Consider the following 57,671-nt stretch of genomic DNA (forward strand, 5'->3'; position numbering starts at 1 on the left):
CGCTCGGGGCCGTCGCCGCCCGCTCCGTACGCAACTCCCGTGCCGCGTCCGCGGCCCTGACCGCCGCCGCCACCTGGGTCGTCGTCGGGGGGACCTCGCTCGCCCGGGAGGCCCGGGCCATCGGGCGTGCCCTGGAAGCGGGCGATGTCGAGGCCGCCCGTGCGCGGCTGCCGCATCTGTGCGGGCGGGATCCGCAGGCACTCGACGCCGACGGGATCGCGCGCGCCGTCGTCGAGTCCGTCGCCGAGAACACCTCCGACGCCGTGGTGGGTGCGCTGGTGTGGGGAGCCGTGGGCGGTGTGCCCGGGCTTGTCGGCTTCCGGGCCGTCAACACCCTGGACGCCATGGTCGGTCACAAGTCGCCCCGGTACCGGCGCTACGGGTGGGCCTCCGCGCGCCTCGACGACGTGGCCGGATGGCCGGGGGCCCGGCTCACCGCCGTACTCGCGGCAGCGGCGGGCCCGGATCCACGCGGTGCCGTGCGCGCCTGGCGTGCCGACGCCGCCAAGCATCCGAGCCCCAACGCCGGGCCCGTGGAGGCCTCGTTCGCGGGGGCGCTCGGGGTGCGGCTGGGCGGAACGCTGTCGTACGGGGGGCGCGTGGAGCACCGGCCCGTACTCAACGGCGCCGGGCGCGCAGTCCAGGTCCAGGACATCCAGCGCGCCGCACGACTCTCACGGCGCGTGAGCTGGCTCGCGCTCGGGGTGTGCACCGTCGCACGGATGCTGAAGAAGGGGCGTACGTCATGAGCGGTGGTCTCCTCGTCGCCGGCACCACCTCCGACGCCGGCAAGAGCGTCGTCACCGCCGGGATCTGCCGGTGGCTCGTACGGCAGGGGGTCAAGGTCGCGCCCTTCAAGGCGCAGAACATGTCCCTGAACTCCTTCGTCACCCGTGAGGGCGCCGAGATCGGGCGGGCGCAGGCCATGCAGGCCCAGGCGTGCCGCATCGAGCCGACCGCGCTGATGAACCCCGTCCTGCTCAAGCCCGGCGGCGAGCAGAGCAGTCAGGTCGTGCTCCTGGGCAAGCCGGTCGGCGAGCTGAGCGCACGTGGGTACCACGGCGGGCGGCAGCAACAGCTGCTCGGCACGGTCCTCGACTGCCTCGCCGAATTGCGGGGCACGTATGACGCGGTGATCTGTGAGGGAGCGGGCAGTCCCGCCGAGATCAATCTGCGGCGGACCGACATCGTGAACATGGGCATCGCGCGGAACGCGCGGCTGCCCGTGCTCGTCGTGGGCGACATCGACCGCGGCGGGGTCTTCGCCTCCTTCTTCGGGACCGTCGCCCTGCTGTCGCGCGAGGACCAGGAGTTCGTCGCCGGGTTCCTCGTCAACAAGTTCCGGGGCGATGTGTCGCTCCTCGAACCGGGGCTCGACATGTTGCACGGGCTCACCGGGCGGCGGACGTACGGGGTCCTGCCGTTCCGGCACGGGCTCGGGATCGACGAGGAGGACGGGATGGCGGTGTCCCTGAGGGGGACCGTGCGCGAGTCGGCCGTCGCCCCGCCCGTCGGCGAGGACGTCCTGCGCGTCGCCGTCTGTGCCATCCCCCTCATGTCCAACTTCACCGATGTGGACGCGCTCGCCGCCGAACCCGGTGTCGTCGTCCGGTTCGTGGACCGGCCCGAGGAGCTGGCGGACGCCGACCTCGTGGTCATCCCGGGCACCCGCGGAACGGTGAAGGCCCTGGAGTGGCTGCGCGAGCGGGGGCTCGCGGAGGCGATCACCCGGCGCGCCGCCGAAGGGCGGCCGGTCCTCGGCATCTGCGGCGGCTTCCAGATCCTCGGCGAGCACATCGAGGACGAGGTCGAGAGCCGTCGGGGACATGTGAACGGGCTCGGGGTCCTGCCCGTCCGGGTGCGATTCGCCCGCGCGAAGACCCTCACCCGGCCCGTCGGCGAGGCGCTCGGCGAGCGCGTCGAGGGGTACGAGATCCACCACGGGGTCGCCGAAGTCACCGGTGGGGAAGCCTTCCTGGACGGCTGCCGGGTGGGTGCCGCATGGGGCACCCACTGGCACGGCTCGCTGGAGTCGGACGGTTTCCGGCGGGCCTTCCTGCGCGAGGTGGCGGCCGCCGCGGGCCGCCGTTTCGTGCCGGCCGCCGGCACGTCGTTCGCCGCGCTGCGCGAGGAGCAGCTCGACCGGCTCGGCGATCTGATCGAACAGCACGCGGACACGGACGCGCTGTGGCGGCTCATCGAGTCGGGCGCGCCGCAAGGACTGCCTTTCATTCCACCGGGAGCGCCCGCATGAGCACAGTGTTGTTGTTGTCGACCGCCGACACCGATCTGCTGGCGGCCCGTGCCTCCGGCGCGCCCTACCGGATCGGCAACCCGACCCGCGTGGACGTCACGGAGGAGCTTGCGGGGCTGATCGAGGGCGCGGACATCGCCGTCGTACGGCTGCTGGGCGGCAAGCGGGCCTGGGAGGACGGGCTCGCACGGCTCAAGGCCTCCGGCATCCCGACCGTGCTGCTCGGCGGAGAGGCCGTCCCCGACGCCGAGTTGATGGCCGAGTCGTCCGTGCCCGCGGGTGTCGTGGCCGAGGCGCTGCGATACCTCGTCGAGGGCGGGCCCGCCAACCTCACGGAACTCGCCCGCTTCCTGTCCGACACCGTGCTGCTGACCGGAGAGGGGTTCGTCGAGCCGCAGAAGATGCCCGAGTACGGCATCCACGGCGAGCGTCCGTTCGTCGAGGGCCGCCCCACCGTGGGCGTGCTCTTCTACCGGGCCCACGAGCTGAGCGGCAACACCGCTTTCGTGGACACGCTGTGCGACGCGATCGAGGCACAGGGCGCCAACGCCCTTCCGGTGTACTGCGGTTCGCTGCGTGGCGCCGATACGGGTCTGTACGGACTGCTGTCGACAACGGATGCCCTGGTCGCCACCGTCCTCGCCGCGGGCGGCACGCACGCCTCGCAGGCGTCGGCGGGAGGGGACGAGGAGGCCTGGGACATCGGGGCGCTCGCCGACCTGAACGTCCCCGTGCTGCAGGGCCTCTGCCTCACCTCGTCGCGCGCGGCCTGGGACGAGTCCGACGCCGCCCTCTCCCCCATGGACGCGGCGATGCAAGTCGCGATCCCCGAGTTCGACGGACGGCTCATCACGGTCCCCTTCTCCTTCAAGGAGCAGGGCCCGGACGACGTTCCGGTGTACGTCGCCGACCCGGAGCGGGCCGGGCGCGTTGCCGGGATCGCCGTCCGGCACGCCCGGTTGAAGCACAAGCCGAACGCGGAGAAGAAGCTCGCGCTCGTCTTCACCGCCTACCCGACCAAGCACTCGCGGGTCGGCAACGCGGTCGGACTCGACACGCCCGCGTCGGCGGTACGCGTCCTGGACGCGCTGCGCGACGCCGGGTACGGACTGACCGAGTACCCGGCGGGCGGCGACGAGCTGATCCACCGCCTCATCGAGGCCGGCGGCCACGACGTCGAATGGCTGACCGAGGAGCAGCTGGCCGGGGCGCCCGCGCGCGTGCCGCTCGCCGACTACCGGGCGTGGTTCGACAAGCTCGACCCCGAGCTGCGGGAGGCGATGCTTGAGGCGTGGGGTGAGCCGCCGGGCAGCCTGTACGTCGACGGGGACGACATCGTCCTGGCGTCCCTCCGGTTCGGGAACGTCGTGGTCATGATCCAGCCGCCGCGCGGCTTCGGTGAGAACCCGATCGCGATCTACCACGACCCCGACATGCCGCCGTCGCACCACTACATGGCGGCGTACCACTGGCTGGAAAACAGCTTCGGAGCCGACGCGATCGTCCACATGGGCAAGCACGGCACCATGGAGTGGCTGCCGGGCAAGGGGCTGGGGCTCAGCAAGGGGTGCGCGCCGGACGCCGTCCTCGGCGACCTGCCCCTGATCTACCCGTTCATCGTCAACGACCCCGGCGAGGGCACCCAGGCCAAGCGGCGCGGGCACGCCACGGTCGTCGACCACCTCGTACCGCCGATGGCGCGCGCCGACACCTACGGCGACCTGGCCAAGCTGGAGCAGCTGCTCGACGAGTACGCGCTCGTCTCGGACCTGGACCCGGCCAAGGCACCGGCCGTGCGCGCCCAGATCTGGACCCTTGTCAAGGCCGCCGAGCTGCACCACGACCTGCATGTGGACGAGCAGCCGGGCGACGACGACTTCGACGAGTTCGTCATGCACATCGACGGCTATCTGTGCGAGATCAAGGACGTGCAGATCCGCGACGGTCTGCACATCCTCGGCGGCGGCCCGGTCGGCGAGCCGCGTGTGAACCTCGTGCTCGCCGTGCTGCGCGCCTCGCAGGTGTGGGGTGGGCAGGCAAACGCGCTGCCGGGGCTGAGGGCTTCGCTCGCCGAGCACTTCGGGCTGGTGGAGAAGGAGCTGCTCGCCGAGCCGGGAGCTCCGGTGAAGGTGCCGGTGGAGCTGACGGACCTGGTCGAAGGCCCCTCGCGCACGGCCGCGGACGCGATCGACCTGCTGGAGCAGCTGTGCCGGCGGATCGCGGAGGGCATGGAGGAGCGGGACTGGGCCGTTTCTGAGAGCGGTGCTCTCGTACGTGAGGTGCTCGGCACCGAACTCCCCCGCGCCGTCGCCGTCCTGGAGTTCGCCTGCACCGAGGTGGTCCCCCGGCTCGCCCGCACGACGGACGAGATCGGCCACATCCTCAAGGCGCTCGACGGCGGTTACGTCCCGGCGGGCCCGTCGGGCTCCCCGACCCGCGGTCTCGTCAACGTCCTGCCGACCGGCCGCAACTTCTACTCCGTCGACCCCAAGGCCATTCCGTCGAGGCTGAGCTGGGAAGTCGGACAGTCGCTCGCGGACTCGCTGGTCGCGCGCTATCTGCAGGACACCGGCGAGTACCCGAAGTCCGTCGGCCTGACGGTCTGGGGCACGTCCGCCATGCGCACCCAGGGCGACGACATCGCCGAGATCCTGGCGCTGCTCGGGTGCCGCCCGGTCTGGGACGACGCCTCGCGCCGGGTGACCGGCTTCGAGATCGTGCCGCTCGCCGAACTCGGCCGCCCCCGTATCGACGTCACGGTCCGTATCTCGGGCTTCTTCCGCGATGCGTTCCCGCACGTCGTCGGGCTCATCGACGACGCCGTACGGGCCGTCGCCGAACTGGAGGAGCCCGCCGGGCAGAACTTCGTCCGCGCCCACGCCGACGAGGACACCGCCGAGCACGGCGACCGGCGGCGCGCGACCGCCCGTATCTTCGGCTCGAAGCCGGGTGCGTACGGGGCGGGGCTGCTGCCGCTGATCGACGCCCGCAACTGGCGGTCCGATGCGGATTTGGCCGAGGTGTACGCCGTCTGGGGCGGCTATGCCTACGGGCGCGGGCTCGACGGGCGGGCGGCGCGCGGGGACATGGAGACCGCGTTCAGGCGGATCGCCGTGGCCGCCAAGAACGTCGACACCCGCGAGCACGACCTCGTGGACGCCGACGACTACTTCCAGTACCACGGCGGGATGGTCGCGATGGTCAGGCATCTGACCGGCGCGTCCCCGGAGGCGTACGTCGGCGACTCCGCCGTACCCGACCAGGTGAGGACGAGGACCCTCGGCGAGGAGACCCACCGCGTCTTCCGCGCCCGCGTCGTCAACCCGCGCTGGATGGCGGCCATGCGCCGCCACGGCTACAAGGGCGCCTTCGAGATGGCGGCGACCGTCGACTACCTCTTCGGCTACGACGCCACGGCCGGGGTCGTCGACGACTGGATGTACGAGAAGCTCAGCGCCGAGTACGTCTTCGACGCCGAGAACCGGGACTTCATGAAGAAGTCCAACCCGTGGGCGCTGCGCGGCATCACCGAGCGGCTCCTTGAAGCCGCCGACCGCGGTCTGTGGGCCGAGCCGGACGCGGACACGCTGGAGCGGCTGCGCGCCACCTATCTGGAGCTGGAAGGCGACTTGGAGGGCGACGAGAAGTGAGTACCCCGTTTCCGTTCACGGCCGTCGTCGGCCAGGACGACCTGCGGCTCGCCCTGCTGCTGAACGCCGTCTCGCCGGCGGTCGGCGGTGTGCTGGTGCGCGGTGAGAAGGGCACCGCCAAGTCCACGGCCGTCCGCGCGCTTTCGGCGCTGCTGCCGGCGGTGGACGTGGTCCCCGGGTGCCGTTTCTCGTGCGACCCGGCCGCGCCGGACCCGAACTGCCCGGACGGGCCGCACGAGGCGGGCGCCGGAACGCAGCGGCCCGCGCGCATGGTCGAGCTGCCCGTCGGCGCCTCCGAGGACCGGCTCGTGGGCGCCCTCGACATCGAACGGGCGCTGGCCGAGGGCGTGAAGGCCTTCGAGCCAGGCCTGCTCGCCGACGCGCACCGCGGCATCCTGTACGTCGACGAGGTCAACCTCCTCCACGACCACCTCGTGGACCTGCTCCTGGACGCGGCCGCGATGGGCGCCTCGTACGTCGAGCGCGAGGGTGTCTCCGTACGGCATGCCGCCCGCTTCCTGCTCGTCGGCACCATGAACCCCGAGGAGGGCGAGCTGCGGCCGCAGCTGCTCGACCGGTTCGGGCTGACCGTCGAGGTGTCCGCCTCCCGCGAGCCCGACCAGCGCGTGGAGGTCGTACGGCGACGGCTCGCCTACGACGACGACCCGGCCGGTTTCGCGGCGCGCTGGGCCGAGGAGGAGGCCGCCGTACGGGCGCGGATCGTCGCCGCGCGCGAGCTGCTGCCGTCCGTACGGCTCGGGGACGGGGCGCTGCGGCAGATCGCGGCGACCTGTGCCGCGTTCGAGGTGGACGGCATGCGGGCCGACATCGTGATGGCGCGTACCGCGACCGCGCTGGCCGCCTGGGCCGGGCGGACCGACGTGCTCGCCGAGGACGTACGGCAGGCGGCGCTGCTCGCGCTGCCGCACCGGCGGCGGCGCAACCCCTTCGACGCGCCGGGGCTCGACGAGGACAAGCTCGACGAGACCCTTGAGGAGTTCGGGGGTTCCGAGGAGGACGACGACCCGGGTCCCGACGGGCCCGGCGGCGGAGGCGGGCAGCCCTCGCCCGACGAGGGCCCCCAGGGTGGGGACACCGCCGCGCGGCCCGAGGCCGGGGAGAGCGGACAGCCGGGGGCCTCCGGTGCCGGGGAGCAGCAGCCCGTACGCGCCTCCGAACCCTTTCGTACGAAGGTACTGACCGTGCCGGGGCTCGGCGACGGTGCCGCGGGGCGGCGGTCCCGGGCGCGGACAGAGCATGGGCGGACCACCGGGGCGCGACGGCCCCAGGGGGCGCTCACCAAGCTGCACCTGGCGGCGACCGTGCAGGCCGCCGCCCCGCACCAGCGGGCGCGCGGGCGGTCCGGTCCCGGGCTCGTGGTGCGCCGGGACGATCTGCGGCAGGCGACGCGGGAAGGGCGCGAGGGCAACCTCGTGCTGTTCGTGGTGGACGCCTCCGGGTCGATGGCGGCCCGGCAGCGGATGAGCGCCGTGAAGGGTGCCGTACTGTCGCTGCTGCTCGACGCCTACCAGCGGCGGGACAAGGTCGGCCTCGTGACCTTCCGCGGTTCGGCGGCCGATGTCGCTCTGCCGCCGACCTCGTCGGTGGACGCGGCGGCGGCCCGGCTGGAGACGCTGCCGACCGGAGGCCGGACGCCATTGGCCGCCGGGCTGCTCAAGGCCCACGACGTCCTGCGGGTCGAGCGGCTGCGGGACCCGGCGCGGCGGGCGCTGGTCGTGGTGGTGACGGACGGGCGGGCGACGGGTGGTCCGGAGCCGGTCGCCCTCGCCGGGCGTGCGGCGCGGCTGTTCGCCGCCGAGGGCGTCGCGTCCGTGGTCGTGGACTGCGAGTCGGGGCCCGTACGGCTGGGGCTCGCCGGGCAACTCGCCGGCGAGCTGGGCGCTACGGCGGTGACGCTGGACGAGCTGCGCGCGGACAGCATCGCGGGGCTCGTACGGAGTGTGCAGGGGACGCAGGGGACCACGAGGAGGGCCGCGTAATGCCACAGGGACAGCCGAGTGTCGTACCGGACGACGGACTGACGACCCGTCAGCGGCGCAACCGACCGCTCGTCGTCGTGCACACGGGCGTCGGCAAGGGCAAGTCGACCGCCGCCTTCGGGCTCGCGCTGCGCGCCTGGAACCAGGGCTGGCCGATCGGGGTGTTCCAGTTCGTCAAGTCGGCGAAGTGGAAGGTCGGCGAGGAGAACGCGCTGCGTGTGCTGGGGGCGTCCGGCGAGGGCGGGACCGTCGACTGGCACAAGATGGGCGAGGGCTGGTCGTGGGTGCAGCGCGACGATCAGATGGACAATGAGGAGAAGGCCCGCGAGGGCTGGGAGCAGGTCAAGCGGGATTTGGCCGCCGAGACGTACAAGCTGTACGTGCTCGACGAGTTCGCGTACCCCATGCACTGGGGATGGGTCGACACCGACGAGGTCGTCGACGTGCTGCGCAACCGCCCGGGTACCCAGCATGTCGTGATCACCGGGCGGAACGCGCCCGAGAAGCTCGTCGACTTCGCCGACCTCGTCACCGACATGTCCAAGGTCAAGCACCCGATGGACGTCGGGCAGAAGGGGCAGAGAGGCATCGAGTGGTGATGTCCTCGTCCGTGCCCCGGCTGGTCATTGCCGCGCCTTCTTCGGGCAGCGGCAAGACAACCGTTGCCACCGGGTTGATGGCCGCGTTCGCCGGGCGGGGGCTTGCCGTGTCCCCGCACAAGGTCGGACCGGACTACATCGACCCCGGGTATCACGCGCTCGCCACCGGGCGCGTGGGGCGGAACCTCGACGCGTATCTGTGCGGTCCGGAGCTGGTCGCTCCGCTGTTCCTGCACGGTGCGCACGGGTGCGACCTCGCCGTCGTCGAGGGTGTGATGGGGCTGTACGACGGGGCCGCGGGAGAGGGTGAACTGGCCTCCACGGCACATGTGGCGAAGCTGCTGCGGGCGCCGGTGGTGCTCGTGGTCGACGCGTCGTCGCAGTCACGGTCGGTGGCGGCGCTGGTGCACGGGTTCGCGTCGTGGGATCCGGAGGTGCGGGTCGGGGGCGTGATCCTGAACAAGGTCGGGTCCGACCGGCATGAGGAGTTGTTGCGGGAGGCTTTGGACTCGGCGGGTGTTCCTGTCCTCGGCGCCTTGCGGCGGGCTCCGCAGGTGGACACGCCCTCGCGTCACCTGGGGCTGGTGCCGGTCGCCGAGCGGCGGGCGGAGGCGGTGGAGGCTGTTGCCGCCATGGCCGCGCAGGTGTCTCAAGGGTGCGATCTTGATGCGTTGGTCGCGCTGGCGCGGAGTGCCGGTGCGTTGTCGGGTGCGGCTTGGGATGCAGCTGAGGCCCTCAGTGTTGCGCCCCCGCCGCCCCTTCCCGTCCCGTCCCTGGGGGCTGCGCCCCCAGACCCCCATCGGCCTGAACGGCCTCGTCCTCAAACTCCCCCACTCTCGGCTTCGCTCGAGCGGGGGGACCCCCATGACGGGCTGAAAGTTGCGGTCGCCGGTGGTCCCGCCTTCACGTTCTCCTATGCCGAGCACACCGAACTGCTCACCGCCGCCGGAGCCGAAGTCGTCACCTTCGATCCCCTCCGCGACGAGCAACTGCCCGACGGGACTCGCGGGTTGGTCATCGGCGGCGGCTTCCCCGAGATGTACGCCTCCGATCTGTCCGCCAACGAACCCCTCCGCAAGGCCGTCGCCGAGCTCGCGCTGAGCGGTGCGCCCGTCGCCGCCGAGTGTGCCGGGCTGCTGTATCTGTGCCGGGAGCTGGACGGGCAGCCGATGTGCGGTGTGCTCGACGCGGGCGCCCGCATGAGTGAACGGCTCACTCTCGGCTACCGGGACGCCGTGGCCGTCAGCGACAGTGCCCTCGCCGTGGCCGGGACGCGGATGCGCGGGCACGAGTTCCACCGGACCGTGGTCGAGCCCGGCGCGGGGGCGGCTCCCGCCTGGGGGGTGCGCGCTCCTCAGCGGCGCCTCGAAGGTTTCGTACAACAAGGTGTGCACGCGAGTTATCTGCACACGCACTGGGCCGCCGCGCCCGGTGTGGCCCGTCGGTTCGTGGAGAGGTGCCGGACGTCATGAGCAGCAGGCTGATCGGAGTCGGGGTGGGCCCCGGCGACCCCGAGCTGGTGACCGTCAAGGGCGTCAACGCTCTGCGGGAGGCCGACGTCGTCGTCGTACCCGTGATGGCTGCATCTGATGGAAAGGATGGCGGGGAGCGCGGGCGCGCGGAGGCCACCGTGCTGCACTACGTGCCCGAGGAGAAGGTCGTACGCGTCGTGTTCGCGCTCAACGAGCGCAGCGACCGCGCACGGCGCGAGGCCGCCTGGGACGCCGCGGGGGAGCGCGTGGCCCGGCTTCTCGAACGGCACTCCGCCGTCGCGTTCGCCACCATCGGCGACCCCAACGTGTACTCGACCTTCACCTATCTCGCGCAGACCATCGCCGAGCTCGTGCCCGGCACCGTCATCGAGACCGTGCCCGGCATCACCGCCATGCAGGACCTCGCAGCGCGCTCGGGTGCCGTCCTCACGGAGGGCACCGAGCCGCTCACGCTCGTGCCCGTCACGGCCGGATCCGCCGTACTCAAGGACGCGCTCGGCGGGCCCGGGACCGTCGTCGCCTACAAGTTCGGGCGGCAGGCGCACGAGGTCGCCGAGGCGCTGCGCGAGACCGGGCGCATCGACGACGCCGTATGGGGGTCCGCGCTCGGGCTGCCGGAGGAGTCCATCCGGCCGGCCGCCGCCCTCGACGACGGCCCGCTCCCCTACCTCTCCACCCTCATCGCGCCCGCCCGGCGCGACGGCGCCCGCGGCGGCAAGCTGTGACCGGCGGCGGATCAGGCCGCGAGGCCCACCACGAGCCAGATGAACGCCGCGCCCGCGACCGTGCACAGCAGGGTCGAGCGGGCGGGGTGGACGTGGTGCGCCTCCGGGAGGATCTCGGCCGCGGCGAGGTAGAGGAGCACGCCGCCGAAGAGGCCGATGTAGCCGCCGAGCAGCTGCTGGGGGATGGTGAACGCCAGCGTGGACGCGGCGCCCACCACGGGCGCCACGGCGTCGGCGAAGAGCATCGTGAGCGCCTTGCGGCGGGCGTTCCCGTACAGGCTCGTGATCGTGTAGGTGTTGAAGCCGTCCGCGAAGTCGTGGGCGACGACCGCGAGCGTGACCGCCGCGCCCATGCCGCCGCCGACCTGGAACGCGGCACCGATCGCGATGCCGTCCATGGCGCTGTGCCCCACCATCGCCGCGGCCGCCGTCAGGCCCACCTCGGGCGCCCGGTGGTTGTGCTCGTCCGCCCCGTGTGCCGCCCGGCGCGCGGCCAGCAGGCGCTCCACCAGATGGGCCAGCAGGAAGCCGGCCACGAACAGCAGCAGCGCGGCCGGTACGCCGAAGACCACGCCACCCGCTGTGCGCAGCGCCTCCGGCAGCAGATCCAGGCCGACCACACCGAGCATCAGCCCGCCGGCCAGGCCGAGGACGAGATGACGGCGGTCGGTCACACGCTGTGCCGTCCAGCCGCCCGCCAGCGTCATCAGAAACGCGCCGAGCGCGACGAAGACCGCCATATGACCTTGCTATCCAATCGATCCCTGTGCGCCCAGGACCGGCGGCCATGTGCGCACCGGCGTTTCGCACTGCTCGAACCTTCGTAGGAGAGGAAAGATTCCCATGGCCGATGCCACCACCGGCAAGGTGACCTTCGTCGGTGCCGGCCCCGGCGCCGCCGACCTGCTGACATTCCGTGCCGCACGCGCCATCACCGAGGCCGACGTCGTGATCTGGGCCGCCAGCCTGGTGCAGGCGGAGGTCCTCGAGCACGCGCGCGAGGACGCGGAGATCCTCGACTCGGCGACCATGTCCCTGGAGGACGTCGTCGCCGTCTACCGGCGTGCTCATGAAGAGGGCCTGCGTGTCGCGCGTATCCACTCCGGCGACCCGGCCCTGTGGGGCGGCACGCAGGAGCAGCTCGACCGGTGTGCCGGGATCGGCATCGAGACGGAGGTCGTGCCGGGCGTCTCGTCCTTCTCCGCCGTCGCCGCCCTCGCCCAGCGGGAGCTGACGATCCCCGAGGTCGCGCAGTCCGTGGTCCTGACCCGGCTCGGCGGCGGCAAGACGCCCATGCCGCCCGGTGAGGAAGTGCGCGAGTTCGCCCGGCACGGCACCACCATGGCGATCTTCCTGTCGGCGGCCCGCAGCGGTCAGCTCGTGCGGGAGCTGCTGGAGGGCGGCTACCCGACGAACACCCCGGTCGTGGTGGCGTACCAGGCGACCTGGCCCGAAGAACTGATCGTGAAGTGCACGATCGGCACGCTGGAGGAGACCGTCAAGGAGCACAAGCTCTGGAAGCACACCCTCTTCCTGGTCGGTCCCGCCCTCGACGCGCACGGCACACGTTCGCACCTCTACCACCCCGGCCACTTCCACGGCTACCGCAAGGCCGACCCCGAGGCCCGCAAGGCCCTGCGCACACGGGGTGCCAGCACATGATCACGGTGGTCGGTACGGGGACGGGGGCGCCGCTTCCCGCCGACGCGGTGACCGGGGCGGACCTCGTGGTCGGCGGACGGCGCCACCTGGAGGCGGCCCGGCTGCCCCAGGGCGTGGAGCAGATCGTCCTCGGGCCGCTGCCGCCCGCGCTCGACGCGATCGAGCGGTACCTCGACAAGGGGCGGCGGGTCGTCGTACTCGCTTCCGGGGACCCCGGGTTCTTCGGGATCGCCCGGGCGCTGGCCGAACGGTTCGGGCCGGAGCGGCTCGACGTACGGCCGGGTGTCTCCTCGGTGGCCACCGCCTTCGCGCGGCTCGGGCTGCCCTGGGACGACGCGGTGGTGGTGAGCGCCCACGGGCGTGATCTGCGGACGGCGGTGAACGTGTGCCGAGCGCATCCCAAGGTCGCCGTGCTGACCGGGCCCGGGGCCGGTCCCGCCGAGCTGGGCGCGGCGCTCGCCGACCCCTCCGGTGAGCGGGTCCTCGTCGTGGCGAGCGCGCTCGGCGATCCGGAGCGCGAGCGTGTGGAGCGGGTGACTCCGGCGCAGGCGGCAGCGCGCGACTGGGGCGCGGCGGTGAGCCTGGTGCTGTGCCTGGACGCGGCGCGGACGCTGGGGCCCGTACGCACGGTCGCCGGACCACCGCCCGGCCCCTCCTCATGGGCCCTGGACGAGAGCGCGTTCACCCACCGCGACTCGATGATCACCAAGTTCGAGGTGCGCGCCCTGGCGCTGGCCCGGCTGGGTCCCCGGCCCGGCGATCTGATCTGGGACGTGGGTGCCGGCTCCGGGTCGGTGGCTGTCGAGTGCGCCCGACTGGGCGCCGCCGTCACCGCGGTCGAGAAGACGCCCGACGGGGTGGAGCGGATCCGCGCGAACGCGGCGGCCCACGGCGTGGACGTCGATGTCGTGCCCGGGACCGCGCCGGACGTGCTGGACGGTCTCGCCGTCCCCGACGCCGCGTTCATCGGCGGCGGCGGACGCGAGCTGCCCTCGATCGTGACCGCGTGCGCGGCACGGGCCCGGCGGGCGGTAGTGATCGCCATGGCCGCCCTGGACCGCGTACCGGCGGCGCGCGAGGCGCTCGTCGCTGCCGGGTTCTCCTGCAACGGGGTGCTGCTGCAGTCGTCGCGCCTTGCCCCGTTGCCGGGAGACGTGACCCGGCTCGCGGCGACCAACCCTGTTTTCCTGCTGTGGGGCACGCGGCCTCCGGCGCGTACCGAAGGAGTTGCTCTGTGATCGGCCTCATTTCCGCCACCGCGGCGGGGGCGGCTGCGCGGGACCGGCTGGCCGCGGCGTGGCCCGACCGCACACGGGTGTACGACGGGCCCGTCGGGGACGCCGTGCGGGCCGCCTTCGCGGAGTGCGAGCAGCTCGTGTGTTTTCTGGCGACGGGGGCGGTCGTACGGCTGGTCGCCCCGTTGCTGGGTGACAAGACGTCCGACCCGGGTGTGGTCTGCGTCGACGAGGGCGGGCGGTTCGCCGTGTCACTGGTGGGCGGGCACGCCGGCGGGGCCAGTGAGCTCGCTCGTGACGTGGCCGAGGTGCTGGGGGCGCAGCCCGTGGTGACGACCGCGACGGACTCCGTGGGTCTGCCCGGCCTCGACACGCTCGGGTTCCCGGTGGAGGGCGATGTCGCCGGGGTCTCGCGGGCGCTGCTGGACGGGGAGCCGGTCGCCCTGCGGGCGGAGGTGAGCTGGCCGCTGCCGCCGCTGCCGGTCACCCCCGAGGGCCCGTACACGATCCGTGTCACCGATGCCCTGGTCGAGCCCGCCGGGCAGGAGGTCGTCCTGCGGCCGCCGACCCTCGTCGTCGGCGTCGGCGCCTCCAAGGGTGTTCCCGCCGACGAGGTCCTCGGACTCGTGGAGGGTGCGCTGCGGGACGCCGGACTGTCCGTGAAGTCGGTCGCCGAACTGGCCACCGTTGAGGCCAAGGCCGACGAGCCCGGCATCGTCGAGGCGGCGCGGCGGCTGGGGGTGCCCGTGGTGACGCACTCCGCCGAGGAGCTGGCGCAGGTCGACGTACCCAACCCCTCCGACGCGCCGCTCGCCGCGGTCGGCACGCCGTCCGTCGCGGAGGCCGCCGCGCTCGTGGGCGGGGGCGAACTCCTGGTGCCCAAGCGCAAGTCGGCAGCGAGCCCCGCGATGGCGACCTGTGCCGTCGTACGGCGGCCGGGGCGCGGGCGGCTGGCCGTCGTCGGGCTCGGGCCGGGCGCCCGGGACCTGCTGACGCCGCGCGCCAAGGCGGAGTTGCGGCGTGCCTCCGTGCTGGTCGGGCTCGACCAGTACGTCGACCAGATCCGCGATCTGCTGCGGCCCGGCACCCGGGTCCTGGAGTCGGGGCTCGGCGCCGAGGAGGAGCGGGCACGCACCGCGGTCGCGGAGGCCCGCAAGGGGCATGCCGTCGCGCTGATCGGCAGCGGGGACGCGGGCGTGTACGCCATGGCGTCACCGGCCCTGGCCGAGGCGTCCGACGACATCGACGTGATCGGGGTGCCCGGCGTCACGGCGGCGCTCGCGGCCGGGGCGATTCTGGGCGCGCCGCTCGGTCATGACCATGTGTCGATCAGCCTCTCGGACCTGCACACCCCCTGGGAGGTCATCGAGCGGCGGGTGCGGGCCGCGGCCGAGGCGGACCTCGTCGTGACCTTCTACAACCCCCGCAGCCGGGGCCGTGACTGGCAGCTGCCGAAGGCACTCGCGATCCTCGCCGGGCACCGGGAGCCGACGACGCCGGTCGGGGTCGTACGGAACGCGTCGCGGCCGGACGAGTCCAGCCGGCTGACGACCCTGGCCTCGCTCGACCCGGCGACGGTCGACATGATGACGGTCGTGACCGTGGGCAACACGGCGACCCGGGATATTGCGGGGCGCATGGTGACGCCGCGCGGTTACCGCTGGCAGGAGGAACCGAAGTGAACCGTGTGGTGCACCCGATCGAGCAGGAGTCCTTCCGGCGGCTTCGCGCCCGGCTGGACACCTCGCACTTCCCGCCGCTGACCCGGGCCGTGGTGGAGCGGGTCATCCACTCTGCGGCCGACCTCGACTACGCGAGCGATCTCGTCATGGACGAGGGCGAGTTGGAGAGGGCGCACACCGCGCTGCACGAGGGTGCGCCGGTGGTCGTGGACGTCGAGATGGTGGCCGCCGGAATCACCCGGCGCGGGACGGTCTGCCGTCTGAAGGACGCCAGATCCGGTCCCGGGATGACGCGTTCGGCGCATGCGATCCGGCTGGCGTACGAGGACGTCGGGCCCGGAGCGCTCTGGGTGATCGGCTGTGCCCCGACCGCCCTGGAGGAGCTGCTGAAGCTGGACGCGTCGCCCGCGCTCGTCATCGGTCTGCCCGTCGGGTTCGTCGGCGCGGCCGAGTCCAAGGCCGCGCTGCGCGAGAGCGGGCTGCCCGCCGTGAGCAACGTGTCCGAGAAGGGCGGTTCGGCGGTCGCGGCCGCCGCGCTCAACGCCCTGCTGTACCACCCCACTTCGAAGGAGACCCCGTGACCACCCCGCCGCCCGCCCTGCTCATCGCCGGCCATGGCACCCGGGACGATGCCGGAGCCGAGGCGTTCCGCGACTTCGTACGGGAGCTGGGGCGCCGCCACCCCGAACTGCCCGTCGCGGGCGGCTTCATCGAGCTGTCGCCGCCGCCGCTGGGCGAGGCGGTGACCGAGCTGGTGGAGCAGGGGGTCCGCCGGTTCGCCGTCGTTCCGCTGATGCTGGTGTCCGCCGGGCATGCCAAGGGGGACATCCCGGCGGCGCTGGCCCGGGAGAAGGAGCGGCACCCCGGGATCTCCTACACCTACGGGCGTCCGCTGGGCCCGCATCCGGCGCTGCTGAGCGTGCTGGAGCGGCGTCTGGACGAGGCGCTGGGCGGGACGGGCAGGACTCCGGCCGACCGGGCCGATGTGACCGTGCTGCTGGTCGGGCGGGGCTCCACGGATCCCGACGCCAACGCAGAGGTGCACAAGGCGGCGCGGCTGCTGTGGGAGGGCCGCGGGTACGCCGGCGTGGAGACGGCGTTCGTGTCGCTGGCGGCGCCGGACGTGCCGAGCGGACTGGACCGGTGTGCCCGGCTGGGCGCTCGGCGGATCGTCGTCCTCCCGTACTTCCTCTTCACCGGGATCCTGCCGGACCGGGTCCGGCAGCAGACCGAGGGCTGGGCGGCGGCGCACCCGGAGATCGAGGTGCGGTCGGCGGATGTGATCGGCCCCGAGCCGGAGCTCCTCGACCTGGTGATGGAACGGTACGAGGAGGCGCTGAAGGGCGACCTTCGTATGAACTGCGACTCGTGCGTGTACCGGATCGCGCTGCCGGGCTTCGAGGAGAAGGTGGGCCTGCCGCAGCAGCCGCACTTCCACCCGGACGACGACGGCCACCATCACGGTCACGGGCATCACCACCACGGACACCACGGCGGGCACACCCACTCCCATGCGCACTGATCACGAAGGCGGGCAGCACGACCTGCGGCACCACGGGGACGCCGAGGTCCGTGACGAGGGTGCGGCGCTCACCGACCTCGCGGTGAACGTCCGCGCGGACACGCCGCCCGCGTGGTTGCGCGAGGTGATCGCCGGGTCGCTGGGAGGGCTCGCGGCCTACCCCGACGGGCGGGCCGCGCGGGCGGCGGTGGCGCAGCGGCACGGGCTGCCGGTCGAGCATGTGCTGCTCACGGCGGGCGCGGCGGAGGCCTTCGTCCTGCTCGCCCGCGCCCTGAAGGTGCGTAGGCCGGTTGTGATACACCCGCAGTTCACGGAGCCGGAGGCGGCGCTGCGGGATGCGGGGCACACGGTGGACCGGGTTCTGCTGCGGCAGTCGGACGGCTTCCGTCTGGACCCGGCGCTGGTGCCCGAGGATGCGGACCTGGTGGTGATCGGCAATCCGACGAACCCGACGTCGGTGCTGCATCCGGCGGCCGCGATCGCCGAACTCGCCCGGCCGTGGCGGACGTTGGTGGTCGACGAGGCGTTCATGGACGCGGTGCCGGGGGAACGGGAGGCCTTGGCGGGCCGCACGGACATCCCCGGTCTGGTGGTGCTGCGCAGTCTGACCAAGACCTGGGGACTGGCGGGTCTGCGCATCGGCTACGTTCTGGCCTCCCCCGAGACGATCTCCTCACTGGAGCGGGCGCAGCCCCTGTGGCCGGTGTCCACACCCGCGCTCGCGGCGGCTCAGGCGTGCGTGTCGCCCCGGGCGCTGGCGGAGGCGGCGCACGCGGCGCACCGGGGGGCGGCGGACCGGGCGCATCTGGTGGCGGGGCTGCGGGAGTTCGGGCCGGACGGGTTGTACGTGGCCGAACCGGCTCAGGGCCCGTTCGTCCTGATCCGCCTGCCACGGGCGACGGCGGTACGCCGCCACTTGCGCGACCTCGGTTTCGCGGTGCGGCGCGGGGACACGTTTCCGGGGCTGGGCGAGGAGTGGCTACGGCTGGCGGTACGGGACCGGGTGACGGTGAACGGCTTTCTGCAGGCGCTGGACCGGGCGGTGACGCTGGCGGGACGCTGAGCGCTGGGGGCTCCGCCCGGGGCCTCGCCCCAGACCCCGTTCGCGGGCCTGCCCCCGGCTCCCCGCTCCTCAAACGCCGAAGGGGCTGCATCTCCCCAACGCCGGCCAGGCAAGAATCAGCCCGTCCGGGTAGGGGCGGCGGGGGTGAAAAACCCCTCGGCCTCAGACACGGCGTCGGCGCGCCACCCCCACCGCTCCCCCGCCCACCACCAGCAACGCAACCGCCCCGCCCACCACATACGGCGTCACCGAACTCCCCCCGGTCTCCGCAAGATCCGTCTTCGCAGCCGCCCCCTGCGGCCTCACATCCTCCACAGAGCCCGTCGCAGCAGAAACAGACACCGCAGGTGCCTCACACGTGGCCCCCGCCAGCGTCACCGTCCCCTGGACATCCGCCACATTCAGCTTCAGCGGATTCACGGACACCGTCAGCCGCAGCGCGGCCGCCGCAGCCGTCCGGGACGTCGTCCGTGTCGGCGACACGTCCAGCCGCACCTCACCGACACCCGGCACCTTCACCTCCGTCGGCCCGCCCGCCGACACGGTCACCTTCCTCCCCAGCACGGTCACCGCGCCCAGAAGATTCGCCGCGGCGACCGGCTTTCCGCCCGCCTCGCACACCGCCCGGGACGTGACGCCGTCCACCTCGATCAGCGACAGCAGCGGCAGCCCCGGAACATGGACACGTACATGCGTCAGGCGCGTCGAGCCCTCCGCCTTCGTCGCGGACACCGTCGCACTCGCCGTGGCGACGTCCGCCTGCAGCACGCTGAACGGGCGGCCTCCGTCCACGCCGTCCAATGACGCGGTGAGCGCGGTCCGGTCAGCGCTGCGCGGGGCCTGTACATCGTTGAGGGAGACCGTGAGCGGGGCGTTCACAGTCTTGTTGAGCAGGGACACATCGAGCCCGGTGCGCAGCACGACGGCGCTCGCGCGACCGTGGCCCTCGGTCGCCCCGGCCGGCCCCGCACCGGCCAGCGCGACGGGACCGGCGGCCAGGGCGGTGGCGACGGCGACGTTGGTCAGACGGCGTGCGGGCATGCGGAAAGTGGTGCCGTTCATGGTGGTGGGACCCCCGGAGAAGACAAGCTTGGGACCCGGAAAGAATCGCGTGCCGGGAGTCAACCGTCAGCGATACGGTACGGCTTCACTCCAACGTGGGTTTCCCGCAAGTCCATTCGAAACCTGCGGCACGCTTGTTCCCGCCTGCCACCCCCGCATCCCCCACACCGGGGGGGGCGTGACCGGCGTGCGCGGTGGACGGCGCGCGCCTACCCGACGACCCGCCCGTTCAGCACCACCCGCCGCGGCGCCCCCAGCACCCGTACATCCGCGCGCGGATCCGACGCGTAGACCACCAGGTCCGCGGGTGCCCCCTCCTCCAGACCGGGCCGGCCCAGCCACCGCCGGGCGCCCCATGTGGTCGCCGACAGCGCCTGGACCGGCGGGATCCCTGCGGTCACCAGTTCAGCGACCTCGCCCGCCGCCAGGCCGTGGGCCAGCGAACCCCCGGCGTCCGTGCCGACGTACACCGGGATTCCGGCGTCGTAGGCCGCGCGCACCGTGTCGTAGCGGCGTTCGTGCAGCCTCCGCATATGCGCCGACCAGCGCGGGAACTTCGACTCGCCGCCGTCCGCGAGCTTCGGGAAGGTCGCGATGTTCACCAGGGTCGGGACGATCGCCACACCCCGCTCCGCGAACAGCGGGATCGTCTCCTCCGTCAGGCCCGTCGCGTGCTCGATGCAGTCGATGCCCGCCTCGACCAGGTCCCGCAGCGAGTCCTCGGCGAAACAGTGCGCCGTCACACGGGCGCCCAGGCGGTGTGCCTCCGCGATCGCCGCCTGAACGGCCTCGCGCGGCCAGCACGCGGACAGGTCTCCGGCGTCCCGGTCGATCCAGTCGCCGACGAGCTTGACCCAGCCGTCGCCGCGCCGGGCCTCCTGGGCGACATACGCGACCAGGTCCTCGGGCTCGATCTCCCAGGCGTAGTTGCGGATGTAGCGGCGGGTGCGCGCGATGTGCCGGCCGGCCCGGATGATCTTCGGGAGGTCGTCGCGGTCGTCGATCCAGCGCGTGTCCGAGGGGGAGCCCGCGTCGCGGATCAGCAGGGTGCCCGCGTCACGGTCGGTCAGCGCCTGCTTCTCGGCGACGTCCTCGGAGACCGGGCCATGGGCGTCGAGGCCGACGTGGCAGTGCGCGTCGACGAGGCCGGGCAGCGCCCAGCCCTCGACGGTACGGACGTCGGGGGCGTGGGCGGGCCGGTCGTACGAGATCCGGCCGTCGACCACCCACAGCTCGTCGCGGACCTCCTCCGGTCCGACGAGCACCCGTCCCTTCACGTGCAGCACCGCGCGATCGCTCATGTACTGCACCTTATGCGGGTGCTACCGGGCCCCGCCCACCTGGTCCGAGGTCTCCTCCTCGACCTGCGCCATCGCGGGGTCCAGGAGGCGGGAGAGGAAGTGGCGGGTGCGCTCGTGGGCGGGGTTGCCGATCACGCGGTCCGGCGTGCCCTCCTCGACGATGACGCCGCCGTCCATGAAGACGACCCGGTCGGCGACCTCGCGCGCGAAGGTCATCTCGTGGGTGACGACCATCATCGTCATGCCGTCGTCGGCGAGCATGCGCATCACCGCGAGGACGTCGCCCACCAGCTCGGGGTCGAGGGCGGAGGTCGGCTCGTCGAAGAGCATCACCTCGGGGCCCATCGCGAGCGCGCGGGCGATCGCGACGCGCTGCTGCTGGCCGCCGGAGAGGGAGGAGGGGTAGGCGTCGGCCTTCTCGGCGAGACCCACGCGCTGCAGGTTCTCCGCCGCGATCCTGGCGGCCTGCGCCTTGTCCCGCCTGAGCACCCGGCGCTGCGGCAGCGTGAGGTTCTCCGTCACCGTGAGGTGCGGGAAGAGGTTGAACTGCTGGAAGACCATGCCGATACGGCGGCGTACCGCGTCGATGTCCACGTCGGGGTCGGTGATCTCGGTGCCGCCCACGAAGACCTGGCCCTTGCCGGGCTCCTCCAGGAGGTTGACGCATCGCAGCAGGGTCGATTTACCCGAGCCTGACGGGCCGATGACGCAGACCACCTCGCCCTGGCCGATCTCCAGGTCGATGCCGCGCAGCACCTGGTTGTCGCCGAAGGACTTGTGAAGGTCCCGGATCCGGATCTGTGCGGAGCTGCTCACTTGACGGCCTCCTGGGCCTTCGCCTCCAGGCGGCGTACGACGAAGCCGAGCGGGATGGTGACCAGCAGGTAGCACAGGCCGGCGACCAGGATCGGCGTGGAGTTGGCGGTCGTGCTGGCGAGGTCGCGGCCGAACTTCGACAGCTCGCGCTCCTCCAGGGTGACGCCGAGGACCAGCACCAGCGAGGAGTCCTTGAAGAGCTGGACGAATTCGTTGGTGAGGGGCGGGAGGATGATCCGGAAGGCCTGCGGGATGATGATCGAGACCATGGCCCGGGCGGGCGAGAAGCCCAGCGAACGGGCCGCCTCCATCTGTCCCTTGGGCACCGCCTGGATGCCGGCACGGAATGTCTCGGCCATGTACGCGGCACCCACCAGGCCCAGCGCGATGGCCGCCTTGCCGTAGGTGCCGCCGACGATCTCCGTGCCCGGGAAGGCCAGCGGCACCGCCACACCGATGAAGATGAAGATCAGCAGGGCGGGCAGACCGCGGAAGATCTCGATGTAGACGCCGGCGACCCAGCGGTACGGGCCGACGGACGACAGCCGCATCAGGGCGAGGACGATGCCGAGCACCAGGCCGACGGCGAAGCCGGACACGGTGTAGAGCACGGTGTTCTTGAGCGCCAGCGTGATGACGTCCGGGAACATCTGCCTCGCGATGTCCGTCTGCGCGAACTGGTTCTGCAGCCGTCCCCAGTCGGCCGTGACCGCGAAGACGATCACGGCGGCGACGAAGACGGCGTACTGGACGCCGCGCGACAGTTTGCGCTTCTGGCTCCGGGTCAAGCCCTTCCTGCGGGGCCGGACTTCGGCGTCGGCTGTGCCGGTCGCGTCGCTCATGAGGCGGAGGGTGAGGCGACGGACGGGTTGTACGGGCCGATCCACTGCTCGTACAGCTTCTTGTACGTGCCGTCGGCCTTCGCGTCCTTGATCGCCTTGTTGATGGCGGCGAGGAGCTTGCTGTTGCCCTTCTTCACCGTGAAGCCGTACTGCTCGCCGGTGTTGAGGTTGTCGACGACCTTGAAGGCGTCGGCGTTCGCCTTGTCCTTGAGCCAGCCCTGGACGACCGGGTAGTCGATGACGACCGCCTGGACCTGGCCGGTGCGCAGGCCGTTGATGACGGCGTCGGAGGACTCGAAGGAGATGGGGTCGAAGCCCTCCTTCTTCACGTAGTCCTCGCCGGTGGTCTGCGCCTGGGCGCCGAGCTTCTTGCCCTTGGCCTTCACATCGGCGAGCGAGGTGATGCCGCTCTTCTTGTCGGCCAGGACGGCCTGGGTGGCGTCGAAGTACGGGTCGGAGAAGTCGACGTGCTTCTTGCGCTCGGCGGTGATGGTCATACCGGCCGCGGCGACGTCGCACTGGCCTGAGTTGAGGAACGCGCCGGTCTTGAAGTTCTCGAAGGGCGTGTCGAGGATCTGCTGCTTCGCCCCGAGGTCCTTGGCGACCAGATCGATCAGCGAGACGTCGAAGCCCTGCACCTTGCCGTCGATCTCCGACTGGAAGGGCGGGTAGGGCAGGTGCGTGCAGGTGGTGAGCTGACCGGCCTTGGCGAGTTCCACCCCGCCGGCGGCCGTCTTGCCGGCGCTGCCGCTCGAGGTGCAGCCGGCCACGAGCAGCATGCCGGCCGTCGCGGTGGTGGCGGCCAGGATGCGGGCCCGGCGCCCGAGGAGCGTGTTCACGGGGGACCTCTCTGTGGGGGAAGTGTCTCTGTGGGGGAACTGCGGGTTCTGATTATAAGGAGAAGTTTGAGTCTCTCAAACCAATCCGATGGTTACAAAGCGGTTCCACCTCAGAAGTCGCCGGTAAGGCGGGCGTGGCGCCCTGTGATGCGCGGCTGCCGCCGGAGGGTGCGGCGGTCGCACCGGGCGGCCTGGAGCCGTATCCGAACGGGCATCGCTGTCGGACCCCCGTGCCATGCTCCCCGCATGACCACCGACACGCATCGAACCCTTCCCGACGGCCGCCCCGTCCCCCTGATGACCGGCGGCGAACGGCCCATGCTCGAGAGCTGGCTCGACTTCCACCGGGCCACGCTGGAGCTGAAGTGCGCGGGGCTCGACGACGACCAGGTGCGGCTGGCGTCGGCCGAGCCGTCGGCGCTGACCCTCCTGGGACTGCTCCAGCATCTCGCCGAGGTCGAACGGAACTGGTTCCAGCGGGCGTTCGAGGATGCCGCACTGCCTCCCGTGTTCGAGGAGGAGACGGGGTACCGGCTCACCTCCGAGCGCGGGCTCGCCGAGGCGCTCGACGTGTGGCGGCGGGAGATCGCGCGGGGGCGGGAGGTGTGTGCCGGACGCTCGCTCGACGACGCGGGACGGATCCCCGACGGCCCGATGGGCGGGCTCGAGGTCAGCCTCCGCTGGGTGTACGTGCACATGATCGAGGAGTACGCCCGGCACAACGGCCATGCGGACATCCTGCGGGAGCGCATCGACGGAGTGACCGGTGCCTGAAATCCACATTGTTTCCCGAGCCCCTCACGGGTAATTTCGGGAATTCCCATCAGGGTAGCTCCCCGTATTCTTCTGCCCGCTTTCTCCTGGCCTAAACGCAAAGATTCTGCGAACACCAACCGGCTTAATTCGGGCAGATCTCGTGAGGGTTACTGGGGTGTGACCGACCCCACAGTGCACCCTTTTTGCCCGGTATTTTACGGACATACCACCGCAACCAGCCTCCACTTCGCGCGGTCACACGCGCCCGCGCGATAACACATCGAGCCCTCGCCCGTAACCCCGTCCGGCGATGCATTTCTGAATTTCCCTCTGTAAATTCAAGCCGTATGACCGCCGCACGAGCAGACCTGCAAGCGGAATTCCTGGAAATGCCCGAGGGGCCCCGGATCGACCGTCCGGAGGTGGCGGACGGGGCCACGCTCTGGCGCATCGCCAGGGACTCCGAAACCCTCGACCTGAACTCCTCCTACAGCTATCTGCTGTGGTGCCGTGACTTCGCCGGCACCTCGGCGGTGGCACGCGCCGAGCCCGACGGACGGCCCGTCGGGTTCGTCACCGCGTATCTGCGGCCCGACCGCCCCCGCACCCTCCTCGTGTGGCAGGTCGCCGTCGACGCCGCCCACCGTGGACATGGGCTCGCGGCACGGCTGCTCGACGGGCTCACGGCCCGGGTCGCGCACGAGCACGGGGTGACCGGGATCGAGACGACGATCACCCCGGGCAACACCGCCTCCGAGCGCCTGTTCACGTCGTACGCCCGACGCCACGGCGCGGCCCTGGAACGCGAAGTCCTCTTCGAGGCGCGCCAGTTCCCCGACGGATCCCACGACCCCGAGGTCCTCTACCGCATCGGTCCTCTCTCCGTCTGACCCCACGTACTCCGTCTCTCTCCCCTCCCCCCCACGCACCCCCCCACGCAACGAGGAGCGAATTCGCCGTGACCATCACCCAGCCCGACCTCAGCGTCTTCGAGACCCTGGAGTCGGAGGTGCGCAGCTACTGCCGCGGCTGGCCCACCGTCTTCGACCGCGCGCAGGGAAGCCGCATGCACGACGAGGACGGGCACGAGTACCTCGACTTCTTCGCGGGCGCCGGGTCACTCAACTACGGCCACAACAACCCCGTACTGAAACGGGCGTTGATCGACTACCTGGAGCGGGACGGCGTCACCCACGGGCTCGACATGTCCACCGTCGCCAAGCGTTCCTTCCTCCAGGCCTTCCAGGACCTGGTCCTGCGGCCGCGCGATCTGCCGTACAAGGTCATGTTCCCGGGGCCCACCGGCACCAACGCCGTGGAGTCCGCCCTGAAGCTGGCGCGCAAGGTGAAGGGACGCGAGGCCATCGTGTCCTTCACCAACGCCTTCCACGGGATGTCCCTGGGATCCCTCGCCGTCACCGGCAACGCCTTCAAGCGCGCCGGCGCCGGAATACCGCTCGTGCACGGGACGCCCATGCCCTTCGACCACTATCTGGACGGCAGGGTCCCGGACTTCCTGTGGTTCGAGCGGCTCCTGGAGGACCAGGGGTCCGGGCTCAACCGGCCCGCCGCCGTCATCGTCGAGACCGTGCAGGGCGAGGGCGGCATCAACGTCGCGCGGCCCGAGTGGCTGCGCTCCCTCGCCGACCTGTGCACGCGCCGCGACATGCTGCTGATCGTCGACGACATCCAGATGGGCTGCGGCCGTACGGGTGCCTTCTTCTCCTTCGAGGAGGCCGGAATCGTGCCGGACATCGTCACCGTGTCCAAGTCCATCAGCGGCTACGGACTGCCCATGTCGCTGTGCCTGTTCAAGCCGGAGCTGGACCTCTGGGAGCCGGGCGAGCACAACGGCACCTTCCGCGGCAACAACCCCGCGTTCGTCACGGCCACCGCCGCCCTGGAGGCGTACTGGGCCGACGGGTCCGCCATGGAGAAGCAGACCCGGGCCCGTGGCGAGCAGGTCGAGCAGGGGCTGATCTCGATCACCGAGGAGAACCTCGCCGACGTCAAGGAGTACCGTGGGCGAGGGCTCGTGTGGGGCCTGGAGTTCCACGACAAGGGGCGCGCCGAGCGCGTCGCCCGCCGTGCCTTCGAGCTCGGCCTGCTGATCGAGACCTCGGGTCCCGAGGGCGAGGTCGTCAAGCTGCTCCCCGCCCTCACCATCACCCCCGACGAGCTGGACGAGGGCCTCACCACCCTCGCCCGTGCCGTTCGCGAGACCGTCTGAGCACCCCCGAAAAGGAGGCATGCACCACCGTGATCGTCCGTTCGTTCAAGGACATCGAAGGCACCGACCGGCATGTGAAGGCCGCGTCCGGCACCTGGGAGAGCAAACGGATCGTCCTCGCCCGGGAGAAGGTCGGCTTCTCCCTGCACGAGACGGTCCTGTACGCGGGCACGGAGACGTCCATGTGGTACGCGAACCACATCGAGGCGGTCGTGTGCGTCGAGGGCGAGGCCGAACTCACCGACCACGAGACCGGGAAGACGTACTCGATCACGCCCGGGACCCTGTACCTCCTGGACGGCCACGAGCGGCACACGCTGCGGGTCAAGGAGGACTTCCGCTGCATCTGCGTCTTCAACCCGCCCGTGACCGGTCGGGAGGACCACGACGTAAACGGCGTCTATCCCTTGCTCACCGAGCCCGAGGAGGTGTGACATCCCCATGACCACGACCACCACCGTCACCGACCTGTACCCCAGCCGAGGCACCACCGAGGTGTCCGTCCCGCGCCAGGACCCCGTTGTCTGGGGCGCCCCCGGCACGCCCGGGCCGGTCTCCGACGCCGACCTCCAGGCGTACGAGCGCGACGGCTTCCTGGCCATCGGCGAACTGCTCACCCAGGACGAAGTGGCCGTCTACCGGCAGGAGTTGCAGCGGCTCGTCGACGATCCGCGGATCCGTGCCGACGAGCGGTCGATCGTGGAGCCGAAGTCGCAGGAGATCCGGTCCGTCTTCGAGGTGCACCGGATCAGCGAGGTCTTCGCGGAACTCGTCCGCGACGAGCGCGTCGTCGGGCGGGCACGGCAGATCCTCGGTTCGGACGTGTACGTCCACCAGTCGCGCATCAACGTCAAGCCGGGCTTCGGGGCCAGCGGCTTCTACTGGCACTCCGACTTCGAGACCTGGCACGCCGAGGACGGTCTGCCGAACATGCGGACCGTGTCCGTCTCGATCGCGCTGACCGAGAACTACGACACCAACGGCGGCCTCATGATCATGCCGGGGTCGCACCGGACGTTCCTGGGCTGTGCCGGGGCCACGCCCAAGGACAACTACAGGAAGTCGCTGCAGATGCAGGACGCGGGCACGCCGTCCGACGAGGCGCTGACCGCGATGGCGAACCAGTACGGCATCAAGCTGTTCACGGGCAGGGCCGGTTCGGCGACCTGGTTCGACTGCAATTGCATGCACGGTTCCGGGGACAACATCACCCCGTTCCCGCGCAGCAACGTGTTCATCGTGTTCAACAGCGTGGAGAACGCGGCGGTGGAGCCGTTCGCGGCGCCGGTGCGGCGGCCGGAGTTCATTGGCGCGAGGGACTTCACGCCCGTCCGCTGAGCGCGGATGAGCCGGCGGCCGGCCCGCCGCGTAGCGGCAATCGGATACAGCATCGGGGCCCGGGATTTCACCCCGGTGAAGTGACCATATGCCGCGTACGGCCCACCCGCAGGACGGGTGGGCCGTACGCGGTGCGGGCCACCCCAGGGGGTCAGCCCGTCAGCACGTCAGCCCGCCAGCACGTCCAGGACGCGGTCGACGTCCGCGGGTGTGTTGTAGAGGTGGAAGGCGGCCCTCAGATTGCCTGCCCGGTTCGAGACCTCGACTCCCGCGCGGCTCAGCTCCGGCTGGCGTACGCCGAGCCCTGGGACGGAGACGATCGGCGAGCCCGGCGCGGGGAGCGGCTCGTGGCCGAGGTTGTGAAGGCCCGTACGGAAACGGTCGGCGAGGGCGAGGTCATGGGCGCGTACGGCCTCCACGCCGAGTTCCTCGATCAGGGCCAGGGAGTGGCGCAGGCCGGCGTACGAGAACAGGCTGGGGCTCACGTCGAACCGCCGTGCGGAGTGGGCGAGTTCCTCGACGGGGCCGTAGCAGCTGTCCCACGGCTTCTCCCCCGCGACCCAGCCGGCCAGTAGCGGGGTCAGTCCGCCGTGGTCCTCGGGTACGACCAGGAAGGCCGCGCCGTGCGGTCCGAGCAGCCACTTGAAGCCGATCGCGGCGACGTAGTCGTACGCGTCGGCCTCGACCGGCAGCCATCCGGCGGCCTGGGACCAGTCCACGTATGTGCGCGCCCCGTGTTCCCGGGCCGCCTCGCGCAGGGCGGAAAGGTCGGCGATACGCCCGTCGGCGGACTGCGCGGCGCTGACCGCGACGAGCGCGGTGCCGGGGCGGACGGACTCCGCGATCCGCTCCAACGGAACGGCGCGCACCTTGAGGTCGCCGCGGACATGGAAGGGGTTCACGACGGACGTGAAGTCGTCCGCTGCGGTCAGGACCTCGGCGCCCGGGGGCAGTGAGGCGGCGATCAGCCCGGTGTGGACGGCGATCGAGGCCCCCGCCGCCACCCGGGTGACCGGGACGCCGGCCAGCCGGGCGAAGGAGGCGCGGGCAGCCTCCACATCGGCGAACAGCGGGTCCAGCGGTTTGCCGTCGGCCCTGAGCTGCACGGCCTCGTGCAGGGCGGCCACCGTACGGGCCGGCAGGAGCCCGCTGGTCGCGGTGTTCAGATAGGTGTTCTTCGGGGCGAACTCGGCACGGACGAGGGTCTCGAAGGTCTCCATGGGACCACTGTGCGGCCCCATAGAGTCATAGTCCATTGCGAATTTTTGCGCGGTTCCGCTAAGGAACTCTTATATATCCGCCTCGACGTGCATCCTTGCAGTGCTCTCAGTGCTCTCAGTGCTCTCAGTGCTCTCAGTGCTCTCAGTGCTCTCAGTGCTGAGGTACCGCGCACCCGTCCGGACTGCAGGCCTCCGCACCGCCGGCACCCGTGTCGTCGAGCAGCTTCAGCGGCGGGCGCTCGCCCCATGCCTGCGTCAGCGCCTGCGCGAAGACCTTCGCGGGCTGGGCGCCGGAGACGCCGTACTTGCGGTCGAGGACGAAGAACGGCACTCCGTTCGCGCCCAGCTCGGCGGCCTCGCGCTCGTCGGCGCGCACGGCGTCGGCGTACGCGGTGGGGTCGGCGAGGACCTTGCGGACATCCTCGGCGTCGAGGCCGGCCTCCACGGCCAGCTCCACCAGTCGCTCGTCGTCGTTGAAGACGGACCGCTCCTCGGCGAAGTTCGCCCGGTACAGGATCTGGATCAGCTCGTCCTGCCTGCCCTGCTCCTTGGCCAGGTGAAGCAGACGGTGCATGTCGAAGGTGTTGCCGTGGTCACGTCCGCTGGTGCGGTACTCCAGGCCCTCGGCGGCGGCCTGCGCCCCCAGGTTGTTCTCCCCGGCCTGCGCCTGCGCCTCGCTCATCCCGTACTTCTTGGCAAGCATGGTGAGGACCGGCTGGATGTCGTCCTTGGCGCGGTGCGGGTCCAGCTCGAAGGAGCGGTGCACGACCTCGACCTCGTCCCGGTGCGGGAAGGCCTCGAGCGCCTTCTCGAAGCGGGCCTTGCCCACGTAGCACCAGGGGCAGGCGATGTCGCTCCAGATCTCGACGCGCATGTCTTCGGCTTCTCTCCAGTCGTACAGGTACGGAGACTCCCTCCGCCGTATATGTGAACCTTCAAGCGGTTGGATTCATTCCCCGCCTCGTTCCCCTGGCACGGCGTACCGGAGGAAGAGGTGGTGGTCGCCTTCGGCGGGCGGGTTCTCCGGGTCGGGGACCCAGCCCAGGCGGGCGTAGAAGGCCTGGGCGCGCCGGTTGTCCACATGCACATCGAGGACGGCCGTCCGCTTGCCGTCGGCCTGCCACTCCTCGGCGCAGGCCGCGTGCAGCTCCGCGCCGATGCCCCGGCGCCAGTGGCCGGGGTCGACATGGAACTGGAACAGCTTGACGGTGTCGCCGGGGTCGCCGTCCGGAGTACGGAAGGAGGCGATGGCGACGATGCGGCCGTGTTCCACCGCGCACAGCACATGTCCGTCGGGCCGTTCCAGGGCGCCCAGCCAGGCGGCGAGCCAGTCGGTGCCGTCCTGCGGCAGGCCGTCCGGGTAGTACGTTGCCCGCGCCCGGGCGTGCAGCTCGGCGACGGCCTGCGCCTCGGCGGGCAGGGCGGTGCGGATCACCCGGCTTCCGGTCTCATGGTCTCTGATCATGCAACCGAGGACGTGGCCGCGGCCGGGGCGGTTCCGCGGCCTTCCTCACGAACCGTCCCGCAGCCCCTCCGGCCAGGAGTCCCGGTACTTCAGATGGTCGAAGGTGACCACGCACCCCTCCCCCACCGGCGACTGCGCCATGAACCCCACCAGCGCCGCCCCGGTCGGGCCCTCGTCGGCCAGGGTGAACAGGCGGACGAACGTCCACTGCTTCCCGTCCCGCGATGCGTGGAACGCGAACGCCCGGCCCGTTCTGCTGACCCGGAGCCAGACCGAACTGCCCTCCACCGTGAAGGAGTTCGCGTCGTCGGAGTGGCCCCGGGTGACCACCGTGCAGACGGTGGCCACGTCCGGGGAGTACTCCAGGCACAGCTTGGCCCACGCCCGCTCGCCGACGTGGACGTAGAGGACACCGGCGTCGAAGGCCCCGTTGAACCCGACGGTGACCCTGGCGATCAGCTGGAAGTCGCCCTCCGGGGCGCCGAGGAGCCGGGGCGCGTCGGAGGCAGGGTCCAGTCCCTCACCGGTGGGCGGAACGAAACGATCCTGCCGTGCCCCCGCCCAGGCGGTGAGCACCTCGTCCTCGTAGGACCAGTGGCCGTCGGGGCCGTAGGTGCGGAGTGGGAAGGGGAGTTCGGGAAGTTTCAGGTCCATTGAAGGAGTCTCCCAGGTCCAGGGGCCGGGTGCGCCCTTTCTCCCCGCAATACCGTCACCTCTCCAGACGCCCGTCGAACCGCCGCGGCAGCCCCAGGGGGTTGTCGTCCCGCAGTTCCGCGGGAAGCAGCGCCTCAGGTGCCCCCTGGTAGACGACGGGCCGCATCCAGCGCTCGATGGCCGTACCGCCGACCGACGTGGACGTGGAGGTCGTCGCCGGGTAAGGCCCCCCGTGGTGCTGGGCGGGCGCCACCGCCACGCCCGTCGGCCAGCCGTTGACGAGGACGCGGCCCGCGAGCGGCGTCAGCTCCGCGAGGATCTCCGCGCCGCGGCCCTCACCGGCCGCCTCCTCGGTCGACAGGTGCACGGTCGCCGTGAGGTTGCCGGGCAGCCGGGAGAGCACGGCGTGCGCCTCGGTCTCGTCCTCGTACCGGGCCACCACCGTGACCGGGCCGAAGCACTCCTCCAGAAGGAGGTCGTACGCACCCTCGGCGGTCAGCTTCTCCGCGGGGACCGTCAGGAAGCCCGGGCTCACCGTGTGCTCGCTGCCCGCGCCCGGCGTCACCGGGGACTCCACGTCGGGCAGTTCCGCACGCTCCGCCACTCCGGCGATGAAGTTGTCACGCATACGGTGGTCGAGGAGGACCCCGGCGTCGACGTCGCTGACGGCGTCGGTCAGGGACTTCACGAGCCGGTCGCCCGCCGCGCCCGTCGGGGCGAGGACAAGGCCCGGCTTCACACAGAACTGGCCGACGCCCAGCGTCATCGAGCCCGCGAGCCCGGTCCCGATCGCCTCGGCGCGTTCGGCGGCGGCGGCCTCGGTGATCACGACGGGGTTGAGCGAGCCCAGCTCGCCGTGGAACGGGATCGGCACGGGACGCGCGGCCGCCGCGTCGAACAGGGCACGGCCGCCGCGGATGGAACCGGTGAACCCGGCCGCCGAGACCAGCGGGTGCCTGACCAGCTCGACGCCCGCTTCGAAGCCGTGCACGAGACCGAGGACGCCCTCGGGGATGCCGTGCTCGTCGGCGGCCAGCCGCAGGACCTTGGCGACCAGCTCGGAGAGGGCGGGGTGGTCCGGGTGGGCCTTGACGACCACCGGGCAGCCGGCCGCCAGCGCGCTCGCGGTGTCGCCGCCGGCGACCGAGAAGGCGAAGGGGAAGTTGGAGGCCGAGTAGACGGCGACGACGCCGAGCGGCACCTTGTAGCGGCGCAGGTCCGGGATCGGCGGGGTCGCGGTGTCATCGGGGTGGTTGATGATCACGTCGAGGAAGGCGCCCTCGTCGACGATGTCCGCGAAGGCCCGCAACTGGTAGCAGGTCCGGGCGAGTTCGCCGGTGAGGCGGACCGGGCCGAGCGCGGTCTCGGCGTCGGCGGCCTCGACGAGCTGGTCCTTGGCGGCCTGAAGCCGGTCGGCGGCGGTGCGCAGGAAGGCCGCGCGGACCGTGCGGTCGGCAAGGGCCCCGCGCGCGGCGTGGGCCGCGCGGACGGCGGCGTCCACCTCCTGGGCCGTGGCCTCCACCGCAACCTGTTCCCGCTGCTTCCCGGTACGGGGGTCGACACTCCAGACTGGTGCTGCTGCCACCGCGGGTCCCTCCAGATGTTCTGCCGCAGTTCTTGGGTCATCCACCGGACACGTTCGATATGCTGAACACTGTCTCTGATGATGAATATGCTGCTCGGAGACTATTTCCCGTCGAACGAAGGGGTCAAGGGCGATGTCGGCAGGCGAGACAGGCGGCGGGGCGCAGGTCAAGTCCGCGGTGCGGACGGTCGAATTGCTCGAGTACTTCGCCGGCCGCCCCGGTATGCACTCCCTGGCCGCCGTCCAGGAGGCGGTGGGTTACCCCAAGTCCAGCCTGTACATGCTGCTGCGCACGCTCGTGGAGCTCGGCTGGGTGGAGACGGACGCGACGGGCACGCGGTACGGCATCGGGGTGCGGGCGCTGCTGGTCGGTACGTCGTACATCGACGGCGACGAGGTGGTCGCGGCGGCCCGGCCGACCCTGGACCGGCTGTCGGACGACACGACGGAGACGATCCACCTGGCGCGACTGGACGGCACGAATGTCGTCTACCTCGCGACCCGTCAGTCGCAGCACTATCTGCGCCCCTTCACCCGGGTGGGCCGTCGGCTCCCCGCACACTCCACCTCGCTCGGCAAGGCGCTGCTGAGCACATATGCCGACGAACAGGTCCGCAAGATGCTGCCGGAGACGCTTCCCGCGCTGACGGAACACACGATCACGGACCGCGAGAAGCTCATAGAGGAGCTGCACCAGGTCCGCGAGCAGGGCTTCGCCGTGGACCGCGAGGAGAACACGCTGGGGCTGCGCTGCTTCGGCGTCGCCATCCCGTACCGCACGCCGGCCCGCGACGCGATCAGCTGCTCCGTCCCGGTGGCCCGGCTGACCCCGGCTCACGAACAGATGATCAAGGATGCGCTGTTCGATGCCCGGGACCGCCTCACGCTGGCGACGCGCCGCCTCTGAGTCCCATGAACCCACCCGCATGACCCGATACTCTCTCCCCCGTTCGGCGGAGGTGGATCGTCGTCGGGCAGGAGGTGCGTCGCGCGGTCCGCGCGGGAGCGTGGGGGCATGACGCAGTCACTCGTCTCCACCCCGGTCACGCCCGACTCCGGGACGGGCAGGCCGCGCCGCGCACTCCGTGCCGTCGCCGTCCTGGCCTGCCTGCCCTATCTCGCCCTCAAGGTCGCCTGGATCGCCGGAAGCCACGTCGGGATTCCGGAAGGCAGCTCGCTGCTCGCGCACCGGACCGCCATGGTCGTCGGCAACAGCATCACCGTGCTGCTCGACGGGGCCGTCGTCGTGCTCGCACTGATGCTCACCCGCCCGTGGGGCCTCCGGGTGCCTGCATGGCTGCCGGCGGTCCCCGTGTGGGTGGCCACCGGACTGCTCGCGCCGATCATGGCCGGTTTTCCGCTGCACCTCCTGGTGAGGATGCTCGGCGGCACCGTGAACGGAGCCTCCGCCACCGGTCGGGGCCCGTTCCTCGACGCATGGGTGTTCGGGGTCGTGTACACCGGGTTCATCGTGCAGGGCCTGGCCCTCGGCGCCCTGTTCATCCGCTACGCCCGGGACCGGTGGGGGTACCTGTGGCGGGGGCGGGTCCGGGAGCTGCCCGTCGGCGTCATCGAGCCGGCACAACGGGCAACCGCCGCCGCGGCGGCCGTACTCGCCCTGCTGCCCCTCACCGTCCAGTTCCTCTGGGCCTGCGACAGCACCGCCGGACTCAGCGACCACCGGGCCACCGACCGGACCAGTGACTTCTACGCCCTCGCGGCCCTGTACGTGCTCTTCCTCGCGGCGGCCGTCGCGGGTGGCCTGATCCTCGCCTTCCGGCGCGGAGGCGTCCTGCCCGTCAAGGTGCCCCTCGCCCTGGCCTGGACCGGCTCCGGCGTCATGGCCTGCTGGGGCGCCTGGCTCTCCCTCGCCCCCCTCGCCGGCGTCGACGACATCGCCGACCGCCCGACACCGCTGATGAACCTCACCTACGCCGGCCAGATGATCGTCGGCATCCTCGTGGCCGTCATCTGCGTCCACTTCTTCGCGGAACGGTCCGCCGACGCTCCGCAGCGGCCGACGATGGAGGTCCCCCCTGCGTGAGCGAAGCCGAAAGCACGTGGAAGCGTTCACCCGGTTGCTGTTCGGCCGACGGGCGCGCCGACGGTGGATCCATCTGATCCTCGGCGGCGCGCTCGCCATGCCGTACGTGCTCGTCGGCGTCACGATCGTCGGCCCGGTCACGGGCACGCAGAACCTCCTCGGCGACCCGTCGTTGGAACTCACCTCGTTCGCCGTCGGGTTGCCGCTCGCCGCCCTCACCGCCGCTCTGTTCCCACTGGCCCGGACCCTGGAGGCCGGCGCGGCACGTGCGCTGTGCGGCATCGATCCGGAGCGCCTCGCCCAGGGTCCCGCCCTCACCCGCTCTGCGAAGGGGCGCACGGCGGCGTGGTTCACGGTGCACCTCGGCTTCGGCGGGATCATCTCCGGGATGTCGCTCGCGGTGCCCCCGTTCGCGGTCGTGCTGATCGTGTTGCCCGTCTTCCCGGGGCTGCGCGACACGAGGCTCGGTCTGCCCGATGTCCTCGTCCACACCTGGGCGTTGGCGCTCGCACCGGTCGCCGGAGTGGCCACGCTCATCGCGCTCGCGGGCTGCGCGGCCGTCTGCGGTGCGCTGCTCGCCCGCTGGGCACCCGCGCTGCTCGGGCCCACCCCCGAGGACCGGCTGGCTGCCGCCGAGGCGCGGGCCGCGGATCTCGCCGAACGCAACCGGCTCGCCCGGGAGCTGCACGATTCCGTCGGTCACGCCCTGAGCGCCGTCACCCTCCAGGCGAGCGCCGCCCGCCGCGTCCTCGACACCGACCCGGAGTTCGTCCGCGAGGCGCTCGCCGCTATCGAGGAAACGACCCGGCGTACGGTGGGCGAACTCGACGCCGTCCTGGGCGTGCTGCGGGACGACAACGCGCCCGGTACGGCCCCGGCGCCCACGCTCGACGCCGACCTGGACGGCCTCCTGCGCCGCACCCGCGCGGGTGGGCTGCGCGTGACGACCGCCATCCGGACGGCCCCGGACTCGCTTCCGCCGCTGCTCTCCCGCGAGGCATACCGCATCGTCCAGGAAGGGCTGAGCAACGCCCTCAAACACGGGGGCGCCAACGTCACCGTGACCCTGCGGATCGAGGTCGTCGGCACGCACCTGGAGATCACCCTGGAGAACCCGCTGGGACACTCCCCCGAGCCGCTGGCCCCCTCGTCCCGCCCCGGCGGCGGCCATGGTCTGCGCGGCATCGCGGATCGGGCACGGCTGCTGCACGGCAGGGCGGAGGCGGGGTCCTCCGGCGGGATGTGGCGACTGCACGTACGACTACCGATGAAAGGACCCGCATGACCCGGCCGCCCATCCGGATCGTCCTCGCCGACGACGAGCGCATGGTCCGCACCGCCCTGCGCGCCATCCTCTCCGCCGAGCCGGACCTGGAAGTGGTCGGCGAGGCCGCCACCGGGGCCGAGGCCGTGTCCGTCGTACGGGACCTCAGGCCCGACGTCGTCCTCATGGACGTACGCATGCCGGAGATCGACGGCATCCGGGCCACCGAGCAGCTCCTCGCCGGGCTCGACGAACCGCCCCGGATCGTCGTCGTGACCACGTTCGAGAACGACTCCTACGTGTACGACGCCCTGCGTGCCGGCGCCTCCGGATTCCTGCTGAAGCGGGCCGACGCCGACGCGCTCGTCCAGGCCGTTCGGCTGGTCGCACGCAGCGACAGCCTGCTGTTTCCGTCGGCCGTTCGGGCCCTGGCCGCCGAACATGCGTACGGGTACGCCACGCCGCCGGCCTGGGTGGCGAAGCTGACCGCCCGGGAGAGCGAGGTGCTGCGGCTGATGGCGGCCGGACTCACCAACGCCGAGATCGCCCGGCGTATGGAGGTCGGCCCCGCCACGGTGAAGTCGCACGTCGCGGCGGTCCTGGCGAAGACCGGCACCCGGGCCCGTACGCAGGCGGTGATCGCGGCCTACGAGGCGGGCTTCATGAAGAACAGATGAGAAATCGGGGCCCAAGGGAACGACCACTCGATACCGCTCGTCCTCCTGAGCGGGATGAACAAGACAATCAGGCGCGCTTCGGTCTTCGTGCTGCTCCTGGTGTTCGCTCTGCTGGTCAGGGTGACCTGGGTGCAGTTCTACAACGGCAAGGCGCTCGCGGACGACAAGGACAACCGGCGGAACGCGATCGCGACGTACGCGGATCCTCTCGGCAACATCATCGTGGCCGGTCGCTCGATCACCGGCTCCGCGCGGACGCAGGGCAGCGACCTCGCGTACAGGCGCACGTACACGGACGGCAGGCTGTACGCGGCGGTGACGGGCTACGCCTCGCAGAGTTACGCGCCGACCCAGCTGGAGGGCATCTACCAGGACCTGCTCGACGGCACGGACAGCCGGCTGAAGAGCGTCATGGACACGATCACGAACCAGCGGGCCGAACCGGGCAACGTGATCACGACGATCGACCCGGACGTGCAGAAGGCGGCGTACCGGGCGCTCGGCGGCAAGAAGGGCGCGGCCGTCGCGATCGACCCGGCGACCGGAAAGATCCTCGCGGTCGTGTCGACCCCGTCGTACGACCCGTCGTCGCTGACCGACGCCAACACCGCCGCGGCGGCCTGGAAGCAGCTCAGCAGCGACCCGGACAAGCCGCTGACGAACCGTGCGCTGCGCCGGCCGCTGCCGCCGGGCTCGACGTTCAAGCTGGTCGTGGCGGCGGCCGCGCTGGAGGACGGGCTGTACTCGTCGGTGAACCAGCACACCGACAGCCCGGACCCGTACTCGCTGCAGGGATCGACCCGCGAGCTGTCGAACGAGAACCCGAACGCGCCCTGCAAGAACGCCTCGATCCGCGAGGCCCTGCGCTACTCCTGCAACAACGTCTTCGGGAAGATGGCCGTCGACCTCGGTCAGGACAAGGTCAGGGCGATGGCCGAGAAGTTCGGCTTCAACGACGACAAGCAGGACGTGCCGGTGCGGGCCTACGCGAGCGCATACCCGTCGGGCATGGACAAGGCGCAGACGGCCCTGTCGGGCATCGGCCAGTTCGACGTCACGGCGACCCCGCTGCAGATGGCCATGGTGTCGGCGGCAATAGCCAACGGAGGCAAGCTGGTCTCGCCGCACATGGTGTCGCAGATCACCGACAGCGGCGGCGATGTGCTCGAGAACTACGACGACAGGACGCAGACGAGACAGATCGTCAGCTCCTCGACCGCCGAGCAGTTGCAGTCCGCCATGCAGACGGTCGTGGCGCAGGGCACCGGCACGAACGCGCAGATCTCCGGCGCGACCGTGGGCGGCAAGACGGGCACGGCCCAGCACGGTGAGAACAACAGCAAGACGCCGTACGCCTGGTTCACGTCGTACGCGAAGTCCGACTCGAACGGCAAGGAGGTCGCCGTGGCGGTCATGGTCGAGCAGTCGGACGCGGCCCGTTCGGAGGTCAGCGGGAACGGGCTGGCCGCGCCGGTGGCGAAGGCGATGATGCAGGCCGCGCTCAAGATCTAGTCCTTCAGGGCAGCCCCCAGCGGTAGCTGGGGGCTGCCCACGGCCGTTCGGGGCACACGGCTGAGCACCAGTCCTGGAACAGGACCTACTCCCGCTCAGCCTCCAGAAACGGTCAAGCCAGCAGATCGATGCAGTCGAACGACGTGCCCGGGCTGAGATAGGCCGAACCCGTCGAACCACTGACGATGTTGATCTTCAGCACGTTGTACTGAGAGGTGTCCGTCTTCCAGGCGCCGGCCGGGACGTTGAAGGTGAACGTGTGGTTGTTGCCCCGGTACGACCCCGTGGTCAGCGATCGCGTCGACGGCTGCGTGGGCGCCGAGGGGACGGCCGACACCCAGTCGTTGACGCTCACACGCGGACGGCCGTTGGCGTACGCCGTCGTCACTCCCACGCGCAGGGTGTGCGCGGCGGCGGCCTGAGCCTTGGTCAGCTTGAAGTAGACGAGGATGCCGTCGTTCACGTCCTTCCAGATGTACGCCGGGAAGGACGCGGCCTCGCTGCCGCTGCCGATGGTGACGTTGCCGGTCCACTTCGTCGCGCGGCCGTCGGACGGATGCGCGTACGTCATGAGCCCCGCGTTCTTGAACTCGCCGGGCGTACCGTCCCAGTCGCCGAGCCGCCAGATCGTCTTCGCGCCGCTCGGGTCGCTGCTGATGGTGATGCTGTTCAGGGCGGTGGTGATCCCTGCCTTCACCGTCACCGTACCGGTGTGCACGGCGAGTTCGCCCTTGTAGACGGTCATCGTGTACGTCCCCGGCAGCATCCCCGGGCAGGCGAAGGCACCGCTCCCGGACGACGCCTTCGCCCAGTACTGGGCGTCCGTGTTGGCGAAGCCCACGGTGTAGGCGTACGTGGCGTCCATCCCCTTCAGGCCGACGCCCGCCACCTTGCCTCGCCCGGCCCTGCCGACCCAGCCGGAGATGCCGAGGCCGTCCACCCATGAGGTGTCGAGGTTCGCGTGGAACAGGGACGAGGCCGGAGCCCCGCCGTCCGTGAAGCTGATCACGTACGGGCCCTGGAGTCCGAAGCGCTCGGCCTCCGTCTGGGCCTCGTTGTAGTGCAGGATCTCGTACAGACCGGCCCCGAGGTCGTTCGAGTGGCGCAGCAGCGAGCGGTAGAAGGGGCCGCCGGAGGCCTTCTCGTGGTTGGAGCGCACCACCCACAGACCCACCGAGCCCGTGGTGAACCCGATGTAGTCGTAGTCGATCGTGCGCTTGCCCGAGTAGTGCTTGGAGTGCGTCGTACCGTCCGCGCGCTTCCAGACGTCACCGGCCTCGATGATCCTGTCGGAGGCCTGGATCCACGAGTCGGAGCCCTGGTTGGGGAAGACGCCCGGCTTGAGGCGGACGATGTAGCGGGTCGCGGTGAAGGAGGCGTCCGCCTTGTTCGTCCACAGGTAGACGTTGTTCTGGCCGCTGCGGGCCGCGTACCACTGGGTGATCGCGCCGTGGACGACCTTCACGAGGATCGTCGACCCGGACTTCCTGATCGTGACGGTGGAGGCGCCGAGCCCCGACTCGACGTGCGAGTGCTTGCCCCCGTACCCCTCGTACTCCTTGCCCTTGTAGACCAGGGACGTGAGGTCGCCGGTCGCCTTGGAGACCTTGAAGACGAGGGAGGCCCCGGTGTTGACCACGTAGTTCGAGCCGTCGTCGGTGTAACCGAAGGCGGCGGCGGAGGCGGACGAGAGGAGGCCGGTGCCTCCCGCGACGGCGGCGCCGGTGGCGGCGACGCCGATCGCGGAGGCCCCGAGCACACGTCTGCGCGTGAGGTGTCTCTTGTGTGACGGTGCAGTCATGGACCGGTTCCCTGGCTGAAGGAGGTCTGTACGTCTCCTTGTCGCCACCGGTGCGGAAAGGGTTGCCGCTTCTCCGGAAATTTTTTACGAGTCGCCCGAAGTGCTGCCGGAGCCGCTGTGAGCTGCGAAGTCGCCGTTCACGGCGAACTGCCGACCGCCGGCCGTCGCCGTCATCGTGTAGCTGTCGTCCTTGGCGTCCCGGCTGCCGCGGTCATGGTTGTACTGCCCGGCGAACACCCACTCGCCCACCGCGACCGTACGGCCCGGCTTGAGCACCCAGGTGTAGACGAGGAAGCCGTCCTTCTCGCCGACCGTCTGAGTGAAGTCCTGCTCCGGCAGCGACCGCCAGGCGCCCGTCGAGGACACCCCGCCGGTCTGCACGACCTTCAGCTCGACGGTCAGCGCGGTGAGCTGTTCGCTCGTCTTGAGGGTCAGATTGCTCTGCGCCCAGAAGTCATTGCTGTGCGGGTCCACCGACCCGTCCGACCACAGCGGACCGTCCTTCGTGCCGGTCGCCGGCGCCTGGGGGGTGGCGGACACCGAGGACGTCGGGGTGTTCGACGGAGAGGTGCTCGGTCCGCCGGAGCCATGGGAGGTGCCGCCGCCCCGCGTCGGCTCGGCCGGCCGGACCGGCGCACGGCTCGTCGCGTCCGGGGACGGCGTCGCGGTCGGTGAGACCGCCACCGTCTGCTGCGGTGGAGTGTCGCCCTTCACCGCCGAGGCGACCGCGTAACCGCCCACCGCGAGGACGCCCGCAACCCCGGCCGTGGCCCCCACGACACGCACCCAGCCCCACAGTGGCGGACGCGTCGCCCGGCGGCTCGGTCGGGACGTCGCGGCCATCCCGCGCTCGACGCGGGCCAGGATGCGCGCGCGGTCGGGCTCGTGCGCCTCGGCCGCCTCGTGCAGCCTGGCGCGCAGCTCGTCGTGCACGTCCCTCATCGGTCCCTTCCTCCGGCTCCACCCGTGCGCACCACCGCGGCGTGAACGCGCCGAGGGGCCTGGTCGGTGCCCAGGAGCCGCTGCAATTCGGCCATCCCCTTCGACGTCTGGCTCTTCACCGTACCCACCGAGATGCCCAGCGCGAGCGCCGTGTCCTTCTCGGAGAGATCGAAAGCATGCCGCAGCACCACGCAGGCCCGCTTGCGGAACGGGAGTCTGCGCAGTGCCGACTGGACGTCGACGACCGCCGACACGTCCGGGTTCTCGGTCTTCTCCTCGCGCTGCGACCAGAAGAGGGTGATCCGGCGGCGTTCACGCACCGCGCTGCGGATCCGGGTGCGGGCCAGGTTGGCGACCACACCGCGCGCGTACGCCACCGGATGGTCCGCCGCGCGCGCCCGGTCCCAGCGGTGCCACAGGGCGAGCAGCGCGTCCGCTGCGAGATCGTCGGCGGCGTCCGCCTCACCCGTCAACAGATGAGCCAGACGGGAGAGCTCGGCGTAGTGCTGCTCGAAGAAGGCATGGAACTCCACGGAGGCGGCGTCGTCGACGACAGTGCCCACGGGCGACCTCTCCTCGCTGTGGCTTCCGGTACCTCTGCGGGCACCTGTGTGTGTCATGTGAATGCCATGCGTACGTCCGGAGTGCATCCCGGTCGAGATCCGGAAGCGTAGCAGTGTTCGTACAGGTCATCGAACGCCGTATGACAGGCCGAACTCTCCGAATCCGTAACACGGGGAAAACCTGAAACCGGTTCACCGCGGGAACAATCCAGCCAACATCCCGCACTGGTTCAACAGGCAACGAGGAGTATCGCCATGTCCGACAGACAGAAGGTGGCCGACAAGCCAAGTGCCGCAACTCCAGCGGCGAACGGCGTCGACCGGTTCTTCCAGATCTCAGAACGGGGCTCCACCTTCGGCCGTGAGATACGCGGCGGCTTCGCCACGTTCTTCACGATGGCCTACATCCTTGTCCTGAATCCCATCATCCTGGGCAGTGCCAAGGACAAGTTCGGCCACCAGCTGGACACGGGCCAACTGGTCACCGCCACCGCCCTGGTGGCCTGTGTGATGACGATCATCATGGGCGTCGGCGGAAATCTCCCGCTGGCTATCGCCGCCGGCCTCGGCCTCAACGCCGTCGTGGCCTTCCAGCTCGCCCCGCTGATGAGCTGGGCCGACGCGATGGGCCTCGTCGTCCTCGAGGGCATCCTCATCTGCGTCCTGGTCCTCACCGGACTGCGCGAGGCGATCATGAACGCCATCCCGCACCAGCTCAAGCAGGCGATCGGCGTCGGCATCGGCCTCTTCATCGCCTTCATCGGCTTCGTCGACGCCGGGTTCGTCAGCCGTATCCCGGACGCCGCGAACACCACCGTACCGGTGCAGTTGGGCGCCGTGGGGCGGCTGACCGGCTGGCCCGTGCTGGTGTTCAGTCTCGGTGTGCTGCTGACCATCGCGTTGCTCGCACGCAAGGTCAAGGGCGCGATCCTGATCAGCATCGTGACCATGACCGTCGTCGCGATCGTCGTCAACTCCGTCGCCGACATCAAGAGCTGGGGTCTGACCACGCCGAAGGTGCCCGACAAGATCGTGGCGAGCCCGGACTTCGGACTCGTCGGTCACTTCAGCCTGTTCGGCGGCTTCGGGAAGGCCGGCGTGCTCACCGCCGTCCTGCTGGTCTTCACCCTGATCCTGTCGGACTTCTTCGACGCCATGGGCACCATCGTCGGCATCAGCGCGGAGGCGGGACTGCTCGACGAGAACGGCAAGGTCCCGGGCATCGGCCGCGTCCTGTTCATCGACGGCGCAGCCGCAGTGGCCGGCGGTGTCGCCTCCGGCTCGTCCAACACCGCCTACATCGAGTCCGCGGCCGGCGTCGGCGAGGGCGCACGCACCGGGTTCGCCAACCTGATCACCGGCGGCCTCTTCGGGCTCGCGCTCTTCCTCACCCCGCTGCTGACCATCGTTCCGCTCCAGGCGGCGGCACCCGCTCTGATCGCCGTCGGCTTCCTGATGATGACCCATGTCAAGCACATCGACTGGGACAAGTACGAGATCGCCATCCCGGCCTTCCTCACCATCGCCGCGATGCCGTTCACCTACTCGATCACCGACGGAATCGGCGCCGGCTTCCTGTCGTACATCGTCATCAAGGCGGTCCTCGGCAAGGCCAAGGAGGTCAACTGGCTGCTGTGGGGCGTGTCAGCGCTGTTCCTGGTGTACTTCGCGATCGATCCGGTGGAGCAGATCCTCGGCGTGAAGTGACGGTCCGGGGGCAACCCCTTCCACCAGTGGGAGCAACGCCCCCGCCCATGACGACGGCGGGGGCGTTCGCGCCCCGCGAGGGGTGCGGGGCGGTGACACTGTGCGGCTCCGCCGCGTGGGCGCGGCCGGCCACAGACGACCTGCAGCCTGCGAACCCGCCGTTTCCGGCGGTCAGTTCATTGTCGAACCAATCGCCGTGGAGCCCGTCGTCAGAAACGTGGTCGACGGCAGAGACCCGTCCGACTTCCGGGAGGCGTACGTGGTGGTCGCATCCGTCGACTTGAAGGCCGGAGTCGAAACCCCCCTGTCCCAGTTGTTGCCGGCGGACACGGTGGACGCGCCCAGCTTGGACAGACCGCCCTTGTTGCTCACGGCGAGGTTCCGGGCCGGCCGCGCCTTGCCGGTGGCGAAGTAGAAGCCCGCGTCGGTGTTGGCGTACGCGGTGTTGCGGTTGAGCACGATCGCACCGGTGTTGGAGTTCTCGGTGAAGCCGTTGCCCGCGTTGTCCCAGGCCGCGTTGTTGTTGACGACATGGGCGACCGAGGCGCCGCCGCCACCGAGCTTGAAGCCGTTGCCGTTGCCCTCGAAGGCGCGGTCGTTCCAGCGGTTCTTGCCGTTGCCGAACGCCCAGGAGTGCTCGATGGTGACGGGCGAGGAGAACTGCCACAGGTCCAGCCCGTCATCCGCATTGTTGTAGAGGCGGGCGCCGGTGACCTTGTTGCCGGTACCGGAGCCGAACTTGATGGCGATGCCATCGGCGTTCTGGCCGTGGTCGGCGGGGTCGTAGTTGCCGTAACTGTCCAGGTTCTGCACGAGGTTGTCCGTCGTGCCGTCGCCGCGCAGCGTGAAGCCGGAGTCGCCGTTGTTCGCGGTGACGAGGTTCTTGAAGATGCCGCTGACGGAGGAGGTGGCGACGAAGCCCTGGGCGGGGGAGTTCTGGAAGGTGAGGTTCTGGACGGTCCAGTAGTCGCCGTAGATCCCGGCCAGCCAGGACCCCGCGGGCAGCTTGGAGCCGTCGATCTTCACCGTCTCACTGCCGTACGCCTCCAGCGTGATCCGCGCCGAACCGGTGCCGTTCGCCGTGGACTTGAGCGTGGCGGTCGGGTAGTAGGTGCCACCCCGGACCTGGATGGTGGTACCGGCGGCGGCGTTCGCGACGGCCGACTGGAGCTGGGCCGTGGTGGAGACGGTCACCGTGGTGGAGGCAGCCTGGGCTCCGCCGTTCGAGAGGCCGAGGTAGACACCGCCCGCCCCCGCGGCGACGGCCACCGCGGCGGCGATCGAGAGCGTACGGGTGCGGCGGTGGCGTCCGGTGCTCTGAGGCACGGGCGTTCCTTTCCTAGGAATCGGTCGGCGAAGCGGGCCGGACGGGCCGTTCCGGCCCGCTTCTGATCCCTGGTCGCCGCCGCCGCGGAAAGGGTTGCCGCCGGCCCCGCGAAAGCGATCGAAACTTTCGCTCCCCTCAACCCCTCCCGCACCGATTGACGTACCGTCCCCCGCTGGTGACACTCCGAAGGCAGCTCACTCAACAGAAACCCCCAGACTCCCACAGGATGTGTCATGCGACGCCGCACCGCCCGCACGCTCCTGGTCCCCCTGTTCGCTCTCCTGCTGGGCCTGCTCGCCGCACCGCCCAGCCCCGCACGACCCGGAGCACCGCATGTGAAGCACCAGAAGTACGCCGGCTACCTCTTCGCCTACTTCACCGGCGAGGGCACCGCCGACGGCGAGCAGATCCGCTACGCCCTCAGCCGCGGCAACGACCCGCTGCACTGGCGGGAGCTGAACGCCGGGCAGCCGGTCCTCACCTCCACCATCGGCGAGAAGGGGCTGCGCGATCCGTTCGTGATCCGCTCCCCCAAGGGCGACAAGTTCTATCTCATCGCCACCGACCTGAGGATGTACCGGAACAGCAGCGGCAGCTGGGACTACGTCCAGCGCCACGGCAGCAGGTCCATCATGATCTGGGAGTCCACCGACCTGGTCCACTGGACCGACCAGCGTCTGGTGAAGGTCGCGCCCGACAACGCGGGCAACACCTGGGCGCCCGAGGCGTACTGGGACAACGTGCTCGGCGAGTACGTGGTCTTCTGGGCGTCGAAGCTGTACGCCGACGACGACCCCGACCACACGGGCTCGACGTACAACAAGATGCTGTACGCGACGACGCGGGACTTCCGCACCTTCAGCGCCCCGAAGGTCTGGGACGACCCCGGCTATTCGGTGATCGACTCGACCGTCATCAAGTACAAGGGCGCGTACTACCGCTACACGAAGGACGAACGGAACCCGTCCTCCGACTCCCCGTGCTCGAAGTTCATCACCGCGGAGAAGTCGAGGAGCCTGACGTCGACGTCGTACGGCTTCGTCTCCGACTGCATCGGCAGCGGGACGATCAGCCGGGGTGAGGGCCCGACGGTCTTCCGGTCCAACACCGGGAAGAAGTGGTACCTGTTCATCGATGAGTACGGCGGCCGGGGTTATGTCCCGTTCGAGACCACCGACCTGGACTCGGGCAAGTGGACGCCGTCCACGGACTACCAGCTCCCCTCGAGCCCGCGCCACGGCACCGTGCTCCCGGTGACGAAGGCGGAGTACGAGCGGCTGCTGGCCGCGTATCCGGCCAGCAGCTGAGCCCTGGAGTCGATCGGGCTGCCCGTACGGACTAGCTGACGAAGTACGTCGGGTTCGGGAGCTTGTACGTCCTGCCGGAGTAACCCCCGTCGAGGTCGGAGTACTGGTCGCCGAAGTCGGCGATGATGTCGTACCCGAGGGACTCGATGTGCTCGCGGGTGCCCGACTTGTACTGGACGGTCGTGCACTTCCAGGTGCCCGGGGTCGCGCAGTCGCTCAGGTAGGACGGCGGGTTGGCCGCGTCCTTGAGGAACATGTGGTCGGCGTCGAGGTTGATGTCGGCGCCGACCTTTTTCAGGTTCTCGACGGCGGCGGAGCGCTGCGCTTCCTTGAGGCCCGAGTTGTAGAAGACCTCGACGCCCTTGTCCTTGGCGTACTGGACGAGCGCGGGGGTGCCGGGGACGGCCGGGCGGTCGGCCTTGGCCACGTAGTCGGCCCAGGTGGCCGGGTTGTACGTGTAGTTGGTCTTCTTCTCGTAGTCGAGGCTGAGCAGCAGCGTGTCGTCGATGTCGAAGACGACCGCGGGCTTCTCGCCCCGGTGGTGGGCCTTGCGGGCCGCCTTGTCGATGTAGTGCTTGGCGTCCGCCTCGATGTGCGCCAGGTCCTTGGCGTACGGGCTGTCCGCGGACGCCTGGTACACGCCGTTGCTGTCGAGCGTGGTGCCGTAGTAGGTGTCGATGTCCTTGACCAGGAGCCCGATGTTGTAGGGCTCGTGGGTGGAGTTCGCCGTCGACTGACCGGCGGTGGCCGCGCCGGCGCCGTACAGGGCCCCACCGGCGACGACACAGGCCGCGGCGAGGGCCGCGATGCGAAGTGGCTTATGCATGACAAGATTTCTACGCGCGTCACCCCTGTCTGCGCGAGGCCCGTTGCCCGATCGATACCTTCTCGATCGGCGCAACGTGCCGTACGTGCCGCCGCCGGGCTTGGGTGTGCCGTTGGCGTTGTCGCACACGACCACCACGTCCCGGGGGTTCCCGGAAGCGCCGATCCAGGTCATACCGGTGCGGGTGGCGTCGACGAAGACCGTCTCCCGGTACGTCCCCGGCGCGATGATCAGCGTGAATCCGCTGCCTCCCCCGGTGCTTGACGCCTCGGAGGTGCCGCCGGCGGCGTTCACGGCGCCCTGCACGCTGGTGAAGTCGCCCGCGCCGTCCGGGTGGACGTACAGGGTCCTGTCCCCGAGGCGTGCGGACGGGGAGCCGTACCGTCCGAACACGGAGGCCGCCCGGGCGGGGGCCGCGAGGCCGAGCGCTACGGCGGCGCCGGCACTCGCGACGAGGAAGGCTCTGCGTCCCATGGTCGCTTCCACGGTCAGCAGACCTTTCCGGCGCCCGCACGATGGTCGACGATGCCCGGCACGGCCTGAGCCGGGTCGACCCTGGTGCGCAGGGTCGGCGTCCAGCCGGCGCCCGACTGGAGGGTCTCGCCCGGGATCTCCGCGTTGTGCACGACGATCAGGTCGGTGAGCGTGCCGTTGACGTAGTTGTCGTCGGCGGTGAGCGGCGCCTCCTTCCACTTCTTCAGGATCTTCGCCGCGCTGATGCCGTCCGGGAGCGTGAAGGCGTTGTGCTCGGCGACGAGCTGGGACTCCATGCCGATGCCGTAGCTGTAGGAGAAGTCCGTGCCCGCGACGAAGTGGTTGTTGTAGGAGTCGACCTGCCCGAAGCGGACGCGCGGGGCGCGTTCCAGCAGGTTCGAGAACAGGTTGTGGTGGAAGGTGACCTTGAGGTGGCCGCGGTCGACGGCGGCCGTGGAGGCGCTGTCGCTGTTGCCGATCAGGATCGTCTTGTCGTGGTCCTCGAAGACGTTCCAGGAGGCTGTCACGTAGTCGGCGCCCTTGACGATGTCCAGCTCGCCGTCGTGCTGCTCGTAGATCCGGCCGTAGTAGTACGGCAGGGAGCTGTCGGGGTGGTCGCCGTCGGTGAACGTGTTGTGGTCCATCCAGACATGGGTGGACCCGTAGATCACCGCGCTGTCGTACTCGGAGTTCCAGTTGCCGTCGGCGGTGTCGGTCGGGTCCCACTGCGGGAAGCAGTCGAGGGGGCTCTCGAAGCTGAGATTGCGGACGATGACGTTGTCGACGCCCTTGATCTGCAGGCTGGCACCCATGAAACCGGCGTCCTTGCCGATGCCGACGATGGTGGTGTTGGCGGGGACGTACGCCTTGACGTAGGCGTCCTGCAGGGCGGCGGATGCGCGGCGCAGTCCCTCGGGGCTGCCGTCGGGCTCACCGTCCAGGTTCTTGGTGCGGCCCCAGGTCTCCGGGGCGTAGGTCTTCAGATAGGTGTCGAAGTCGTAGCCGGGCACCTCGAAGGAGGCGCAGCTCGGGCCGTCGGCGTCGATCGTGCCCTTCACCTTGATGATCTTCGGCGCGGTGCCGCCGTCGGCGAGCGCGGCCTTGAACGCGTCCCAGGTGCTGACGGTGTAGACGTGCGCGGCGTCGGCGGCCGCGCCGCCGGTGGTGCCGGGACCGGAGGAGCCCCAGCCGTCGTTCGCTGCGAGGGTCTGGCGGCCGAGGTCGCGGGGCTGGACGGCGTGGGCGGCGGGGCCGGTGAGGGCGAGGACCAGGGCGGTGCAGCCGGTCAGCACAGTCCCAGTAATGACATGCTCATGCCATTTCAATGTGCGCATGGGTGCGGCTCTCCTTGGCTGGATGCGTGGTTATGCGGTGGGGGCCGGAGGCCAGGTGATCCAGGACTCGGGGATCTCCTCGTGCAGCCGGCGGACGTTCCGGGGCGCCAGCACCCGCCGGCGCAGCAGCTCGCCCGCGACGAGACGGGCCACGGCGATCGCGCCGGGCGGGTTGAAGTGGGTGTTGTCCTGTTCGGTGGTCGTCCAGTTGAAGTACTTCTTGGTCTCCTCGACGCCGAGCTTCTGCCACAACGCGAGCGAGAGGGCCTCGATGTCGAGCAGTGCCACGTGCTCGTCCGCGGCGAGGGCGCGCATCGCCGCCGGGTACTCGCCGTGGGTCGGCAGGGCCTTGCCGTCCGCGTCGAACTTCCTGCGCTCGACAGGGGTGGCGAGCACGGGGCGCGCACCATGGGCCCGCGCGCCGTCGATGTAGAGGCGCAGACAGTCCTGGTAGGTGGTCCAGGGCTCGGTGTACCGGGTGGGGTCGGCGCTCTTCTCGTCGTTGTGGGCGAACTGGACGAGCAGGATGTCACCGGGCCGGATGACGGCGAGGATGGCGTCGAGCCGCCCCTCGTCCACGAAGCTCCTGGAACTGCGCCCGTTCATGGCGTGGTTGGCGACGACGAGACCGTCACGGAGAAAGAAGGGCAACGCCATGCCCCACCCCGTCTCGGGCGCGGCGTCGGCGTACTTCTGAGCGGCGGTGGAGTCGCCGGCGATGTAGAGGGTGCGGTCGCCCGCGGCCCGCGCGGGCCCGGTGACCGAGAAGGCGAGGGGAACGGCGGCGACGGCCGCCGAGGTGACCTGTCTACGGGTGAGGGACACTACGGTGCGCCTTTCGACCAAGGGGTGGGAGAGAACCAAGGGGTGGGAGAGACAGGGGCGCGGGGCTGAATCGAATATCTGGCTCCGCCCCGTGGGCGCGCCCAGCCACGGACGGCCCGCAGTCGAAACTCGACCTCGCCGACCACGGACCGAACCGCGGCTGAACCTGCGGAGCCCTACCCCTTCCTCTTCTTCCACTCGGCCTGCGCCTTGTTGAGCTGATCGGCAAGCGTGTCCAGGAACTGCTTCGCAGTCATCTTCCCGAGCAGCACCTTCTGGAAGTTCGGCTCGTTGTCGGCCTTGGAGATGGTGTTCCAGTCGGGCAGGTAGTACGGCAGCTGCACGATCTTGGCGCTGGCCCCGTTCAGCGCCTCCGCGGCGAGCTTCGTGGGCTCGGCCTGCTGGATCCAGGCGTCCTTGGCCGCGTCCGTGTTCGCCGGGACCTGGCCCGCGGACTGGTTGAACTTGGAATTCTCCTCGTGCGAGACGGCGAACTCGATGAACTTCCAGGCCGCCGCCTTGTTCTTGCCGGCCTTGAACAGGCTCAGCCCGTCGACCGGATTGGACACCTGTACGCGTGTGCCGTCGTCCAGAGTCGGATTCGGGATGCCGCGGAACTTGGCCGCACCCAGTGCCTTCACATGGTTCTGGTAGGAGCCCAGGTTGTGGCTCAGCATGCCGATGGTGCCGCTGTCCCACTGGGCGACCATCTTGGTGAAGTCGTTGTTGACGTCGGCGGACGGGGTGTCCTTCTTGTAGAGCGCGACGTACTTCTCGAGGGCGGCCACGTTCTTCGGATCGTTGACGGTGGTCTTGTCAGCGTTCCAGAACGAGGTGATCCCGGTCTGGCCGTACACCGCGTCCAGTGCCGGTGCGATGGAGCCCGCGCCGCCGCGGATGGTGAAGCCGAACTTGTTCTTTCCCTTGTCGGTGAGTTTGTCGGCGGCCGCGTAGAACTTCGACCAGGTGGCCGGAGCGTCCAGCCCGGCGGCCTGGAACAGATCCGTCCGGTACCACAGCGTGCCGTTGTTGGCCGAGGTCGGCACCTGGTAGATGGCGTCACCGCCACCCGCCGACTTGGTGACGGCGAGCAGGTTCTGGCTCAGCTTGCCGTTGAGCGAGCTCTTCTCGATCCGGCTGTCGAGCGGCTCCAGCGCCCCTTGGGCCGCGACCTCGGCGAGCATCGCGGTGCCCACGCCGCCGACGTCGGGCAGGCCGCCGCCCTGGATGGCGGTGTCGTACTTGGACTGGGCGCTCGCCGCCGGTACACCGACGTAGTCGACCTTGATGTTCGGGTACTTCTTCTCGAAGTCGGCGATGATCTGCTTCCAGATGTCGGTGCGCACCCCACCGTTGTTGTCCCAGAAGGTGATCGTGCCCTTGCCGGAGCCTTCGTTGCCCTTGTCCCCCGCGGCGCCGCTGCCGTCGTCACCGCAGGCGGTGGCGGTCAGCGCGACAACGGAACCCAGGGCGACGGACAGGACGGCACGCCTGCTTCTGCGATTGCTGATCTTCATTGGCCGGCTCTCTTCTTCTGGATCCAACGGAGACATGAAGTCGTGGGGGATGAACGGCAAGCGCTTGCTACGGAGGTGCGTCATTGCGGCTCCCAACAGGCGTACGGGTGCGGTGGTTACAGGGGGTTGATCCGGAACTGCGTGAAGGTCGCCGCGCCGGCATGCCCCTGGCCGGTGGGCGCGAGCGCGAAGAGGCCGAGCAGGGCACCGACCCAGCGCCAAGGGGTGGCGGCGAAGACCTGGCCGGAGGGGCGGGCGCCGTCTCCGAGGTCGTACGAGAAACGGCAGCGCGCTCCGGCCCCGATCTCGATCCGCAACCGCGCCCACCCCTCGGGTGCAGGGCGCGGATGGCCGGCGTCCCGCTCCGTCTCCCCTCCCGTCTCGGCGAACCGGTGCACGAGGCGGACCGTCCCGTCCGCGCCCCGCTGCAGTCCGATCCAGCAGAACGCGTCCCCGAGCACGGCGAGCCCGGCCCTGGCCCCCGGCTCCTCGCTGGTCAGCCGCAGCTCCACCTCCACCGCGCACGGGCGTCCCGGCAGCCGCTGGGTGAGCACGTTCGGCAGTCTGCGCAGGTCGTGCGCGTGGGCCGACCGTACGCAGGTCAGCCGCAGCCCGTCCGCGGAGTGCTGGGTGGCCCAGCCTTCCTGGGCGTTGGCCGTCCACTGCCACTGCCGGCCGTAGCGCCCACCGGGGAAGTCGTCGTCGGTGGCGGGCGCGGCGGGCGGCTGCGGCGGCAGATCCGGTTTGCGGTGCACGGCGACGGGGGCACCGTCGTCACCGATCACCGGCCAGCCTTCCCCACCACCCCAGCGCATCGGCTGGAGGTGCACCACACGTCCATACGCGCCCCGCTGCTGGAAGTGCAGGAACCAGTCCTCACCGGACGGGGTGCGCACCCAGCCGCCCTGGTGCGGCCCGTTGACGCCGGTGTCCTTCTGCTCCAGGACGACCTTCTCCTCGTACGGTCCGAAGAACCCGCGCGAGCGGAAGGCGCCCTGCCAGCCGGTCTCCACTCCCCCGGCGGGCGCCAGGATCCAGAACCAGCCGTCGTGCCGGTAGAGCTTGGGTCCTTCGAGCGTGAACCAGCCGGGGATGCGGTCCGCGTCGACGATCACCTTGCCCTCGTCCAGGACGGTGGTCCCGTCGGGGTGCATTCGGTGGCCGGTGAGGCGGTTCTTGATGCCGGAGCGCGACCTGGCCCAGGCGTGCACGAGGTAGGCCTCGCCGGTCTCGTCGTCCCACAGCGGGCAGGGGTCGATCAGGCCCTTGCCCTCCTTGACCAGGTGCGGGCGGGTCCAAGGACCGTGTACCCCGGGGGCGTTGACCTGGAAGACGCCCTGGTCGGGATCGCCCCAGAAGATCCAGAAGCGGTCGTCGTGATGGCGCAGGGACGGTGCCCAGACGCCGCAGTCGTGGCGCGGGGCCGCGAACCCGGCCTCGGGTTCCAGTCGTTCGAGGGCGTGGCCGACCAGTGTCCAGTTCACCAGGTCCCGGGAGTGCAGCAGGGGCAGACCGGGGGCGCGGCCGAAGCTGGATGCGGTCAGGTAGAAGTCGTCGCCGACGCGGAGGACGTCCGGGTCGGACCAGTCGGCGTCGAGGACCGGGTTGCGGTAGGTCCCGTCGCCGAGGTCGGCGCTCACGAGGCTCATGGGCTCACCGCCTTCCGTACCAGGGCAGCGGCCTCGTCCCGGCCGAGCCGCCCGTCGGCGACGACCGTGACGATCCGGCGTACGAGCGTGTCGCCGGGGCCGATGGCGACCCGCTCGTCGAAGGCCAGGGACGAGCCGACGCCCGGGTACTCGTCGGCGCGCACGAACCACGGGTCCCGGCGGGTGTCGTCGGTGGCCCCGGCGAACACCAGCGTCCATCCGGCGCCGGCGAGGGCGAGCCAGTGGGCGCGGGTGCCGTGGATTGCCGGTTCGCCCACGCGGTCGGCGGTGAAGACGTCCGGCGCCGACGCCTCCCTGCGGGCGCGCCAGAAGAAGCCGCCGTAGGCCGCGCCGGGGCGCCCGTTGGTGGCGGGGCTGCCGATCGACAGCAGGCCGGGCGTCACATTGGTGAGGGAGAAGGTGAAGTCCAACGCCCATGCGGTGTCAGTGAGTTCGGTGGCGGCGACGGTTCGGCGCTCGCGCAGTAACTCGTTGCGGGCGGCCACCCGGCGCAGCTCCTCGACGAAGCCGTCCGGGTCCCGCAGCTGGAAGGCGGTGTGGCGCTGGGCACCGTGGTTGTCCAGCTCGGCCGGGCCGTGGTCGCGGACGAAGGTACGCCCGCCCCAGAAGTTGTGCCCCTCGACGTCGGGAACGGCGACACCGACGCCGAGGTGGTGTGTGTGGTCGGCGGGGCTCAGTTCGGTGACCGCCGTGCCGGACAGGGTGGTGACGGGGTGCAGGTAGGGGCGTGGGGAGAGGCGGGCCGGCAGTTCGGGCCGGGTGACGTAGCGGCCGACGGGGCGGCCCGCGACGCGCAGGACCAGGGTGTCGTTGGTCGTCATGTGCTCACCTCTTTCGGTAGAGCCCAGGAGGCGCCCAGCTCGGAGTAGAGGGCGAGGGTGTCGGCGGAGGCCGCGACGAGTCCGTCGATGCCGCGCACCACCCTGCGGTTCTCGCCGGGGAGGAGGTGCCAGGCGTCGGAGGGCAGTGCGGCCGGGTCGTCGGCCAGCCGAATCGCTTCAACCACCTTCATGAACGCGCCCGTCGCGTCGGGTTCGACGAGCAGCGCGGCGCCGGTGGTGAGGTGCTCGACGAGGTTCTCCAGCAGGTCCGTGCGGCCGTACTCGGTCTCCTCCGGGCCGTGGCCCGCCCGTTGGAGCAGGACGCGGTCCTGCTTGTACCAGTAGGTGATCCGGCCGTGATCTCCGTGCACCAGGACGTACGGCTCCCCGGGCTCCTCCGCGCACAGGGTCGCGGCCACGGTGACCGGGCCGTTCCTGGTACTCACGCGGACGCAGGAGGTGTCGTCGGACTCGATGTCGTTGGCGCGCAGCAGCTCGGTCTCGACACGGATGACGTCCTGCGCGCGGGTGGCGCCCAGGAGGGCGAGGCCGGTGGCGACGGCATGGGCGAGGGGATTGGTGAGCACGCCGTCGACCACGTCGACGCCGTTCAGGCGGCGCCTGCCGGCCCAGGGCGCCCGCCGGTAGTACGCCTCGTCGCGCGCCCAGGCCCCGGCCCCGCCGACGCCCATGACCTCCCCGATCGCGCCCTCGGCGATCAGTTCCCGGATCGCGGGCACGGCGTGCGAGCCCAGCGACTGGAAGCCGATCTGGCAGACCACTCCCGCCTTCGCGACCCCGTCGGCCATGCGGCGGAACTCGGCGTAGGAGGGCGCGGGCGGCTTCTCCAGCAGGATGTGCACGCCCCGCTCGGCGGCGGTGAGGGCCAGGTCGGTGTGGGTGGGGATGGGTGTGCAGATCACGGCGGTCCGCGCGCCGGTGGTGTCGAGGAGGGCGCCGAAGTCGGCGGACTGGACGGGGGTGCCCAGGCCCTCGGGGATCTCGTCCACGGCCAGCGGGGTGAGTTCGCAGATCCCGGCCAGCCGGACGACGCCCTTCTCCTGGAGTCGAAGGATGTTGTCGACGTGCCAGCGGCCGTGACCGCGTGCGCCCGCCAGGACGATCGGGACGGCTGTGCTCATGGGATCCTCCCTGCGCCCGCGCCGCGCGCCGCCTCTCGGTCGGCCTTCCTGGCGCTGTCGATCTTTCCGAGCAGGGTAAGCCGCCGGACGGGGGCCGCCTGGGGGTGTCTCATCCCTTCACCGCCCCCGCGCTGAAGCCCGTGATCAGCCACTTCTGGATGAAGGCGAACACGATCACGACGGGTACGGCGGCGATGATGCCGCCCGCGGCGAGCACCCCAAGGTCGACGCTGTCGGCGCTCATCAGGGTGTTGAGGCCCACCGGGATGGTCTGCTTGCTCTGGTTGTTGAGGAACATCAGGGCGAACAGGAAGTGGTTCCAGGAGTGCACGAAGGCGAAGGAGCCGACGGCGATCAGCCCGGGCCGCAGCAGCGGGAGGACGACCACGCGGAAGGCGCGCAGCCGGTTGCAGCCGTCGACCCAGGCCGCCTCCTCCAGGGAGTACGGGACGTTCTTGATGAAGTTGCTGATCAGGATCATCGACAGGGGCAGCTGGAAGACCGTCTCCGCGATGATGACGCTGCCCAGCGAGTTGATCATCCGCAGGTTGGCGAAGATCTCGAACAGCGGGACCAGAAGCAGCGCGCCCGGCACGAACTGGGAGCACAGCAGGGCCAGCATGAAGCCACGCTTGATCCGGAAGTCGAACCGGGCGAGGGCGTAGCCGCCGGCCAGCGCGACCAGCGTCGTCATCACCAGGGTCGAGACGCCGACGAGCACGCTGTTCTGGAAGTAGGTGCCGAAGCTCCGCTCGGTCCACACCTTCTGGAAGTGGTCGAAGGTGACCGGCCAGGGCACGAGGGAGGTCGAGCCGGCCGGGCGCAGCGCGAACAGCAGAATCCAGTAGAAGGGGATGAGGGTGAAGACCAGGTAGACCGAGAGGGGGAGATAGATCTGCCGGCGGGGCACCTCGTCCCAGGCACGTCGGTGCTTCTGCGCCCGCTGCCGGGGCTCGGGGGCCGGGCGCTCGGGAGCGGGCGCCACCGGGGTGGCCTCCTTGGTGATCACTTGTCCCCACCTCCGAACTTGCTCAGCCGCAGATAGACGATCGAGCAGAAGAGCAGAATCACGAACGCGACCGTGGTGAGCGCCGAGGCGTATCCGAAGTTGTGGGCGTCGACGCTGGTGTTGGCGATGTAGAGCGGGAGTGTCGTGGTCTCGCCCGCCGGGCCGCCGCCGGTGAGGGTGAAGAGCAGGTCGACGTTGTTGAACTCCCACACCGCGCGCAGCAGTGTGGACAGCACGATGGCGTCCTTCAGGTGCGGCAGCGTGATGTGCCAGAACTGCTTGAGGCGGCTCGCCCCGTCGACCTCGGCGGCCTCGTACAGGTCCTTCGAGACGGACTGCAGATCGGCGAGGATGAGGATCGCGAAGAAGGGGACCCCGCGCCACAGGTCGGCGACGACCGCCGCCGGGAAGACCGTCGAGGTGTCCGACAGCCAGCTGGTGCCGTACGAGCCGATGCCCATGTCGGCGAGATAACGGGTGATGCCCGTCTGGGAGTTGTAGAGGAGCACCCAGATCGCGGAGGTCAGTACGCCGGAGACGGCCCACGGGGAGAAGACCAGCGCGCGGCCCAGTGCGCGCCCGACGAACGTCTGGTTGACGATCAGCGCCAGCGCGAGCCCGAGCAGCAGCTGCAGTCCGACCTCGGCGAAGACCCACTTCGCACTGAAGGTCAGCGTGTCCCAGAACTGCGGGTCCTTGGTGAAGGCCTGGACGAAGTTGTCGAAGCCCGCGAAGCCGTTCCGCCACGGCTTGGTGGGGTTGTAGTTCTGCAGGCTGTAGTAGAAGACGCTGACGACCGGGTAGGCGATGAAGCCCAGCATCAGCAGGGCCGCCGGGGCGATCAGCAGGTACGGGAGCCTGCGCGGCGTCGCGGAGGCACGGCGCCGCCGGGGTGGCGCGGGCGGTTTCGCCACGGCTGCGGCTTGGGCCATGACTGTTCTCCGTTCGCAGTGGGGCGTTTACAGCGGGTGCAGGAAGCGCTTGCTCCATACGCACGGGTGAAGCGCTTCAACGGTGGTGCTCGGTGCCGTCCGTGCAGCGGCCGGGGTCTGGGACGGGTCAGCCGGCGTACGGGTCGGGAACCTGGCCCGGCCGGGCCAGGAACTCGAAGTCGCAGCCGGTGTCCGCCTGGGTGATCTGCTGGTTGTAGAGCGCGCCGTAGCCGCGCTCGTACCGCTCGGGCGGCGGCGTCCACTCCGCCAGGCGGCGCTCCAGCTCCGCGTCGTCCACATGGAGCCGGAGGGTGCGCGCCTCGACGTCGAGCGTGATGCTGTCCCCGGTCCGTACGAGGGCCAGCGGTCCGCCGACGTACGACTCCGGCGCCACGTGCAGCACGCACGCCCCGTAACTCGTGCCGCTCATCCGGGCGTCGGAGATCCGCACCATGTCCCGTACACCCTGCTTCAGCAGGTGGTCGGGCAGGGGCAGCATCCCGTACTCGGGCATGCCCGGACCGCCCTTGGGTCCGGCGTTGCGCAGTACCAGTACGGTGTCGGCCGTGATGCCCAGCCCGGGGTCGTTGATGGTCCGCTGCATCGCCTTGTAGTCGTCGAAGACGACCGCGGGCCCGGTGTGCTTGAGCAGGTGCGGTTCGGCGGCGATGTGCTTGATGACGGCGCCGTCCGGGCAGAGGTTGCCGCGCAGTACGGCGACCCCGCCCTCGCTCGCGACCGGGTTGTCGCGGGGCCGGATGACGTCGTCGTCGTGCACCTGGGCGCCCGCGATCTGCTCGCGCAGGGTGTCGTACGAGACCGTCGGCCGGTCCAGGTGCAGCAGGTCCGGGATCCGGGACAGGAACCCGGGCAGGCCGCCCGCGAAGTGGAAGTCCTCCATGAGGTACCGCTCGCCACCGGGCCGCACATTGGCGAGCACCGGGACCCTCCGCGCGATGCGGTCGAAGTCGTCGAGGGTGAGCCGGATGCCGGCCCGTCCCGCCATGGCGATCAGATGGATCACGGCGTTGGTCGAGCCGCCGAGCCCGAGGACCGTGGTCACCGCGTCCTCGAAGGCCTCGGGGGTGAGGATGTCGCTCAACTTCCGGCCCTTGTGGACCAGTTCGACGATGCGGCGGCCCGACGCGGCGGCCATGCGGTCGTGTCCGGAGTCGACGGCCGGGATGCTGGAGGCGCCCGGGACGGTGACGCCGAGCGCCTCGGCGGCGGCCGTCAGCGTGGATGCCGTACCCATCGTCATGCAGTGCCCCGGCGACCGGGCGAGTCCGCTCTCCAGCTCCGCCATCTCACAGTCGCCGATGAGCCCGGCGCGCTTGTCGTCCCAGTACTTCCACATGTCGGTGCCGGAGCCGAGGACCTCGCCCCGCCAGTGGCCCGGCAGCATGGGCCCGGCGGGCACGAAGACGGTGGGCAGGTCGACGCTCGCCGCCCCCATGAGCAGCGCGGGCGTGGACTTGTCGCAGCCGCCCATCAGCACCGCCCCGTCGACCGGGTACGAGCGCAGCAGTTCCTCGGTCTCCATCGAGAGCAGATTGCGGTAGAGCATCGGGGTCGGCTTCTGGAAGGTCTCGCTGAGCGTCGAGACCGGGAACTCCAGCGGGAAGCCGCCCGCCTGCCACACCCCCCGTTTCACGGCCTGGGCCCGATCACGGAGGTGCACATGACAGGGATTGATGTCGGACCAGGTGTTGAGGATCGCTATGACGGGCTTGCCCAGGTGCTCCTCGGGAAGGTAGCCGAGCTGACGGGTGCGGGCCCGGTGGCTGAAGGAACGCAGCCCGTCGGCGCCGTACCACTGGTGGCTTCTGAGCTCCTCGGGCCGCTTCACAGGGGCCACCCGGCGGCGATGGCGGCGACCTCGGCGCGCTCTTCCTCGGGCAGCGTCCTGCTGGGCGGGCGCACGTCGCGGCGGCACAGGCCGAGTGAGGCGAGGGCCTCCTTGACAACGGTGACGTTGTTGGCG

Annotated in this window: 50 protein-coding genes and 1 pseudogene (1 of these 51 running past the window's edge); 25 read left to right on the forward strand and 26 right to left on the reverse strand. The window is 70.6% G+C overall.

Annotation, left to right across the window (positions count from 1 at the left end; all coding sequences use genetic code 11):
• From ABT186_RS19640 to cobI, 7 genes are all read left to right on the forward strand, one after another.
• Nucleotides 1-749, forward strand: a 749-nt coding sequence (locus ABT186_RS19640; protein WP_351926058.1) for a CobD/CbiB family cobalamin biosynthesis protein, incomplete at its 5' end; no start/stop codon positions are given.
• Entirely contained in the window at nt 746-2,254 is a 1,509-nt protein-coding gene (locus tag ABT186_RS19645) for a cobyric acid synthase (protein WP_351926060.1), read from the forward strand. The genes ABT186_RS19640 and ABT186_RS19645, both read left to right, overlap by 4 nt.
• The gene (cobN, locus tag ABT186_RS19650) at nt 2,251-5,904 is read left to right on the forward strand and encodes a cobaltochelatase subunit CobN (RefSeq protein ID WP_351926062.1); all 3,654 of its coding nucleotides are present in this window, start codon (nt 2,251-2,253) and stop codon (nt 5,902-5,904) included. Before ABT186_RS19645 ends, cobN begins: the two co-directional genes overlap by 4 nt.
• Nucleotides 5,901-7,904, forward strand: a complete 2,004-nt coding sequence (locus ABT186_RS19655) for a putative cobaltochelatase (protein ID WP_351223272.1) — start codon at nt 5,901-5,903, stop codon at nt 7,902-7,904. The genes cobN and ABT186_RS19655 overlap by 4 nt, the downstream gene beginning before the upstream one ends.
• Nucleotides 7,904-8,503 (forward strand): cob(I)yrinic acid a,c-diamide adenosyltransferase, encoded by a 600-nt coding sequence (gene cobO, locus ABT186_RS19660; protein WP_351223275.1) that lies wholly within the window; start codon nt 7,904-7,906, stop codon nt 8,501-8,503. Before ABT186_RS19655 ends, cobO begins: the two co-directional genes overlap by 1 nt.
• The gene (locus tag ABT186_RS19665; RefSeq protein WP_351926064.1) at nt 8,503-9,975 is read left to right on the forward strand and encodes a cobyrinic acid a,c-diamide synthase CobB; all 1,473 of its coding nucleotides are present in this window, start codon (nt 8,503-8,505) and stop codon (nt 9,973-9,975) included. The genes cobO and ABT186_RS19665 overlap by 1 nt, the downstream gene beginning before the upstream one ends.
• Nucleotides 9,972-10,721, forward strand: a complete 750-nt coding sequence (gene cobI / locus ABT186_RS19670; RefSeq protein WP_351223279.1) for a precorrin-2 C(20)-methyltransferase — start codon at nt 9,972-9,974, stop codon at nt 10,719-10,721. Before ABT186_RS19665 ends, cobI begins: the two co-directional genes overlap by 4 nt.
• Nucleotides 10,722-10,732: 11 nt before the next feature.
• On the opposite strand, the gene ABT186_RS19675 is transcribed toward cobI, so the two are convergent.
• On the reverse strand, nt 10,733-11,461 hold the full coding sequence (locus ABT186_RS19675; protein WP_351223281.1) for a ZIP family metal transporter: 729 nt from the start codon (nt 11,459-11,461) through the stop codon (nt 10,733-10,735).
• A 103-nt stretch (nt 11,462-11,564) separates the two neighbouring features.
• On the opposite strand from ABT186_RS19675, the gene cobM reads away from it, so the two are divergent.
• The 6 genes from cobM to cobC are packed head-to-tail and all read left to right on the forward strand — an operon-like array spanning nt 11,565 to nt 17,885.
• Nucleotides 11,565-12,383, forward strand: a complete 819-nt coding sequence (gene cobM, locus ABT186_RS19680; RefSeq protein ID WP_351926065.1) for a precorrin-4 C(11)-methyltransferase — start codon at nt 11,565-11,567, stop codon at nt 12,381-12,383.
• Nucleotides 12,380-13,621 (forward strand): precorrin-6y C5,15-methyltransferase (decarboxylating) subunit CbiE, encoded by a 1,242-nt coding sequence (cbiE, locus tag ABT186_RS19685; protein WP_351926067.1) that lies wholly within the window; start codon nt 12,380-12,382, stop codon nt 13,619-13,621. Before cobM ends, cbiE begins: the two co-directional genes overlap by 4 nt.
• Nucleotides 13,618-15,300 (forward strand): precorrin-3B C(17)-methyltransferase, encoded by a 1,683-nt coding sequence (cobJ, locus tag ABT186_RS19690; RefSeq protein ID WP_351926069.1) that lies wholly within the window; start codon nt 13,618-13,620, stop codon nt 15,298-15,300. Before cbiE ends, cobJ begins: the two co-directional genes overlap by 4 nt.
• Nucleotides 15,297-15,881 (forward strand): precorrin-8X methylmutase, encoded by a 585-nt coding sequence (locus tag ABT186_RS19695; protein ID WP_351223289.1) that lies wholly within the window; start codon nt 15,297-15,299, stop codon nt 15,879-15,881. The genes cobJ and ABT186_RS19695 overlap by 4 nt, the downstream gene beginning before the upstream one ends.
• Complete coding sequence (locus ABT186_RS19700) at nt 15,878-16,822, forward strand: sirohydrochlorin chelatase (RefSeq protein WP_351223291.1); 945 nt, start codon at nt 15,878-15,880, stop codon at nt 16,820-16,822. The genes ABT186_RS19695 and ABT186_RS19700 overlap by 4 nt, the downstream gene beginning before the upstream one ends.
• A complete protein-coding gene (gene cobC / locus ABT186_RS19705) occupies nt 16,812-17,885 on the forward strand; it encodes an Rv2231c family histidinol phosphate aminotransferase CobC (RefSeq protein ID WP_351223293.1) in 1,074 nt (357 codons plus the stop codon). The genes ABT186_RS19700 and cobC overlap by 11 nt, the downstream gene beginning before the upstream one ends.
• A gap of 162 nt (nt 17,886-18,047) precedes the next feature.
• On the opposite strand, the gene ABT186_RS19710 is transcribed toward cobC, so the two are convergent.
• The 5 genes from ABT186_RS19710 to ABT186_RS19730 all read right to left on the reverse strand — a co-directional run bounded on the left by ABT186_RS19710 (nt 18,048) and on the right by ABT186_RS19730 (nt 22,745).
• Nucleotides 18,048-18,947 carry an SCO1860 family LAETG-anchored protein gene (locus tag ABT186_RS19710; RefSeq protein ID WP_351223295.1) on the reverse strand — a complete coding sequence of 300 codons (900 nt, stop codon included), beginning with the start codon at nt 18,945-18,947 and terminating at the stop codon, nt 18,048-18,050.
• A 209-nt stretch (nt 18,948-19,156) separates the two neighbouring features.
• Nucleotides 19,157-20,248 (reverse strand): amidohydrolase family protein, encoded by a 1,092-nt coding sequence (locus ABT186_RS19715; protein ID WP_351223297.1) that lies wholly within the window; start codon nt 20,246-20,248, stop codon nt 19,157-19,159.
• 21 nt (nt 20,249-20,269) lie between these two features.
• Nucleotides 20,270-21,064 carry an amino acid ABC transporter ATP-binding protein gene (locus ABT186_RS19720; RefSeq protein WP_351926071.1) on the reverse strand — a complete coding sequence of 265 codons (795 nt, stop codon included), beginning with the start codon at nt 21,062-21,064 and terminating at the stop codon, nt 20,270-20,272.
• Nucleotides 21,061-21,906, reverse strand: coding sequence for an amino acid ABC transporter permease (locus tag ABT186_RS19725; protein ID WP_351223301.1), 846 nt, complete (start codon nt 21,904-21,906; stop codon nt 21,061-21,063). Before ABT186_RS19725 ends, ABT186_RS19720 begins: the two co-directional genes overlap by 4 nt.
• Nucleotides 21,903-22,745, reverse strand: a complete 843-nt coding sequence (locus ABT186_RS19730) for a transporter substrate-binding domain-containing protein (RefSeq protein ID WP_351926073.1) — start codon at nt 22,743-22,745, stop codon at nt 21,903-21,905. The genes ABT186_RS19725 and ABT186_RS19730 overlap by 4 nt, the downstream gene beginning before the upstream one ends.
• 246 nt (nt 22,746-22,991) lie before the next feature.
• Here ABT186_RS19730 and ABT186_RS19735 point away from each other — a divergent pair, with 246 nt between their 5' ends.
• From ABT186_RS19735 to thpD, 5 genes are all read left to right on the forward strand, one after another.
• Complete coding sequence (locus ABT186_RS19735) at nt 22,992-23,519, forward strand: DinB family protein (protein ID WP_351926075.1); 528 nt, start codon at nt 22,992-22,994, stop codon at nt 23,517-23,519.
• A gap of 329 nt (nt 23,520-23,848) precedes the next feature.
• Nucleotides 23,849-24,391 carry a diaminobutyrate acetyltransferase gene (gene ectA, locus ABT186_RS19740; RefSeq protein WP_351223307.1) on the forward strand — a complete coding sequence of 181 codons (543 nt, stop codon included), beginning with the start codon at nt 23,849-23,851 and terminating at the stop codon, nt 24,389-24,391.
• Nucleotides 24,392-24,459: 68 nt separating this feature from the next.
• Entirely contained in the window at nt 24,460-25,731 is a 1,272-nt protein-coding gene (gene ectB / locus ABT186_RS19745) for a diaminobutyrate--2-oxoglutarate transaminase (protein WP_351926077.1), read from the forward strand.
• Nucleotides 25,732-25,760: 29 nt separating this feature from the next.
• Nucleotides 25,761-26,165, forward strand: coding sequence for an ectoine synthase (locus tag ABT186_RS19750; protein ID WP_351223311.1), 405 nt, complete (start codon nt 25,761-25,763; stop codon nt 26,163-26,165).
• 7 nt (nt 26,166-26,172) lie between these two features.
• The gene (gene thpD / locus ABT186_RS19755) at nt 26,173-27,069 is read left to right on the forward strand and encodes an ectoine hydroxylase (RefSeq protein ID WP_351223313.1); all 897 of its coding nucleotides are present in this window, start codon (nt 26,173-26,175) and stop codon (nt 27,067-27,069) included.
• A 167-nt stretch (nt 27,070-27,236) separates the two neighbouring features.
• Here thpD and ABT186_RS19760 read toward each other — a convergent pair whose 3' ends face one another.
• From ABT186_RS19760 to ABT186_RS19780, 5 genes are all read right to left on the reverse strand, one after another.
• A complete protein-coding gene (locus tag ABT186_RS19760; RefSeq protein ID WP_351223315.1) occupies nt 27,237-28,289 on the reverse strand; it encodes an aminotransferase class V-fold PLP-dependent enzyme in 1,053 nt (350 codons plus the stop codon).
• Between the two features lie 151 nt (nt 28,290-28,440).
• Entirely contained in the window at nt 28,441-29,163 is a 723-nt protein-coding gene (locus ABT186_RS19765; protein ID WP_351223317.1) for a DsbA family oxidoreductase, read from the reverse strand.
• 75 nt (nt 29,164-29,238) lie between these two features.
• Nucleotides 29,239-29,754, reverse strand: coding sequence for a GNAT family N-acetyltransferase (locus tag ABT186_RS19770; RefSeq protein ID WP_351223319.1), 516 nt, complete (start codon nt 29,752-29,754; stop codon nt 29,239-29,241).
• 45 nt (nt 29,755-29,799) lie between these two features.
• Entirely contained in the window at nt 29,800-30,408 is a 609-nt protein-coding gene (locus ABT186_RS19775; RefSeq protein ID WP_351223321.1) for a DUF1349 domain-containing protein, read from the reverse strand.
• A gap of 55 nt (nt 30,409-30,463) precedes the next feature.
• Nucleotides 30,464-31,993 (reverse strand): aldehyde dehydrogenase (NADP(+)), encoded by a 1,530-nt coding sequence (locus ABT186_RS19780; protein WP_351223323.1) that lies wholly within the window; start codon nt 31,991-31,993, stop codon nt 30,464-30,466.
• A gap of 133 nt (nt 31,994-32,126) precedes the next feature.
• Here ABT186_RS19780 and ABT186_RS19785 point away from each other — a divergent pair, with 133 nt between their 5' ends.
• From ABT186_RS19785 to ABT186_RS19805, 5 genes are all read left to right on the forward strand, one after another.
• Entirely contained in the window at nt 32,127-32,900 is a 774-nt protein-coding gene (locus ABT186_RS19785; RefSeq protein WP_351223325.1) for an IclR family transcriptional regulator, read from the forward strand.
• 108 nt (nt 32,901-33,008) lie between these two features.
• Nucleotides 33,009-34,037, forward strand: a complete 1,029-nt coding sequence (locus ABT186_RS19790; protein WP_351223327.1) for a hypothetical protein — start codon at nt 33,009-33,011, stop codon at nt 34,035-34,037.
• A gap of 16 nt (nt 34,038-34,053) precedes the next feature.
• Nucleotides 34,054-35,322: a sensor histidine kinase gene (locus ABT186_RS19795; RefSeq protein WP_351223329.1), complete on the forward strand. Its 1,269-nt coding sequence runs from the start codon at nt 34,054-34,056 to the stop codon at nt 35,320-35,322.
• Complete coding sequence (locus ABT186_RS19800; protein WP_351223331.1) at nt 35,319-35,978, forward strand: response regulator transcription factor; 660 nt, start codon at nt 35,319-35,321, stop codon at nt 35,976-35,978. The genes ABT186_RS19795 and ABT186_RS19800 overlap by 4 nt, the downstream gene beginning before the upstream one ends.
• Nucleotides 35,979-36,032: 54 nt before the next feature.
• Nucleotides 36,033-37,490: a peptidoglycan D,D-transpeptidase FtsI family protein gene (locus tag ABT186_RS19805; protein WP_351926079.1), complete on the forward strand. Its 1,458-nt coding sequence runs from the start codon at nt 36,033-36,035 to the stop codon at nt 37,488-37,490.
• Between the two features lie 112 nt (nt 37,491-37,602).
• On the opposite strand, the gene ABT186_RS19810 is transcribed toward ABT186_RS19805, so the two are convergent.
• The 3 genes from ABT186_RS19810 to ABT186_RS19820 all read right to left on the reverse strand — a co-directional run bounded on the left by ABT186_RS19810 (nt 37,603) and on the right by ABT186_RS19820 (nt 40,796).
• Nucleotides 37,603-39,291 (reverse strand): rhamnogalacturonan lyase B N-terminal domain-containing protein, encoded by a 1,689-nt coding sequence (locus tag ABT186_RS19810; protein WP_351926081.1) that lies wholly within the window; start codon nt 39,289-39,291, stop codon nt 37,603-37,605.
• A gap of 84 nt (nt 39,292-39,375) precedes the next feature.
• Complete coding sequence (locus ABT186_RS19815) at nt 39,376-40,233, reverse strand: hypothetical protein (RefSeq protein ID WP_351926083.1); 858 nt, start codon at nt 40,231-40,233, stop codon at nt 39,376-39,378.
• Nucleotides 40,230-40,796 (reverse strand): SigE family RNA polymerase sigma factor, encoded by a 567-nt coding sequence (locus ABT186_RS19820; protein WP_351926085.1) that lies wholly within the window; start codon nt 40,794-40,796, stop codon nt 40,230-40,232. Before ABT186_RS19820 ends, ABT186_RS19815 begins: the two co-directional genes overlap by 4 nt.
• 255 nt (nt 40,797-41,051) lie before the next feature.
• Here ABT186_RS19820 and ABT186_RS19825 point away from each other — a divergent pair, with 255 nt between their 5' ends.
• Nucleotides 41,052-42,503: an NCS2 family permease gene (locus ABT186_RS19825; protein WP_351926087.1), complete on the forward strand. Its 1,452-nt coding sequence runs from the start codon at nt 41,052-41,054 to the stop codon at nt 42,501-42,503.
• A 171-nt stretch (nt 42,504-42,674) separates the two neighbouring features.
• Here ABT186_RS19825 and ABT186_RS19830 read toward each other — a convergent pair whose 3' ends face one another.
• On the reverse strand, nt 42,675-43,829 hold the full coding sequence (locus ABT186_RS19830; protein WP_351926089.1) for a right-handed parallel beta-helix repeat-containing protein: 1,155 nt from the start codon (nt 43,827-43,829) through the stop codon (nt 42,675-42,677).
• Between the two features lie 234 nt (nt 43,830-44,063).
• On the opposite strand from ABT186_RS19830, the pseudogene ABT186_RS19835 reads away from it, so the two are divergent.
• Nucleotides 44,064-45,131 (forward strand): annotated as a pseudogene (locus ABT186_RS19835) (glycoside hydrolase family 43 protein); the annotation flags it as partial.
• A gap of 37 nt (nt 45,132-45,168) precedes the next feature.
• Here the strand turns inward: ABT186_RS19835 and ABT186_RS19840 are convergent.
• The 11 genes from ABT186_RS19840 to ABT186_RS19890 form a co-directional block, all read right to left on the reverse strand.
• Nucleotides 45,169-45,963, reverse strand: coding sequence for an HAD family acid phosphatase (locus tag ABT186_RS19840; RefSeq protein WP_351223386.1), 795 nt, complete (start codon nt 45,961-45,963; stop codon nt 45,169-45,171).
• A gap of 488 nt (nt 45,964-46,451) precedes the next feature.
• A complete protein-coding gene (locus ABT186_RS19845) occupies nt 46,452-47,771 on the reverse strand; it encodes a pectate lyase family protein (RefSeq protein WP_351926091.1) in 1,320 nt (439 codons plus the stop codon).
• A gap of 30 nt (nt 47,772-47,801) precedes the next feature.
• Complete coding sequence (locus tag ABT186_RS19850; protein WP_351223346.1) at nt 47,802-48,596, reverse strand: rhamnogalacturonan acetylesterase; 795 nt, start codon at nt 48,594-48,596, stop codon at nt 47,802-47,804.
• Nucleotides 48,597-48,772: 176 nt separating this feature from the next.
• Complete coding sequence (locus tag ABT186_RS19855) at nt 48,773-50,113, reverse strand: ABC transporter substrate-binding protein (protein WP_351223348.1); 1,341 nt, start codon at nt 50,111-50,113, stop codon at nt 48,773-48,775.
• A gap of 116 nt (nt 50,114-50,229) precedes the next feature.
• On the reverse strand, nt 50,230-51,762 hold the full coding sequence (locus ABT186_RS19860; protein WP_351926093.1) for a glycoside hydrolase family 43 protein: 1,533 nt from the start codon (nt 51,760-51,762) through the stop codon (nt 50,230-50,232).
• Entirely contained in the window at nt 51,759-52,604 is an 846-nt protein-coding gene (locus tag ABT186_RS19865; RefSeq protein WP_351223352.1) for a DUF6807 domain-containing protein, read from the reverse strand. The genes ABT186_RS19860 and ABT186_RS19865 overlap by 4 nt, the downstream gene beginning before the upstream one ends.
• The gene (locus ABT186_RS19870; protein WP_351926095.1) at nt 52,601-53,746 is read right to left on the reverse strand and encodes a Gfo/Idh/MocA family protein; all 1,146 of its coding nucleotides are present in this window, start codon (nt 53,744-53,746) and stop codon (nt 52,601-52,603) included. Before ABT186_RS19870 ends, ABT186_RS19865 begins: the two co-directional genes overlap by 4 nt.
• 109 nt (nt 53,747-53,855) lie before the next feature.
• Complete coding sequence (locus ABT186_RS19875) at nt 53,856-54,755, reverse strand: carbohydrate ABC transporter permease (protein WP_351223356.1); 900 nt, start codon at nt 54,753-54,755, stop codon at nt 53,856-53,858.
• Entirely contained in the window at nt 54,752-55,687 is a 936-nt protein-coding gene (locus ABT186_RS19880; RefSeq protein ID WP_351926097.1) for a carbohydrate ABC transporter permease, read from the reverse strand. The genes ABT186_RS19875 and ABT186_RS19880 overlap by 4 nt, the downstream gene beginning before the upstream one ends.
• Nucleotides 55,688-55,814: 127 nt before the next feature.
• A complete protein-coding gene (araD, locus tag ABT186_RS19885; RefSeq protein WP_351223360.1) occupies nt 55,815-57,545 on the reverse strand; it encodes an L-arabinonate dehydratase in 1,731 nt (576 codons plus the stop codon).
• On the reverse strand, nt 57,533-57,671 hold the end of the coding sequence (locus ABT186_RS19890; protein ID WP_351926099.1) for a dihydrodipicolinate synthase family protein. It continues 773 nt past the right edge of the window; 139 of the gene's 912 nt are visible here — the last part of the coding sequence; its start codon lies beyond the right edge, outside the window; its stop codon occupies nt 57,533-57,535. The genes araD and ABT186_RS19890 overlap by 13 nt, the downstream gene beginning before the upstream one ends.

Origin of the sequence: Streptomyces sp. NPDC001634, from assembly GCF_040298185.1 — a bacterium.
Lineage (GTDB): Bacteria > Actinomycetota > Actinomycetes > Streptomycetales > Streptomycetaceae > Streptomyces.

Coding starts and splice junctions, on each gene's coding strand:
- ABT186_RS19825 (WP_351926087.1), top strand. CDS start 41,052: ATGTCCGACAGACAGAAGGTGGCCGACAAGCCAAGTGCCGCAACTCCA.
- cobN (WP_351926062.1), top strand. CDS start 2,251: ATGAGCACAGTGTTGTTGTTGTCGACCGCCGACACCGATCTGCTGGCG.
- ABT186_RS19775 (WP_351223321.1), bottom strand. CDS start 30,408: ATGGACCTGAAACTTCCCGAACTCCCCTTCCCACTCCGCACCTACGGC.
- ABT186_RS19785 (WP_351223325.1), top strand. CDS start 32,127: ATGTCGGCAGGCGAGACAGGCGGCGGGGCGCAGGTCAAGTCCGCGGTG.
- ABT186_RS19840 (WP_351223386.1), bottom strand. CDS start 45,963: ATGCATAAGCCACTTCGCATCGCGGCCCTCGCCGCGGCCTGTGTCGTC.
- ABT186_RS19800 (WP_351223331.1), top strand. CDS start 35,319: ATGACCCGGCCGCCCATCCGGATCGTCCTCGCCGACGACGAGCGCATG.
- ABT186_RS19790 (WP_351223327.1), top strand. CDS start 33,009: ATGACGCAGTCACTCGTCTCCACCCCGGTCACGCCCGACTCCGGGACG.
- ectA (WP_351223307.1), top strand. CDS start 23,849: ATGACCGCCGCACGAGCAGACCTGCAAGCGGAATTCCTGGAAATGCCC.
- ABT186_RS19855 (WP_351223348.1), bottom strand. CDS start 50,113: ATGAAGATCAGCAATCGCAGAAGCAGGCGTGCCGTCCTGTCCGTCGCC.
- ABT186_RS19725 (WP_351223301.1), bottom strand. CDS start 21,906: ATGAGCGACGCGACCGGCACAGCCGACGCCGAAGTCCGGCCCCGCAGG.
- ABT186_RS19880 (WP_351926097.1), bottom strand. CDS start 55,687: ATGGCCCAAGCCGCAGCCGTGGCGAAACCGCCCGCGCCACCCCGGCGG.
- ABT186_RS19715 (WP_351223297.1), bottom strand. CDS start 20,248: ATGAGCGATCGCGCGGTGCTGCACGTGAAGGGACGGGTGCTCGTCGGA.
- cobO (WP_351223275.1), top strand. CDS start 7,904: ATGCCACAGGGACAGCCGAGTGTCGTACCGGACGACGGACTGACGACC.
- ABT186_RS19675 (WP_351223281.1), bottom strand. CDS start 11,461: ATGGCGGTCTTCGTCGCGCTCGGCGCGTTTCTGATGACGCTGGCGGGC.
- ABT186_RS19760 (WP_351223315.1), bottom strand. CDS start 28,289: ATGGAGACCTTCGAGACCCTCGTCCGTGCCGAGTTCGCCCCGAAGAAC.
- cobI (WP_351223279.1), top strand. CDS start 9,972: ATGAGCAGCAGGCTGATCGGAGTCGGGGTGGGCCCCGGCGACCCCGAG.
- ABT186_RS19860 (WP_351926093.1), bottom strand. CDS start 51,762: ATGAGCCTCGTGAGCGCCGACCTCGGCGACGGGACCTACCGCAACCCG.
- ABT186_RS19770 (WP_351223319.1), bottom strand. CDS start 29,754: ATGATCAGAGACCATGAGACCGGAAGCCGGGTGATCCGCACCGCCCTG.
- ABT186_RS19870 (WP_351926095.1), bottom strand. CDS start 53,746: ATGAGCACAGCCGTCCCGATCGTCCTGGCGGGCGCACGCGGTCACGGC.
- ABT186_RS19765 (WP_351223317.1), bottom strand. CDS start 29,163: ATGCGCGTCGAGATCTGGAGCGACATCGCCTGCCCCTGGTGCTACGTG.
- thpD (WP_351223313.1), top strand. CDS start 26,173: ATGACCACGACCACCACCGTCACCGACCTGTACCCCAGCCGAGGCACC.
- ABT186_RS19805 (WP_351926079.1), top strand. CDS start 36,033: ATGAACAAGACAATCAGGCGCGCTTCGGTCTTCGTGCTGCTCCTGGTG.
- ABT186_RS19845 (WP_351926091.1), bottom strand. CDS start 47,771: ATGCGCACATTGAAATGGCATGAGCATGTCATTACTGGGACTGTGCTG.
- ABT186_RS19645 (WP_351926060.1), top strand. CDS start 746: ATGAGCGGTGGTCTCCTCGTCGCCGGCACCACCTCCGACGCCGGCAAG.
- ABT186_RS19865 (WP_351223352.1), bottom strand. CDS start 52,604: ATGACGACCAACGACACCCTGGTCCTGCGCGTCGCGGGCCGCCCCGTC.
- ABT186_RS19665 (WP_351926064.1), top strand. CDS start 8,503: ATGTCCTCGTCCGTGCCCCGGCTGGTCATTGCCGCGCCTTCTTCGGGC.
- cbiE (WP_351926067.1), top strand. CDS start 12,380: ATGATCACGGTGGTCGGTACGGGGACGGGGGCGCCGCTTCCCGCCGAC.
- ABT186_RS19735 (WP_351926075.1), top strand. CDS start 22,992: ATGACCACCGACACGCATCGAACCCTTCCCGACGGCCGCCCCGTCCCC.
- ABT186_RS19710 (WP_351223295.1), bottom strand. CDS start 18,947: ATGAACGGCACCACTTTCCGCATGCCCGCACGCCGTCTGACCAACGTC.
- ABT186_RS19810 (WP_351926081.1), bottom strand. CDS start 39,291: ATGACTGCACCGTCACACAAGAGACACCTCACGCGCAGACGTGTGCTC.
- cobM (WP_351926065.1), top strand. CDS start 11,565: ATGGCCGATGCCACCACCGGCAAGGTGACCTTCGTCGGTGCCGGCCCC.
- ABT186_RS19815 (WP_351926083.1), bottom strand. CDS start 40,233: ATGAGGGACGTGCACGACGAGCTGCGCGCCAGGCTGCACGAGGCGGCC.
- cobC (WP_351223293.1), top strand. CDS start 16,812: ATGCGCACTGATCACGAAGGCGGGCAGCACGACCTGCGGCACCACGGG.